At 31.9% G+C, this 57,671-nt stretch carries 42 protein-coding genes and 1 pseudogene (1 of these 43 only partly in view); 11 read left to right on the forward strand and 32 right to left on the reverse strand.

Annotated features, from left to right (window positions below):
* Positions 1 to 89 precede the first annotated feature (89 nt).
* A complete protein-coding gene (locus RH82_RS12080) occupies positions 90 to 830 on the forward strand; it encodes a glycosyltransferase family 2 protein (RefSeq protein ID WP_034061058.1) in 741 nt (246 codons plus the stop codon).
* 28 nt (positions 831 to 858) lie between these two features.
* A complete protein-coding gene (locus RH82_RS12085) occupies positions 859 to 2,277 on the forward strand; it encodes a B12-binding domain-containing radical SAM protein (protein WP_034061060.1) in 1,419 nt (472 codons plus the stop codon).
* Between the two features lie 7 nt (positions 2,278 to 2,284).
* Here RH82_RS12085 and RH82_RS12090 read toward each other — a convergent pair whose 3' ends face one another.
* Genes RH82_RS12090 through RH82_RS12120 form a run of 7 tightly spaced genes read right to left on the reverse strand, consistent with a single transcriptional unit; the run spans position 2,285 to position 9,746 of the window.
* A complete protein-coding gene (locus RH82_RS12090; protein ID WP_034061062.1) occupies positions 2,285 to 3,403 on the reverse strand; it encodes an SGNH/GDSL hydrolase family protein in 1,119 nt (372 codons plus the stop codon).
* Entirely contained in the window at positions 3,396 to 4,487 is a 1,092-nt protein-coding gene (locus RH82_RS12095; protein ID WP_034061064.1) for an SGNH/GDSL hydrolase family protein, read from the reverse strand. The genes RH82_RS12090 and RH82_RS12095 overlap by 8 nt, the downstream gene beginning before the upstream one ends.
* Positions 4,488 to 4,492: 5 nt before the next feature.
* Positions 4,493 to 5,245, reverse strand: a complete 753-nt coding sequence (locus RH82_RS12100) for a class I SAM-dependent methyltransferase (RefSeq protein ID WP_034061066.1) — start codon at positions 5,243 to 5,245, stop codon at positions 4,493 to 4,495.
* Positions 5,245 to 6,627 (reverse strand): B12-binding domain-containing radical SAM protein, encoded by a 1,383-nt coding sequence (locus tag RH82_RS12105; protein WP_034061068.1) that lies wholly within the window; start codon positions 6,625 to 6,627, stop codon positions 5,245 to 5,247. Before RH82_RS12105 ends, RH82_RS12100 begins: the two co-directional genes overlap by 1 nt.
* Positions 6,624 to 7,406, reverse strand: coding sequence for a class I SAM-dependent methyltransferase (locus RH82_RS12110; protein WP_034061070.1), 783 nt, complete (start codon positions 7,404 to 7,406; stop codon positions 6,624 to 6,626). Before RH82_RS12110 ends, RH82_RS12105 begins: the two co-directional genes overlap by 4 nt.
* Positions 7,399 to 8,853 carry a B12-binding domain-containing radical SAM protein gene (locus RH82_RS12115; RefSeq protein WP_034061072.1) on the reverse strand — a complete coding sequence of 485 codons (1,455 nt, stop codon included), beginning with the start codon at positions 8,851 to 8,853 and terminating at the stop codon, positions 7,399 to 7,401. Before RH82_RS12115 ends, RH82_RS12110 begins: the two co-directional genes overlap by 8 nt.
* Before the next feature lie 2 nt (positions 8,854 to 8,855).
* Entirely contained in the window at positions 8,856 to 9,746 is an 891-nt protein-coding gene (locus RH82_RS12120) for a hypothetical protein (protein ID WP_034061074.1), read from the reverse strand.
* A gap of 492 nt (positions 9,747 to 10,238) precedes the next feature.
* Here RH82_RS12120 and RH82_RS12125 point away from each other — a divergent pair, with 492 nt between their 5' ends.
* The gene (locus tag RH82_RS12125) at positions 10,239 to 11,306 is read left to right on the forward strand and encodes a methyltransferase (protein ID WP_034061076.1); all 1,068 of its coding nucleotides are present in this window, start codon (positions 10,239 to 10,241) and stop codon (positions 11,304 to 11,306) included.
* Between the two features lie 23 nt (positions 11,307 to 11,329).
* On the opposite strand, the gene RH82_RS12130 is transcribed toward RH82_RS12125, so the two are convergent.
* Positions 11,330 to 12,292 carry a Fic family protein gene (locus RH82_RS12130; RefSeq protein ID WP_034061078.1) on the reverse strand — a complete coding sequence of 321 codons (963 nt, stop codon included), beginning with the start codon at positions 12,290 to 12,292 and terminating at the stop codon, positions 11,330 to 11,332.
* 65 nt (positions 12,293 to 12,357) lie between these two features.
* Here RH82_RS12130 and RH82_RS18860 point away from each other — a divergent pair, with 65 nt between their 5' ends.
* A complete protein-coding gene (locus RH82_RS18860) occupies positions 12,358 to 12,459 on the forward strand; it encodes a type II toxin-antitoxin system ParD family antitoxin (RefSeq protein ID WP_241148057.1) in 102 nt (33 codons plus the stop codon).
* A gap of 59 nt (positions 12,460 to 12,518) precedes the next feature.
* On the opposite strand, the gene RH82_RS12135 is transcribed toward RH82_RS18860, so the two are convergent.
* From RH82_RS12135 to polA, 12 genes and pseudogenes are all read right to left on the reverse strand, one after another.
* Complete coding sequence (locus RH82_RS12135; RefSeq protein WP_034061080.1) at positions 12,519 to 14,789, reverse strand: aminotransferase class III-fold pyridoxal phosphate-dependent enzyme; 2,271 nt, start codon at positions 14,787 to 14,789, stop codon at positions 12,519 to 12,521.
* 36 nt (positions 14,790 to 14,825) lie between these two features.
* Positions 14,826 to 15,866 (reverse strand): Fic family protein, encoded by a 1,041-nt coding sequence (locus RH82_RS12140; RefSeq protein ID WP_034061082.1) that lies wholly within the window; start codon positions 15,864 to 15,866, stop codon positions 14,826 to 14,828.
* A 132-nt stretch (positions 15,867 to 15,998) separates the two neighbouring features.
* Positions 15,999 to 16,208 (reverse strand): hypothetical protein, encoded by a 210-nt coding sequence (locus RH82_RS12145; RefSeq protein WP_034061084.1) that lies wholly within the window; start codon positions 16,206 to 16,208, stop codon positions 15,999 to 16,001.
* A gap of 228 nt (positions 16,209 to 16,436) precedes the next feature.
* Positions 16,437 to 18,824: an AIPR family protein gene (locus RH82_RS12150; protein ID WP_034061086.1), complete on the reverse strand. Its 2,388-nt coding sequence runs from the start codon at positions 18,822 to 18,824 to the stop codon at positions 16,437 to 16,439.
* Positions 18,817 to 19,797: a PD-(D/E)XK motif protein gene (locus RH82_RS12155; RefSeq protein WP_034061088.1), complete on the reverse strand. Its 981-nt coding sequence runs from the start codon at positions 19,795 to 19,797 to the stop codon at positions 18,817 to 18,819. Before RH82_RS12155 ends, RH82_RS12150 begins: the two co-directional genes overlap by 8 nt.
* A gap of 3 nt (positions 19,798 to 19,800) precedes the next feature.
* Positions 19,801 to 22,623, reverse strand: a complete 2,823-nt coding sequence (locus RH82_RS12160; protein WP_034061090.1) for a Z1 domain-containing protein — start codon at positions 22,621 to 22,623, stop codon at positions 19,801 to 19,803.
* Positions 22,620 to 24,089, reverse strand: a complete 1,470-nt coding sequence (locus tag RH82_RS12165) for an ATP-binding protein (protein ID WP_034061201.1) — start codon at positions 24,087 to 24,089, stop codon at positions 22,620 to 22,622. Before RH82_RS12165 ends, RH82_RS12160 begins: the two co-directional genes overlap by 4 nt.
* A gap of 1 nt (position 24,090) precedes the next feature.
* Positions 24,091 to 24,288, reverse strand: a complete 198-nt coding sequence (locus tag RH82_RS18865; RefSeq protein ID WP_241148058.1) for a DNA cytosine methyltransferase — start codon at positions 24,286 to 24,288, stop codon at positions 24,091 to 24,093.
* A gap of 116 nt (positions 24,289 to 24,404) precedes the next feature.
* On the reverse strand, positions 24,405 to 25,340 hold the full coding sequence (locus RH82_RS12170; RefSeq protein WP_241148059.1) for a DNA cytosine methyltransferase: 936 nt from the start codon (positions 25,338 to 25,340) through the stop codon (positions 24,405 to 24,407).
* A gap of 126 nt (positions 25,341 to 25,466) precedes the next feature.
* A pseudogene (locus RH82_RS12175) lies at positions 25,467 to 25,682 on the reverse strand (DNA polymerase); the annotation flags it as partial.
* Positions 25,683 to 25,688: 6 nt separating this feature from the next.
* Positions 25,689 to 26,699: a PDDEXK nuclease domain-containing protein gene (locus RH82_RS12180; protein WP_034061094.1), complete on the reverse strand. Its 1,011-nt coding sequence runs from the start codon at positions 26,697 to 26,699 to the stop codon at positions 25,689 to 25,691.
* Positions 26,700 to 26,778: 79 nt separating this feature from the next.
* Entirely contained in the window at positions 26,779 to 29,634 is a 2,856-nt protein-coding gene (gene polA, locus RH82_RS12185) for a DNA polymerase I (RefSeq protein WP_034061096.1), read from the reverse strand.
* Between the two features lie 192 nt (positions 29,635 to 29,826).
* Here polA and RH82_RS12190 point away from each other — a divergent pair, with 192 nt between their 5' ends.
* On the forward strand, positions 29,827 to 30,756 hold the full coding sequence (locus RH82_RS12190) for an isoaspartyl peptidase/L-asparaginase family protein (RefSeq protein WP_034061098.1): 930 nt from the start codon (positions 29,827 to 29,829) through the stop codon (positions 30,754 to 30,756).
* Between the two features lie 125 nt (positions 30,757 to 30,881).
* Here the strand turns inward: RH82_RS12190 and RH82_RS12195 are convergent, their stop codons facing one another.
* The 3 genes from RH82_RS12195 to RH82_RS12205 form a co-directional block, all read right to left on the reverse strand.
* A complete protein-coding gene (locus RH82_RS12195) occupies positions 30,882 to 31,175 on the reverse strand; it encodes a GIY-YIG nuclease family protein (RefSeq protein ID WP_034061100.1) in 294 nt (97 codons plus the stop codon).
* 790 nt (positions 31,176 to 31,965) lie between these two features.
* Complete coding sequence (locus RH82_RS12200) at positions 31,966 to 32,259, reverse strand: GIY-YIG nuclease family protein (RefSeq protein WP_034061102.1); 294 nt, start codon at positions 32,257 to 32,259, stop codon at positions 31,966 to 31,968.
* 310 nt (positions 32,260 to 32,569) lie between these two features.
* On the reverse strand, positions 32,570 to 33,430 hold the full coding sequence (locus RH82_RS12205) for a cyanophycinase (protein ID WP_034061104.1): 861 nt from the start codon (positions 33,428 to 33,430) through the stop codon (positions 32,570 to 32,572).
* Positions 33,431 to 33,690: 260 nt separating this feature from the next.
* Here RH82_RS12205 and cphA point away from each other — a divergent pair, with 260 nt between their 5' ends.
* Positions 33,691 to 36,333, forward strand: a complete 2,643-nt coding sequence (gene cphA, locus RH82_RS12210) for a cyanophycin synthetase (RefSeq protein ID WP_034061106.1) — start codon at positions 33,691 to 33,693, stop codon at positions 36,331 to 36,333.
* A gap of 387 nt (positions 36,334 to 36,720) precedes the next feature.
* On the opposite strand, the gene RH82_RS12215 is transcribed toward cphA, so the two are convergent.
* From RH82_RS12215 to RH82_RS12225, 3 genes are all read right to left on the reverse strand, one after another.
* Positions 36,721 to 37,722 carry a N(4)-(beta-N-acetylglucosaminyl)-L-asparaginase gene (locus RH82_RS12215; protein ID WP_034061108.1) on the reverse strand — a complete coding sequence of 334 codons (1,002 nt, stop codon included), beginning with the start codon at positions 37,720 to 37,722 and terminating at the stop codon, positions 36,721 to 36,723.
* 72 nt (positions 37,723 to 37,794) lie between these two features.
* Entirely contained in the window at positions 37,795 to 39,471 is a 1,677-nt protein-coding gene (locus RH82_RS12220; RefSeq protein WP_034061110.1) for an MFS transporter, read from the reverse strand.
* Between the two features lie 69 nt (positions 39,472 to 39,540).
* A complete protein-coding gene (locus RH82_RS12225) occupies positions 39,541 to 42,474 on the reverse strand; it encodes a GH92 family glycosyl hydrolase (RefSeq protein ID WP_034061112.1) in 2,934 nt (977 codons plus the stop codon).
* Between the two features lie 42 nt (positions 42,475 to 42,516).
* Between RH82_RS12225 and RH82_RS12230 the strand changes: the two genes are divergently transcribed.
* The 4 genes from RH82_RS12230 to RH82_RS12245 all read left to right on the forward strand — a co-directional run bounded on the left by RH82_RS12230 (position 42,517) and on the right by RH82_RS12245 (position 49,328).
* Positions 42,517 to 44,799 carry a glycoside hydrolase family 20 protein gene (locus RH82_RS12230; RefSeq protein WP_034061114.1) on the forward strand — a complete coding sequence of 761 codons (2,283 nt, stop codon included), beginning with the start codon at positions 42,517 to 42,519 and terminating at the stop codon, positions 44,797 to 44,799.
* A gap of 148 nt (positions 44,800 to 44,947) precedes the next feature.
* A complete protein-coding gene (locus tag RH82_RS12235; protein WP_034061116.1) occupies positions 44,948 to 45,670 on the forward strand; it encodes a copper homeostasis protein CutC in 723 nt (240 codons plus the stop codon).
* Positions 45,671 to 46,864 (forward strand): PNGase F N-terminal domain-containing protein, encoded by a 1,194-nt coding sequence (locus RH82_RS12240; RefSeq protein WP_034061118.1) that lies wholly within the window; start codon positions 45,671 to 45,673, stop codon positions 46,862 to 46,864.
* Positions 46,812 to 49,328, forward strand: a complete 2,517-nt coding sequence (locus RH82_RS12245; protein WP_241148060.1) for a beta-mannosidase — start codon at positions 46,812 to 46,814, stop codon at positions 49,326 to 49,328. The genes RH82_RS12240 and RH82_RS12245 overlap by 53 nt, the downstream gene beginning before the upstream one ends.
* Positions 49,329 to 49,480: 152 nt before the next feature.
* Here the strand turns inward: RH82_RS12245 and RH82_RS12250 are convergent, their stop codons facing one another.
* The 6 genes from RH82_RS12250 to RH82_RS12275 form a co-directional block, all read right to left on the reverse strand.
* Positions 49,481 to 52,318 carry a T9SS type A sorting domain-containing protein gene (locus tag RH82_RS12250; protein WP_034061120.1) on the reverse strand — a complete coding sequence of 946 codons (2,838 nt, stop codon included), beginning with the start codon at positions 52,316 to 52,318 and terminating at the stop codon, positions 49,481 to 49,483.
* A gap of 86 nt (positions 52,319 to 52,404) precedes the next feature.
* Complete coding sequence (locus RH82_RS12255; RefSeq protein ID WP_034061122.1) at positions 52,405 to 53,013, reverse strand: hypothetical protein; 609 nt, start codon at positions 53,011 to 53,013, stop codon at positions 52,405 to 52,407.
* Positions 53,014 to 53,185: 172 nt separating this feature from the next.
* On the reverse strand, positions 53,186 to 53,806 hold the full coding sequence (locus RH82_RS17885; protein WP_052158328.1) for a hypothetical protein: 621 nt from the start codon (positions 53,804 to 53,806) through the stop codon (positions 53,186 to 53,188).
* Between the two features lie 179 nt (positions 53,807 to 53,985).
* On the reverse strand, positions 53,986 to 54,603 hold the full coding sequence (locus RH82_RS12265) for a hypothetical protein (RefSeq protein ID WP_034061124.1): 618 nt from the start codon (positions 54,601 to 54,603) through the stop codon (positions 53,986 to 53,988).
* A 115-nt stretch (positions 54,604 to 54,718) separates the two neighbouring features.
* Positions 54,719 to 55,294 carry a hypothetical protein gene (locus RH82_RS12270; RefSeq protein ID WP_034061126.1) on the reverse strand — a complete coding sequence of 192 codons (576 nt, stop codon included), beginning with the start codon at positions 55,292 to 55,294 and terminating at the stop codon, positions 54,719 to 54,721.
* Positions 55,295 to 55,510: 216 nt separating this feature from the next.
* Positions 55,511 to 56,638 (reverse strand): helix-turn-helix domain-containing protein, encoded by a 1,128-nt coding sequence (locus tag RH82_RS12275; protein WP_034061128.1) that lies wholly within the window; start codon positions 56,636 to 56,638, stop codon positions 55,511 to 55,513.
* Between the two features lie 191 nt (positions 56,639 to 56,829).
* Here RH82_RS12275 and RH82_RS12280 point away from each other — a divergent pair, with 191 nt between their 5' ends.
* Positions 56,830 to 57,671 carry the 5' portion of a metallophosphoesterase gene (locus RH82_RS12280; RefSeq protein ID WP_034061130.1) on the forward strand. The gene runs 460 nt beyond the window's last position, so only the first 842 of its 1,302 coding nucleotides appear in the window; the start codon lies at positions 56,830 to 56,832; the stop codon falls past the right edge of the window.

The following is a 57,671-nucleotide window of genomic DNA, read 5'->3' on the forward strand; positions in this document are numbered from 1 at the left end:
TTAGCTTATATAAATATAGTTTTAATATTGCTTAGGATAAAAAAATTACCTTTGTTTTTATATTTTAAAAAAGCTAAGAAGTAATAGATATGATTAATACTAAAAAAGTTGTAGTAGTACTTCCTGCTTATAATGCCTCAGAAACTTTACAAAAAACATACGAAGAAATACCGTTCGATATTGTGGATGAAGTTGTTTTGGTAGATGACAATAGCTTAGACGCGACACTTAAAGTTGCCAAAGTATTAGGTATTAAACATATTTTAAAACACGATGAAAATAAAGGGTATGGCGCGAATCAAAAAAGTTGCTATAAAAAGGCGTTATCGCTAAATGCAGATGTTGTAATAATGCTGCATCCAGATTATCAATACACACCTAAATTAATTCATTCTATGGCATATTTAATTGCAAATGAAGTCTATCCTGTTGTTATGGGATCACGCATTTTAGGAAAAGGCGCATTAAATGGTGGTATGCCAATGTATAAATATATAGCTAATCGTTTTTTAACTTTATTTCAAAACATTTTAATTGGTCAAAAACTATCCGAATACCATTCTGGATTTCGAGCGTTTTCTAAGGAGGTCTTAAATGTGATTTCTTTAGAGCATAATTCAGATGATTTTATTTTCGATAATCAAATGTTATGTCAGATTTTTAATAAAGGTTTTGAAATTGCAGAAATCACATGTCCTACCAAATATTCTAGTGAAAGTTCATCAATTAATTTTCAACGCAGTGTTATTTATGGGGTAGGTGTAATAGAAGTTTCAATTCAATATTTTTTGCACAAAAAGAAAATAAAGACTTTCCAAATATTTAATTAGTAAGTATATTTGTACAGAACCATTCGCTATGAAAAGACTCAAAATACTCCTTTACAACCCAGTAGCTGTTTTTTATGATATGCCATTAGCTTTGTTAGCTATTGGTTCTATTTTGGATCCAAAAAAATATGAAGTCATTATTGTTGATGGTCGTATTGAAGAAGATCCAATAAAAGTCATTAAAGAACATGTTAATGAAGCCATCTGTTTTGGAGTAACTTCATTAACTGGTAGACCAATAAGAAATGCCTTAGATGTAACGCAAGCGGTTAGAAATCTAAGACAAGACATTCCTATTATTTGGGGTGGATGGCATACTTCTTTATTTCCAGAGCAAACATTAATAGATGAGTTGTGTATAGATGTTACTGTTCAGGGACAAGGAGAAGACACGTTCAAAGAGCTTGTTGAAACATTTGAATCAGACAAAGATTTATCTAAAGTAAAAGGTATTTGCTATAGAAGTAATACTGGAGAGATAATAAAAAATCCACCACGAACCATTGTTAAAATGGATGCTTTTTCTGAAGTTAATTATGATTTAATTGATGTAGAAAAATATTTTAAAAAAAAGGGGAGACGACAACTAGATTACATATCCTCTACAGGATGTTTTTTTAGATGTAGTTTCTGTGCAGACCCATTTGTTTATAATAGAAAATGGACTGCTATTTCGCCAGAAATAATGGTAAATAAGTTAGAGGAACTTTATAATAAATATAATTTTACCGATGTTAACTTACAAGATGAAACCTATTTCACTTATAGAGATAGAGTTATTGAAATTTCAGAATTAATTATTGAGAAAAAATTAAAATTTACTTGGGCAGCAACTATGCGTGCCGATCAAGGATCTAGATTAAGTATAGAAGACTTTCAGATTTGTAAAGATTCAGGATTACGTCGTTTACTCATTGGAGTAGAGTCGGGCTCGCAAGAAATGATGGATTGGTTAAAAAAGGACATTAAACTAGAGCAAGTTTTTATGTGTGCAGAACGCTGTAGAGATATAGGTATTGCAGTTCAGTTTCCTTTCATTGTTGGCTTTCCTGAGGAATCGGATAAAAGTATAGTGGAAACGGTGAAAGTAGCGCATCAATTAAACAGCATGCATCCTAATTTCCAAACACCAATATTTTATTTTAAACCTTATCCTGGTACTAAAATTACTGATGATGTTGTAAAAAAAGGTTACAAACTCCCTGAAACCATTCAGGACTGGGCAGACTTTGATTTTGTAGGGTCAGTAGGACCATGGGTGAGTGATGAAAAATATGATTTCTTTGAAAAGTTTAAATTTTATATGAAGTTTGGTTACTCTAAACAAAAATCTATATATATGCCACTGCAACTCATAGCGAAGTTAAGATGTAAGTATAAGTTTTTTAGTTTCCCTGTTGAAAAGAAAATAGTAGATACGTTTTTTAAGAAACAAGAACTAGCATAATCGAGATCTACTGTTTTAGTTTCGTTTTTAAAAATTGAGAAATCTGATTAGAAGTTAATTCTGCTCCAGATTCGTTAAAATGAAAATCGTCGTAAAAAGATGCTGTAGTTTTAGGAAGCTTTAAATCTATGTACGATATATTGTTTTGATCGCAAACCGTTTTTAAACGGTCATTAAAAATTTCCATACCAGTATATAAGGCTTCTGTACTATAAAAAGCTTCGTTATTTGGAAACCCACTTGTTACAATTAAATCTTCATATTTTTGTTCTAAATCAGGCTTCCACATGGTAGCTTGCATTACAAAAATGAGCTTGATTTTCTGTTGCTTTGCTTGCTTTATAAGTGCGTTAATATTGGCTTCATAATGATTAAGGCCAGCTATTAAATCTGGCAATTCTTCAATAATTTTAGATTGCTTCTTTAGAGCTTTAATATCCATTACCGTTTTTGTTAAATGGTCTTTATGGTTAAAATAGAAAAGGATATTTTTCTTTGCTCTTTTTGCTAATTTATGCAATGTAAATTGTTTATAAAAAGGAAGATAATCGTCTGGAATATGTTGAAAAGCAATTTGCTTTAAATTTTCATAAGGAGAATTTACATATCTATCAGCAGAAATTAGATACCCAACAAAATCGTTAACACCTTGCATAATTATAACCGTTTTTACATCGTTTAGCTCAGGCTTTTTTAAAATATGTTCAAACTGTAACACATGATGATTACTACTGTTTCCTGGTCTTCCAAAATTCCCAACCCAATAGGAGTCACCTAATTTTTTTTCTAATAGTGCTGGCCAAGTTTTTGATTGTGTTAATGCGAAACAAGCGGTTGTACTTCCGCCAAAAGCTACAATTTTGTGTGATGCATCCTTATAATTTGAAATTGATCTTGCGCCTAATTCATCATATAATACTTCAGAGTCTTGATGAATTCCAGTAATTTCATTCGAGTTAATTTTCCATGTAAAACCAGAATTTGGTGTTCCTGTGTAATAATCATCTGGAAAAATTTGAAGCATTGAAAGCGTAATTTCGGCGAGAATTAAAACAATAAAAGTTACTATTCCAGAGATGGCTAGTTTTTTAAAGATATTTTTGGTTTTTTTCGGGTTTTTATTCATCAGTTGATACTTTATTGTTTAGTTTTAAAAAGTTATGGGCTTTTGTTGCTACCACTTCGGCACCAAATTCATTAAAGTGCATATCGTCATAAAATATAGTTTGATTTTTTGGTAATTGTAAATCAATCACAGGGATATTATACTCATTACAAACGGTCATTAATCGTTTATTGAAAACAGTCATAATTTTATTTAAAGCTTCACCTGTATATAGGGGTGTTTTGTTATAATGCGATCGTGCTGCAAGTAAGGTTTTGTGTTTATCTGGTAAGTTTTTTTGCCAAAGTGTAGGCTGTGTAATAAAAATTATTGTAATATTTCTTGCTTGAGCTTCTTTTATTATCTTTTTTAAATTATGTTCATAATGCTCTAAACCTTTGGTTAAATCCGGAAGTTTAGTATTAGGTTCTATCTGGCTCTCAAACTTTTCTAAATAATCTAGAGGTCTCCTATTCTGAGTGTAAAAGAGGCTTCTCTGTTTTGCTAGTTTTGCAAGTTTATATAAGTCTAGACTTTTTAGAAAAGGTAATTCAGAATTTGGAATATGCCCAAAAGCACTTTTTTTAACTGCTAGGTCTGGCATGTTCATATATTTATCTTGAGAGATTAAATAGCCTCGGCAATCATTTACACCAACTAACATTAATACTATTTTTGTGTCTCTTAATTCAGGTTTATCAAGAATATGTTTAAATTGAAATACATGATGGTTACTACTATTTCCACTTCTGGCAAAATTACCTACCCAATAAGAATCCCCTAATTTTTTATCAAGTAAGGCTGTCCAAGTTTTTTCTTGACTCAATGCAGAGTAAACTGTCGTACTACCGCCTATAGCGACAATTTTATGAGTAGCTTTTGAGTAATCTGAAACAGAACGCGAACCCAAAACATCGAATGCAATTTCGTAAGCTCCTGAAAATCCATCTATTTTACTTGGATTTTTACTATATTTTTTGGTAAAATTTGGTGTGTTGGTATAATAATCATTCGGGAAAATATTAAATAATGACAATGCAAATTCCACTATAATAAGAATGATTACTTTAGAAATAGTGTAGTATATTATTTTTTTACCTAACATTTTGATTATTTTTTTATGAATCGATACCAAGAAAATGGCGACTCTTTTTTGCCTAACATTTTATGTAGTATATTTCTTTTGTAGGTGTATAATGTATCAAAATTAGCAACCAAATTTTTATCGTGTGCATGATAGTGTTTTGCCATTTCTGGAACACCTAGATTTGTGTAATATTTCTTTGTACTTTCTTTAGCGTTTTTGATTTCTGAAGTTTTATAAAACGGACTATCTATGATATGAATTTCTCCATTTGGTTTTAAAAAAGAATGTAATAATGTTATAAGTTCACTAAAATTTTCAAAATATTGTACTACTCCATTAAGTGTTATGATATCAAATTGTGCTTCAAAAACAGAAGACGTTTTAAAAACATCTGCATAAACAAATTTTAAATATTTTGATTTAAAAACGCTAGCAGCTTGTTCTAACTCCTCTTTATTTATATCTAGACCTACAACGTTATTTACGTTTGGTATTTTAGCTATTTTATTTGAAAACCAACCGTTTCCGCAGCCAATATCTAAAACAGCTAAAGCTCTTTTTTTTCTAGAGATATAATCAATAATACGTTGTGTGGATTGTATTCTAAAAGGCCATTCAAAGCGATTCAAATTTGGTAATATTCCAACCTCTTTATCCGTTAGAATTCTCCCTTCATTTTTCCGTGCTTTTAGATATAAATTATTACTATCTATTATTTTTTCAGTAATATAAAAAACATTTTTTTTGTTGTTGTATGTGCTATAATCAATCTCCATTACTTTTTAAAACTCATTATTTGCATCGCTAAAAAGCCTTTGGTTTTCATTTTTAAAAAGGAGAAGTAACTTCTATTTTCTTTTTTTAATTCTTTCTTAGCATTAACCTCATTTACAATATATTTTATTGCGTAATCGTAAAATACTGATGGATAGGTTCGTTTAAAATCAATATCACGATCGGTTGAGGTTTCCCAGTCTGGTTTAATCGTTATTTTATCTTCAATGTCGTTATATAGAGCGGTTCCTTTTATTGGGTATGCCTTGGTAATCGTAAAATGTGTTGGGTCTGCGTCTTTTAAATATTTGGTTGTAATTTTTATATCGTTTAAAGTTTCTCCGGGATAACCAACCATAATAAAAGTACCAGTTTCCATACCTAAAGCATTGGTGTCTTGTATCGCTTTTTTTACCACATCTACATCAACACGCCGATCCATGGCGTCAATAATTTTTTGAGAACCAGATTCTGCACCAATCCAAATGCGGTAACAACCAGCCTCTTTTAAAAGCTGAAGAATTTCTGCATTTAAACGTTCGGCTCTGGTAATGCATTCAAAAGGAATAATGGCATTCTGTTCTAAAACTTCGGCATGAAATTCTTTAATCCATTTATGACTTACCGAAAAAACATCGTCAACAAACCAAATAGTATCTGGATTGTAATTACTTTTAAGATGATTAAGTTCTTCGGCAACTTGCTTTGCTGGTCTACGTCTATAACTTTGTCCGTAAACAGCCGTACTACACCATTTACAGGTGTATGGGCAACCACGTTGTGTACTAATAGTCATAGAGCTTTTACCATGAAATGTTTTCCAAGTATCTAAATATTTTTCAACTGGGATCGCTTCTCTATTGGGTAATGGTAAGTCTTCTAAAGACTTCATTTTTATTCTAGGTTTCGTTTTAAAAACCGTATTATCTTTTAAAAATGCAATACCAGAAATTTCATTGTAATCTGCTTTGTTGACTATCGCTTTATAAAGTTCGAAAGTTGTTTGTTCTCCTTCACCAATGACAATAAAGTGTGCGCCAGTATTGAGGTAGTTTTCTAAATTATAAGTAACATCTGGTCCACCTAAAATTATTTTCGGGAACCCATATTTACTATCACTTATTAGTATTTTTATTAATTTAACAACATTAATTTTTGTCATTAAATTGGCATAAATAGCGATTGCTTTTGCTTGTGTTTTTTCTAAAAAATCAAGTTGTTCTTTAGCAGAGTAAAAGGTGGAATCGTAAACATGATTTTCAACGTTCTGCTCGTTTAAATACCCGGAAATGTATAGTAATCCTAAAGGTGCATAAGGTTTCATTATTTTTTGTTCCTTATCATCTTCGTTTAAAAAGTAGGTATGTGTTAAAACGATACTCATTTAGGTTTCAGTTCTATTAAAAAGTGATCAGCATATTTCGCATAACGAGAAGCTGTTAAAATAGTGTCTGTTTTTTTTAAAATATTAAAGATAATCGACCGCGTTAAAAATGAATGTTCAAGATACGACGGCGGAATAGCTAATCCTACTGGTTTTATTTTATTTATTGTAAAACTGTTTTTAGTTAATGCTATAATATCTTTTGGGTTATAATACCAAGTTTTTACTTTTACACCTTCTAAATTTGCTAATACTGCTTGGTTTGTTTGCCTGCGTTTTGCCTTTTTAAAGTCGGCCTTTAAACTAAAATAGAAGCGTTCCCAAAGGCATTGTTTTGGCATTATAACTGTTATTATTTTTCCGTTTGGTTTTAATAAAGATACAGAAGTTTTAAAAAACTGCTCTAATTCTTCTGCAGACAAGCAATTCAATCCTCCGAAATTTGAAAAAATAATATCAAATTTTTTATCGAAAGTTGAAACTTTAATACTATTTATATCCTGTGTTTTAAAAGTGATTGTATTAGAATCCTGTTTGGATTTGGCAACAGCTATCATTTTTTCAGAAATATCTGTTGCGATAACGTTATGTCCCGATTTTTTAAATGCAATAGCGTCATATCCTGTGCCACAATTGAGCTCTAAAATATCTAATCTTTTTTTGGATTTAAAAATCCCATCTAAGTTTTTATATATAATAGCGCGTTGTGCTAAGCCAATTTTAGACGTTGTAAAATAGGAGTCGTAGTCTGCTGCTGCGTTATCAAAATCACTAATCATTAGTGTGTTGTAATTTTTTAAGCATCAATTTATCTATAAGCGCTGAAGGAATATAATACAATAGTAAGCCAATAGCTCTCCAATTTGTTTTTATTGAAGCGTTAAAAATAGATTTCGTGTTTGCAAAACCTTGGCTTTTTCGGTACTCTTTATGAACATAGCGTTGTAATTTTCTGTAAAATTTAGTGCTATACGTTCCGTTAAACATCATGGCTAAATCATCAGAATCTGTCCAATTTGCCTTCAGTATTAAATCATCTTTTACTTTGTCGTAAAATTTTGTTCCTGGTAATGGATAAGAGACAGATATGCCGAGGTCATCTGGTATCAATTCTTTTATCATTGCGATAGTTTTATCAATATCGGCTTTAGTTTCGTTTAAATAGCCAAACTGAATAAAAAAGGCGACTTTAATAGCCTTCTTTTTTAAAAGCCTAGTCGCTTCATAAATTTGTTCTACTTTGGTTTCTTTATCCATCGCATCTAAAATGGCTTGAGAACCACTTTCGGCACCAACCCAAACCTCTTCTAAGCCACTTTCTGCTAAAGCATCAATGGTATCTTCTTTTAGCAGTAAATCTACACGACTTTGTATGTAGTATGAAATGTTCAGCTTTTCTGCCTTTAAATGTTTATTAAACGCTTGAACCCAATTTGGTTTTAATCCAAAAATATCATCACACATCCAAAAACGGTTGACATCAAAAGTGTCAGATAAATATTTAATATGTTTTGTAATGTATTCTGGAGAATGCGAATTATAGCGATTACCGTAAATAGGTTTAGCACACCAATTGCATTTAAACGGGCAACCACGAGTTGTGGCAATATTTATTGTAAACGTTTTTCCGCTTTGCTTCCAGACATTTTTGTAATCGTTTATAGCTATTAAATCCCAAGCAGGAAACGGTAAGACGTCCAAATCTCTTAAAACAGTACGTTTGGGGTTTTCTGTAATCTCTGTTTTATTTTTATAAACGAGACCCTTTATTTCACTAACACTTTCGTTATTATTTAAAGTATTTATTAATTCGTTTAAAGAAATTTCACCTTCGCCTTTAATAATATAATCTGCACCGTTGTCTAAGTAACTTTCGTAATGGTCTGTAGAATCAGAACTGTTAGTAATAACAATACAACCCATTTCTTTTGCCAAATGCATCATCTTAAAAGCCGCTTCACGCATGGTCGTTAGGCACATTTTGGTTAGATAATTAAAACCATCATCGTAGATTATAAAATATTTTGGCTTTTTGGCTTTTAGAAAAGGAGTAATAGTTTCTGGGTTGTCTACCAAATTGGTATCAAAAAGAGCCACACTATGTCCGTTTTCTCTTAAATATGCAGCAGCATAAAGTGTGCCTAATGGCGGAAATGGCGTTTTGTTATCCCATTGTTTTTTATCGAATTTATAAAAGTAGGAATGTGAAAATACAATATCAACCATATTTATTTATGTATTGAATTATACTTTTTATCGAAGGTTTCCTTTTTTAAATTGAAGGCATCAATAACTTTCTTTTGAAAATTTTGAGGGTGATGTTTACTAACCGATTTAGTAGATTTTAAAGCTATTTCAAACTCTTTTTTCTCTAAGGAGCTAAATTTTGAAGTCCAACGTTTAACCGTAAGTTTTCTAAAAGTGTTATCAGTCCAAGTTCCAATTTTTGTATTAAAAATACGCTCTGCAATTTTAGAAATATAAAATGGTTTCACCTCTTTTATGGTTGAGGTATCAACTTTTAAGTTTGGTAAATATTCTGTTGCCCATAGGTTTGTAGCAAGGAACTCATTAAAAACAGATTTGCCACTCGCAGGAATTAAAGTTAAAAGCTCTGTGGCTGTAAATAGATTTTGTTCTGAAATTTCTAAAGTATCACTACTAATGAAATAATTTACACAGAAGTATTTTTTAGAGTTTCCTAAAAACAGTTTTTTATATAAAATAAGCAGTGTTCTTGACACCCATAATCTATTTGGTTTTGTAATAAGAAAGAAATCGAAATCACCATCATCATCGTAGTAACCTTTAGATAAAGCTCCAGAAATACTGACGCTTTCTATATAAGGGAATCTAGAGATAAAACGTCCGCGTTTTAATGCCTTTGGCAGCATCTCTTCTGCTTTTTTATTTCCATATTTGCGTTTAGCAACAGCACCATTTTTAGCATTATATAAGTGAAAACCTTCAGTTTTTTCTATTGCTTTTAGGTTTATTAATGTCTCTAAATCTGTGTCTAAGCCAGAGGAATCCTCAAGTTTAGAATATAAATATATTTCTTCTTTTGTTAATGGGTAATTAAAGATAGAAAAGTAGAGTATGGGGTTTAGCGCTTCCAAATGGTTAATAACAGTTATTATCTTTCAAAGTTACAAAACAGAATAGTATTAATGTTATAAGCCCTACAAAACTTTTTGGCCTTAAAATGTAGCTTAGTTAATGGTATTTGTTGCTTATAGAGCTTTGTCATTAACAAAAATAAGCACGAGCCAATTTTTAAGTTTAAGAATATTCTGTCTTAAGCTTTGGTTATTAGCTTTGTGTATTGAGTTTTTTGTGTAATTTTCTAATTAAAACAATTCAATTTACCATTTATAATGGGTTTTAAACAATTACCTTTGGGCTCGTATTATTTACATGTTGATATTAATTTTTTTCATGTTACATAAGCGAAGTATAGGGCCTTTTATTTAAGCCTTTAGTTTGATTAATTTAATCACTATTGTCCAACTTAATGCCTGATTACTAGTAAGTAAATACTACTAATTATTTTAATAATACGTCTTGCTAATAGTATTACTTTGCAATTCGATTTTAACGCAATACAAACCATGATTTCTGATATAATTATAAACAAACCAGAACCTTTTTTACCAGAACAGCCGTTACCACAATTTAATCGCTCGATAAATATTAATCGTACGATTAAAGGTTTAGAAGCTGGAAAACCTGTAATGATAACAGAATTTTATAGTAATGGTTTAGATTTACTTAAAGCGTTGCATAGACATCTTAAAAACAAGTTTCCTAACGATACTTTTAAAGAGCAGCGTGAGTATCGTTTAGCATATAAAGAGCTGTCCAAGCTTATTTATATAGAAATTGTAGACCATAAATTAATCGTAAAAAAAGCACCATCTATTGGTTGGTTGGCAAAGCTCTATCCAGAAAACGATAGTTTCTTATTACCTTTTACTAAAGTGCAAGGACTTAATAGTGCGTGGCAATGGCACCAAAACGGGATTACATTACCTGTATTAAGAAATAAAATTCATCCCTATTATGGTGTGTATTTTCCAACGCGTTTCGATCATTTAATTTTGTTTGATAATTGGCTAAAACGTTATTCAGGACCTAAGAAATCTGCAATAGATGTGGGTATTGGAAGTGGCGTATTGGCTTTTCAAATGGTAAAACATGGTTTCCAAAAGGTTTTTGGCACAGATACAAACCCAAATGCTATTGTTGGACTAACAGAATCTATGGGAGACACAAAAATGTCACGGAAAATAGAACTCGATTTCGCCTCTCTTTTTGGTAAGTGGGACAAGCAAACCGAACTCATTGTTTTTAATCCACCTTGGTTGCCTGCTTCTCATGATTTAGATAAAAATGACGAAGCTATTTATTATAATGAAAATCTATTTTCAGAATTTTTTACAGACGCTAAAAAGCGATTGTTGCCAGAAGGTAAACTTGTTATTATATTCTCTAATATGGCACAAATAACAGAGGCTACAGAAGTGCATCCTATAGAAAAGGAACTAGCGGAAGGCGGACGTTTTAAATTAGAGAACTGTTTAAAGAAACCAGTAAAAGCAGCTTCAGATAAAACAAAACGCGATCCTAATTGGCGCGCTACTGAAGAAGTAGAACTTTGGGAATTGGTTCATGCTTAGAATAAAACACATTAAAGTTTAACTTATTTTTCTGAAGGTAAATACATGGTTTTGTTCTTTTCTCCGGTCTTTTTAAAATGGTTCATTTCTATCCCTTTTTTTAAGTCACGACTTGCAGTTGCAGAAGAAATATCTTTAAAAACGTTCATATAATCTTTTCTCGAAAAAGCCTTTTTATCTAGAGATAAAAAATGCCGTAATCTATCTTCATTACTAAAAATTTTATTATTAAAGTCTAGTAAAGTATCTATGGACGTATTTATTATCCCTAACATGTATTCAATAAATTTGGTCGAGTTGCCCAATTTATCGCATGCGCCTAAAACATTGTAATAGCTTTCTTGATTTTTACTAATAGAAGTTTCAAAAGGTAAATAGGCAAAAACTGGATATTTATCCATGAGGATTATGGTTTGCCACAAACGTCCCATTCTACCATTACCATCTATAAACGGATGAATAAACTCCAATTCATAATGAAACACACAACATTTTATTAACGTAATCTCGTCATCATTTTTTAAATAATCGAAAAGGTTTTTCATTAAAAAGGGTACATTCTCAAAAGGAGGTGCAATATGTTCTACTGTGTTGTTTTTAGCAATACCAACACTTTCGTTTCTATAAGTTCCAGGTTTGTTAACCAAACCTTTCATTAAGATGTTATGTGCTTTTAAAAAAGACACTTCGCTGTTTGGTTTGTAATGCTCTAAGCTATCATAAACAGCAATTGCATTTAATACTTCTTCAACATCTTTTTTAGGACCAATCACTTTTTTGTTTTCTAGCAAGGCCTTTATTTTCGCTTCACTTAACGTGTTGCCTTCTATTTTTAGTGAAGAATGAATCGTTTTTATTCTATTCTGTTTTCTTAGAGTAGGAGAAGGTTTGTTTATATAGTTTGCATTAATAGCACCAATTTTCTCTGAAATAGAAGTAATTAATTTCAGAATATCATAAGTGATCTCGTAAGGTGGTTTTTGCATGATAGTATCATTTGATAGTATCAAAGGTAGTGTAATTTCGTATATTTGAGTAAATTTGTATCAAAATGGGAAAAAACACATCAATATCTTTAGGAGATTATTTTGAAGCACTAATTAAAGCGCTTGAAGTTGGCGAGGAAAGTGGGTTTGTCGAAAATTTCAATTAAAAAGAAAATTTAAATAAGTTACATGTTCAAAAAGTAAGGTAAAAACAAACCTAGACAGACTAAGCTTCATTTCTATAATACGCATCCAATACAGCTTCAACCGTATCCACAACTAATTTCGCATTCTCTTTAGTAAAACACAAAGGCGGTTTTGTTTTAATCACACTATCAAAAGGACCATCTGTACTGATAAGAATAAAACGGTCTCGCAATTCATTTTTAATGTATTTTGCTAATGCGGTATTTGGCTCTATGCTGTTTTCCTTCACTATTTCTACACCAATAAATAATCCAGAGCCACGAACATCACCAATACACTTATATTTTTCTTTTAGTTTATTAAAAAGCGCTTGATAATAATCACCAACCACTTTAGCATTTTGCTGTAATTGGCTAGTTTCAATGTCTTGTAAAACCGTTAACGCTATTTTACAAGACACAGGATTACCACCAAAAGAGCTAAAAAACTCCACACCTTTACCAAACGAATCTGCTATTGCTTTAGTAGTTACAACGGCTCCCATGGGATGTCCATTTGCAATAGGTTTTCCTAAGATTACAATATCCGGAATAACATCTTGTGCTTCAAAGCCCCAAAAATGGTCTCCTAAACGTCCAAAACCAGTTTGTACTTCGTCGCTTATACAAACACCACCTTGCTTTCTAATGGCTGGATACAATGCTTTTAAATAGCCTTTTGCTAAAGGCACTTGCCCACCACAACCCACTATAGGTTCTGTAATAAAAGCTGAAATTTTAGAGCTGCTATTCTCAATTTGTACCATCGCATCTTTGGCATAGGCTTTTCCGGCACTACCATCATTAGTTGTGTATTGTCCTCTATAAGTATCTGGAATTATGGTTTTAATAATGTTGTTTTTTTCGCCTTGCCCTTTTTTGTTATTATACTTATAATGGCTAATATCTAAAGCCATTTGCGTATTTCCATGATAGCCATGTTCCATAACCATTATGGTATTTTGCTTGGTATGTGTATTGGCAAGCCGTATTGCTAAATCGCTTGCAGCACTACCAGAATTCACAAAGAATACGGTGTCTAATGCCTCTGGAAATTTTGATAATAAGGCTTCGGCATATTCTGAATAGGCATCACATACATATCTAGTATTCGTATTTAATGTTCCAATGTGTTGCGATGCTATTTTTGTAATTTCAGGATGTGCATGACCAATATGCGGAATGTTATTATAGGCATCCAAAAACGTATTACCATAACCATCGTACATGTATTGAAACGCAGATCCTATCATGTAAATAGGGTTATCGTAACTTAACGATACTATTTCACTCGTAAACTCATGACGTTTTGCTATTAATTGGGTTATCGGTTTAGGCGTTGTAATCTTAAAACCTGCAGCCTTATAAAAATCGTTTTTTGCATGTATTGGATTTATTTTTATCCATAGATGAAGCATTTTTAATGCGTTTTTTTCGCTACTGGAAGCATAACTGTTTTCAGGATTTACTTTTTTGGAATGTGCCGCATTACATAAACTTGTACACAAACGACCAGCGATGAGGTAGTATAAAATATCTAATTCTTTTTCTTCTAGAGGAAGCACCTCATGATAGCCTTTTATTAAATAAATGGCCCATTCTAAAGGGTTATCTTTATCATAACATGCATAAGCTATGGCAATAGCCAATTCGTTAATTAAAGGTGAATGTGCTAAATCGCCAAAGTCTATAAGTCCAGAAACCGTATTGTTTTTAACTAAGGTATTCCATTCGTTAACATCGTTTTGGATTATAGATTTTCGTAATTCAGGAAGTATTGGCGAAACATGCAAATCGAATTGCTGAAAGAAATAAGACACCAAGTGTCTGTCGCTAGCCTCTTCAATAGCATAAATATATTTTTTATTAAGGTTTAGGTATTGTAAATCCCATTCCCATTGTCTTGCTTTTAAAACATAGTTATTCAATTTTAAAAGCTGAAGATCTAACTGTGCTGCAAAAGTCCCTATAGATGTAATTAAACTTGGTGTGTGTGTAATATCGCCTAAAAAATCACCCTCTAAAAAAGAGAGTACGCGACAGATGGTTTTAGTAGTGTTTAGTTCTGCTATTTTAAGAAAACCACCATCTTTAAAAGCGATGGGTTTTGGAAACATGTTCTCGTTTTCTAAGGCATTTAATACAGAAATCTCAGCTTCAATTATAGCGAGCATATCTTCTGAATACGCGTATGTCTTAAAAATGAATTTAGCGCTATCGGTTTTTAGTAGATAATTTATGTTCTCGTAACCGTTGAGTTTTTTAAGCTCTAGGATTTCAAAATTAAACCAAGATTTAATGGTGTTTAGCATGTGGTGGGTTTTTGCTAGTAATAAATTAGTGGAAAATTAGAAATAAGTATCAACCGCAAATTCAAATTGATTAATGAAAATAGACTTCATTGCAGAAATATTATTTTGTTCATAGAAAATGAGCATGGCTTTTTTATAATCAATAGAGTCCACAGTTCTAAATGAAATTGGGCAATAGTTGTTATTAATTAAAATAGCATTACTCACAATTCTCGCTGTACGTTTATTACCATCTTCAAAAGGTTGGATGTAAGATATTAGTAGTAAAGCCAAAAACGCTTTTTCGAAAACAGACTGTTTAGTTTGTATCAATTTGCACATCGCTTCAATAGCCTCAGTAATTTGAAAGGCATTGTCTAAAGGTTTATAGTTTGTACCAGAAATGCCAACACGACTATTTCTAATATGTGTTTCAACACCCAATTCTTTTATTAGTAAACTGTGAATATCTTCTAGTCTTAACTTAGTGAGTGGTTCTAGGTAATCTGGATGCTCAAAAATAAAATCTAGTGCTGTTTTATGGTTTAGAAGCATCGTTGCATCATCCCGGGTTTTTCCTTGTGCAGTTTGTTGCTCTTTTAAAAGCAATTCCGTTTCCAATAAAGTATAAGTATTACCTTCAATCTGAGAGGATTTCCAACTTAAATCAATAGCTAAACGTTCTAATTCTTTTTGGTATCCTGAATAAGATAATTGGCTGCTTTTTTTGAGATACGTATTTTGTAATGCGTGTAGTTTTTTAATTTCGTTTGTTGTAAAAAGTGGTAACGTTTTAAGATCTTGAGAAATGAGCTTGAAATTAAATTGGTTATTAATGTCTCTATCATCAATTTCAGTTTCAAAATACGAATCTGGATTGATAGTATTTAAAAGATTAACATTGCTTTCTGTTTTATATTTAGTGCCTTTTCCTTGGCCTTCAATTGTAATTAATCCTTTATTAATAAGTACAGTCAAGCTTCTTTTTGTAGTAGCATACCCAATTGTAAGTTGCAAACCATCATGTATCTCTTTAGACGATTGCATTGGGTTTTTTCTTATATACTCCAATAATTTTGATTCTCTACTGCTTAACATAACCAATTGATTGTAATTTGTAGCTCATTAGTATTGTAAATGTAGCTCAAAAAGGTGTAAAATGAGCTACAATTTTATAAAAAATGAGCTACAAGTAGTTTTTATAGCTTATTTTTTGATAAAGAAAGTATTTTAGTTAGAAATCGATTTAGGTTTATCTAAGGCCTTTAATACAGAAATCTCTGCTTCAATTATAGCGAGCATAGCTTCTGAATACGTATACTTCTTAAAAATGAATTTAGCACTATCGGTTTTTAGTAGATAATTTATGTTCTCGTAACCGTTGAGCTTTTTAAGTGCGACGATTTCAAAATTAAACCAAGAGTTGATGGTGTTTAGCATGTGGTGGGTTTTGCTGATGCTAATTTAGGGAAATAATTGATGTTGTACGATAATAGGGTTAGATGAAAAATAGTTTGATTTAGTAGGCTAATTTTTATTTATCTAAAACCTTTACAAACTCTCCAATTGTTCGAATTTCAGATTGACTATTTTCTTCAATAATTATCTCTTTGAAACTTTTGTATATGAATTTGGTTTTAGAATTATAGATTCATGAATAATTTTAAGCTAAATTTTTATTCCGAATTTTTTTAGTTTTTTAATAGATTCAAAACTTTTTATTAACGCTCCTTCTTTTACAGAATTTTTTTTCAAAATTTTAGAACTTACATACTTAATATTAGAGAGCTCTTTATATTCAAATGATTTGGTTTGTTCACCTAGTGCTATGATTTTTTTCCAATCATCAGTTGAAAGTAGCTTTAATCTATCGTAAATGGGTTTTATTTCAATTACTTCCTTTTCTTTTAAATTTGATAATTTTTTTATTGCATCTAGTTTTTCAGGATTATTAGTAATAAATAGTAATCCCTTTTTTCCAACATGAAAATCTTTTGAATTTAAATTTCTATTTTCTTTAATTCTTTTAACTAAGTCAAAAAGTTCATAATAATCTAAACCTTCTATAGGAGTATCATTTATGTAGTGTTTTAGACCATCCCAGAATTTAATACCCATTTTTTTTATTTCACTTATTGTAAATAAAATGTTTTCAGTATCATTTTCAACAACTTCTTTTTCCTTTGTTCTTGTAATAGCTTCTTCTTCAGATATTAGATAATTATTAAGAACATTAAAGTCAAGATTATAATTATCTTCTTGTAATTTTTTCCAAGACAATTCTTTTTTAGCGTATTCCGAAATAAGCGTATTTACAGCATTTCTTGTTAAATGATTATATACAAAAACCAATAATTCTTTAAATAGATTAATAACAGAGTCATCAAGTTTTTGTTCAGAGTAGATTTTCCATAGGTCTGTTCTGTTTTTTGTTAGATAGTGATAGTACGCTACTGTATAAGCAACAGAATAAGATTTTAAGTTAGTGTCACCAATAGCATCAACATTCTTTCTTCCAAAAAGTTTATCTACGGTTTTAAAAATAATTGCATTAGCAATAAGTTTTTTATAAAAATTTTCACCGGGCATTTTATTTTTTTTAACTAACTCGTTTGTGTTTTTAATAAAATCAAGAAAGTTTTTTTGAGATCCTCTTGAGACCATGAATGGTTTTAATTCCCAGAGATTTATGTACTTAGCAATTTCAGATTTTACAAACTTTAATTTTGTAGGATTCTGCTCTTTAAACCTCTTTTGAAGAGAGGGCGTTAGTTTGTTTACAGCTTCCCTATATTGTCCTTTAACTCTTTCAAAATACCATAAAACTGATTGGTTTCGGTTTTCTGGATTGGTAACATATTTTTTTCTAGATAAACTTTCAATCTGGACGAAGTAAGGGTTGTTTGATGATAAATCTAATTCTGTAACTTTATTTTGACTGTTGGCATATCTCGCAATATTAGGGACTTCAATGTTTTTCAAATCGATATCCTTTATAACTGTCAATTTCATTTGAACAGATATATTTTTCAAATCTGCATCTTTATATTTTTTTTGAGTGTGGTATAATGATGCTGTTGTTTGTCCTCCATTAACAATTTGAAAATCACTTAACCTTGTAACATATAGTTGGTTATTTACTATTGTAGTTTCAACTTCATTTGCTGTTGCGGTAATACCATTGTTATATGGTAAAAACATCTGTGGTTTTTCTCTTATTGTATCCCGAATTCCTTTATTAAATTTACCTGCTTGTCCCAGAAAAGCTCTAACATTACTTTCTAATAATTCATTAGAAAATTCTTTATAAAGATTTGCTAATACATAACCTGGTATTATTGCCAAATAACAATCATATAATTCATCAATATTAGGGACTTTTAAACACTGAATACCTTCTTGGTTGTTGTCTAAAAAATCAGAAAAATTAATCTCAATAGGCTCTCTATTACTATTTGTCTCATTTATTTTAAAAAAACGATTTATATCCCATACATGAAGATTAATGCTAAGGTTTTCAGCAATTCCTTTTAATTTTACTTTTTCTACTTTCTGATTTGAGTTACCATTCAACAATAAATAAATATTAATTCTGTCAAATAAAAGATTTTGCTTTCCAATAATTTTTAATAATTCTACTAGTTCATCATTAGAAGCATCTATATAATCTATTTGTCTTTTAAGGGCTCCATTCAAAAATCGTTTTATCTGATTTATAGTTTTAGTAAATTCGGGTGTGGGTATGTTGTAATCATAAGTGTCATGATTATAATAAGTAACAAATAGCTCTAATGTCTCAAAATAATTTTTATTACTATCATCTTTATAAGCGTCTTTTAAGCAATATCCATTAATTTTCCAGTCTATTCCGCCTTTTGAATTAGGATGCACAAAAGGAAGAACTCTAGCTCCTTCTGTTTTTTCTATTGCTTCTAATACTTCTATACAATATTCAGTGAATTTATCTTCAAAACTATAACCTTCACCATCAGAATACACTAAGGCTGCAACTTCAGATTTTACTTCTTCTATATAATTCGATAATGCTCTATTCATTTTTTAACTCATTTATTATTGTGTCATAGTCGGCTCTAAAATCTTCAATAGCAGAATTTTCTATATAGTATGAAGTATTATATATCCCGTTAGGAAGATTACTATTTGTTAGTTTTGGAAAAGATTCATTAACCTCATAAATAGACCTAGTTTTAATGCCATATTCAACATTGTAGTTTTCTGCGTCATCTTCAAAAAAGCCAGCAGATTCTAACCTCTCATTAAAGAATTTTAAAGTTGTAGAATTACTGTTGATTTTTTTGCGTATTGAATTAACAACTGAATTAAGCGAAATACCTTTTTCTTTAAGGTTTTCACAAGCAAAGCAATACAAAAACAAATTATCGATATTGAGTGTATCCAATTGTCTTTCACTTGTAATTTTTATTCTAGGTAATTTTGAAGATGTAAATTTTATTTCAAAACAAGTAGAGCCAAAAGTAAAGTCTTTATCCTCAAAATCTGGACCTGTCCAGCCGTTTAAAACATAATCTGGATTAAATTTATTATCTATAAGTTCATCAATAAATATAAGTTCACCTAGTAAGCCTTTTTGCTGTTCAATTGATAAACCTTGAGTATTTAATTTGTCGAATAGTTTTTTCCATTTTTGAATAACATTAGAGGTTTTTGTAATTGCTTCATTCTCTGTTGTAGAATCAATTATTTCTTCAATAATGTTTTCAATAAACAAACTAAATATACCTTTTAGTTCATTGTCAATCAAATAGATATTCAATTCTTTGCTTTCTTTTAAATCAAACACTTCTATTTGAACACCCTTAAATTTAAAATTTTTAAATTCAGGAATAATAGCGTGACTTGAAAGTGACATTATGTATAAATGATTGCCTGTAATATGATTAGTTGCAGCATAACAATCAAATTGTGGTACTACATCAATTTTTGTTTTTATAATTAATTCATCTTTAGAGGGTTTTTGAAGTGCCCAGATGGATTTTAAATCTAACATAATTTAATAGTTTTCTGGGTTGTCATCATCTTGCATAACCTCTTCATCAAAATCATCAAATACAGTAGCTGTATAAGATGTTTTTTGTTCATTCTCAATTTTAGGGAAATGAATACTATAACCGATAATAGGTATGTCGTTTTTTAAATTTTTCGTGCCTCTTTCGTCTAAAGCATAGATTAATAACAACCCCTTTTTTTCGATAGCTCTGCGAGCTTTAATGTCTTTATTGGTTTTATGTCCTTTCTTTTCTAAATCTACCTGCCTATCAATTAAATCATCAATTTGATTTTTTGTGATTTTATAAAGTTGATTTTTCTCTGTTTGATTTCTAACACTGCAAGTCATTTGAGTTGATTTACCCTTGATTTCAACTTCATAATTCATAGCATCAACTCTGTTTTTATTCACTTTCTGTTCAGGGTCATCATATATCCATACTTTTTTATCGGTATTTGACACTAAACATATATTCCATTCTTTAATACTGCTTATTGATTTTTGAGCATTAATATATTCTGTTATTACTTGACTATTTATTGCAGGTATGTTTATTTTAAAGTCTCTAATAAAGTGAGTTAAATATTCAGTATCGACATTGTTATATGATAAATATCTTAATTTATCTCTTTTAAGTGTTTTGATCGGATTATCTAGTCTTTTAATTAAGTTTTGTAATAAAGTGAAGTTGTTTTTAATTGAATCAAAGTCCTTATTTAACAAATAAGTTTGAAGATTTGTACCTGAAAAAGATATTTGAATATTTGTAGACCAATGAAGTTTTGATACACTAGTAACAGCTAATAGTCCATGATGATTTCTTACTTTTAGCTTAAAATCAGTAGGCTTTAAATTCTGAGAACTCATAATGTCAAAATCATTTCTCATTTCCTCTGTTGCCATTGTTATATGATTAAACCAATTGAATATTCTTTCATTTGTATACAACCTGCATAAATCTACATAACCAGGTCTATAACCAAACCATCTTCCCATTTGCATAAGAGAGTCGTACATTTTTGTTGTTCTTAAATAATAACTCACAGAAAGACCTTCAAGTGTTATTCCTCTTGATAGTTTACCTCCACCAATAGCTATTACTGATAATCCATTCTCGTATCTATCATAATCAATATTCGAAATATTATGGTAATCTAATTTAGATAATGATGTTGTACCATGAACTGCTCTTATATCAAATTTTTTAATTGCTGGTCTAATTTCCTTTTTTACATCTTCCCATTCGTGTATTATAATTCTATTGTCTTTATAATCTAAACGATCTAGTACATTATTAGTCGTTGGTACAAAATCAGATTGGAATAAATGTTTTAAGCTACTTATAAACTCACTGTCGTTTGCTTCAACTTTATTTATAAATTCTTTTATTAATTCATTTACAAGCAAGGCAACTTTGTCAATCCATTTTACATATAAAGCAACATGTATTAGCATGGAATTATGTTTTTTTTCATGACCGCGTAATCTTCTAATAGCACAAGTTAATATATAAGACTTAATTGCTGTCTGTAGGCTATTAGGTAGATATTCTGGTAAATCATCTTTATTGTGCTGATTAATTTTTTCAAAAAGTGGTGGATTATATTCTTCACTATAAATAGGTCTAAAAATATCTAATGGCTCATTACTTTCTCCTGTAATAGGGTCTTCAAGACCAAATAGTTTTGATGCACCAATGTAATTTTTTGCAGCCTTAATATTTAAGATGAAATGCTGAGGAAATAAGTCGTTACCTATATAATATTCTTTACCTTTTACATAAGTAGTAAGTTCATCATTATACTCTTGAGATATAAATAGATTTGCATAAGGTGTGGCTGTATATCCTATGAAAGTATTTTGGTTAAATAGATTAAGTAAAACTCGTATTAATTTATTAATTGTTTTAACCTCGTTAATGTCTTTTGTTGTGTTTACAGAGGCGTAATCTGATTCATCATCAATAATAAGAGCAGGTACATTCATTAATTTTTTTCGGCCTTCAACTGTCTTTATGTTTTCATTATGAGCTAGCCAATCAATCAAATTTTCAAGAATAGTCTTGTTCTTTTTTATAACGAAAACAACAGGGTTCTTACCTATAGGTATATTAGAGTTGTGTAATTGTTTAGTACTAAAATCGCCTTCATCACCTTTAAGATAATAAGATGAAGTTAATGGATATATGTCTTTTTCAACTTTGTATTTACCAACCCCTTTTATTCTGTTTTCTCTTTTGTTTCTTAAGTAAGCAGAGCTATCTCTACCAATATAGCCCGCGTCTATTCTTTCTTGGGTTTGTCTCCTTAAAGAACTAATAGTTCCAGCAATAACAATTATTAATTTATAGCCTGCATCTGTGGCTTTATTTATTAAACCAACATAATTTGATGTTTTCCCAGACTGAACATGTCCAACCACCATTCCTCTTCTATCCCAAGAACCTTCCTGTTTAGGGTTTACACATTTATCAAGAATTTTGTCTGTAAAATCATCTAAAGAAGCAGTTGGAAAAGACGGATCATTCTTTTCTAAATAAAGTTTATATCTTTTCCATAATTCAAAATCAATATTAGCTTTTTCATTATTTAACCAAGGTTCAATATCATCTGTCATAGAAGTAATTGAGCCTTGTCCTATGCTTAAATCCGACATTAAAACTTCAAATAAATCTTCTTTATTTATGTTTTGACCAGGCACAATATTCATAATCAGTAATCTATCTATAACAGATTGAATTACCTCTTCAGTGATTTCTCCTTTTTCCTTTTCGTGTTCTATTAATGTATGTGCAAACAGTCTTGCTGTTTCGTCGATTTTACTCATTTCAAATAGTCGTTTATTAATGGAAAAAGATTAAAAGGCACAGAGTTCATTATTTGTTGTCTAGCTAAAGACTCTGGGATACCATTAGAAATATTTATTTTATATAAATCAATAGCTAATTTAATTAATTCATCACTTGGTGTTTCAGAAATTTTCTCTAATTCATGATGTGATGGGTCTTCATTTTGATTGTATAAGATTAGCTCTAGTGGAATATTGTTTTCTATTAATTTTAGAGTTTTAGAGACTATTTTTTTTGCCCCTTCTAATTCAAGTGCTTGTTTAATTATTGGGTGTTTTCTATTAATCTTATATTTTTTAATTCCTTCTCTATTGGTTTCATCGTTCCAAAGCATTTCAATACTAGTACTTTTTTGATTATCTGAAATAGATTTTTGGCCTCTCCAATTATAAACTTTAGCAGATTTTTTTATAGCAGCTTTAGCAATTCTTGCTAGTTCTCTTCTTACTTCTATTGGTGGTGTTGCTGTTGACTTTTTTATATCTAAATTCCAGGCAAAATCACCTGTGTTTGGAAAATTAACAGCTATTCTTGCTAATTTTGAATAGTCTCTTTTTTTCTCTAAACCAAGCCAATCTCCAGAAACTAATAATCTGTCTCCTCTATATATATAAAATCCTTGTTGGTTAAACCAGCCTAGAGGTCCTCCAGATTTCTCATATTCTTCAGGGCTAATTCTAGACATGTGTGGTAGTATGTAATATGTTACATCAACATTACCTCCTATTTTAGCAGGTAAACCCATTTCGGGCTTTGTAGTTAAGTTGTATAGAAATGGATTCCATGGCTCTATAGGGTAAGTATTTGATGTGAGTTGAATTTTATTATTCTCTAAAAATCTATGAAAAACTAGGCTTAGATGTTCTTTTACTGTAGACATTTCTTGGTAAAAAGCATTTTTTACTGTTTCATTATCCTTTTGAGCATTGCCGACTATTCTATCAAGATTTTCCCAGAGAACAATAGTTCCAGACTCATATTTATCTATTAATTTAAGAAACTTCGAATCTGATATGTAGTCTAATAATACCCATTCCTCAACTTCATTTATAAAATCGATATCCCAGCATCTTTTTATAGTTTTATAACCTAATTTTTTTGTTATAACTGTTAGCCTTTTACACTGAGAAAACGAAGCGGTTTTTAATCCCATTCCGAATCTTCCTAAATCATTTTCATTTCTAATTTCGTCTGGATCCTTACTTCCTGGTGTCATCGCTTGAATTAACTCTTCCAGATTCATGCCATTGCCATTATCAATAATTGAGATATAAGATTCTTTACCTATCCAAGTATAGTCAATATCAATTTTTGTAGCATTTGCAGAAATACTATTATCTATTATATCAGCTATAGCTGTAGATAAATTATAACCAAAACTTCTATACGAGTTAATTGTAGATTTTGGGTTAGGTTGTGCGTTCTCTGCTTTATATTGATGCATACTATAAAATTTCTTTAATTTTATTAGCAATACCTTCTGCCATTAAAGGAGGTACAGCATTACCAATTTGTTTAAAAGCAGCAGTTCTGCTTCCTTCAAAGAAAAAATCATCTGGAAATGATTGAATCCTTGCAGCTTCTCTTAAGGAAATTGACCTATTTTGTTTTATGTCTGGATGTATGTAATAGTGACCATCCATTGCAATATGAGCAACTACTGTATTGGAAATACCATCTGGATTGACTACTCGAAATCTATTTGTGAAAGAGGTTGTGTTCTTATGTTTAATTAGTCTTTCGGGTAAATCCGCGTAATTTAATTTTTTTCTTTTTTAAGAAGTAAATTAACCGCTATCCTATATATTTCTAAATCTGTTTCATTATGAGGTCTTGCTAGATGTTGTGTTGTGAAATCTATACAATTCCTTATACCAGTTTCCTTTAAATAAGCTGTAATTGGTTTAGCATATTTAATTACACCAAGATTACCTTGACCATGTTTGAGCTTTGGTAGGTCAGAGAATATACTTTCTCCTAGCTTATATTTAGTTATATTATCTTCAAAATTAGGATATTTATGGTTTAGTCCTTTTTTCCAGCCAATCATGATTACTCTTTTTCTGTCTTGTAAAACATTAAAGTGTTTAGAATTAAGGTGTTTTTTCGGTGGGATTTCTATTTCGTAGCCTGCATCATTTATTGCTTTATAAATTTCTTTTAAGAAAGTTCCATTACTAGCAGATAGAATTCCTGGAACATTTTCAAAAACAAACATTTTAGGATTATACTTCTTAAGGAATTCAACGTAGTGTTTATAAAGATGATTTCTTGGGTCGTCTTTCATTCCTTTGGGATCTCTTGCTCTTCCTGCTATTGAATAGGCTTGACAAGGAGGTCCACCAATGATTAAATCTATATTATTATTATTATCAAGAGAAGAATCTATTTGTTGAAATATATCATCTAGAGTTTCATTTGAAATTTCTGTATTAATTACAGATTCAATAATTTTACTTGGTACAGATTCCCAATACTGTTCTCGGGTAATCTTCTTTTTAAGATAATTATGATAAATATCTATTTTATTGTTTTCTTTTAAATAATGATATGCAGTTCTTGTTTTTAAAGTATCACAAGCATCTTTGTTCATTTCAACATGAGCAATTGGACTAAAGCCAGCTCTCATAAAGCCTTCTGATAATCCTCCTGCACCTGAAAATAAGTCTATAAATTTCAACTTTTTATCTTTCATTTTTCATTTTTATTCTAAAGTCATTACATTTTATTAAGAAAGAAAGCAATTGTTTTCAAATATAAACGATAATTACTATTGTGTTTTACGGTATTCCGTAATCAGCCTTTTTATTTTATAAATTCCCTAATACGCCTCCAACCAATTCAAACCAACATCCATTTCCACATCCAACGGAACCTCCATTACAAAAGCACTTTCCATTTCAGTTTTAATCAAGGTTTTCATTTCCTCAAGTCCTGGTTTATAAACATCAAAAACCAATTCATCATGTACTTGTAGTAGCATTTTAGTTTTATAATTACCAGCTTCTAGTTTGTTGTAAATATTAATCATGGCAATTAACCTTTATTCATTTAGCTTCTTTCTTTCAATACGTTCCTTTGCTTTCAATAATGCTTGGTGTAATTTCTTTTCTAGTTGTTCTTTTGGTAAAACCTCAGTCCAATATTCGGCAACCATAATACCATCTTTATGCATTTCTAGAAGTTCTATTTGTTCTTTACTGGCTTCTGTGCATAGTATAATTCCTATTGGAGCATGCTCTCCTTCTTGCATTTCGTGTTTTTCTAGCCATTTTAAATACAATTCCATTTGTCCTTTGTATTTGGCTTTAAATTTGTCAATTTTAAGTTCAATTGCAACTAGTCTTTTTAGTTTTCTGTGATAAAATAATAAGTCTAAATAATAGTCGTCTCCATCTATTATCATTCTTTTTTGTCTTTCTACAAAAGTAAATCCGTTACCTAATTCTAATAGGAATAATTCAAGTTCTTTAAGAATAGCACTTTCTAAATCGTTTTCTAAATAACCGTCTTTTAAATCTAAAAAGTCCAGTAAATAAGGGTCTTTAAAGACTCCTTTTTCAAGGTGTTTACTTTCATTAATCTGAATATCTGCATGTTCGGTTCTTTCGTAAACTTTTTTTGAAATTTGATTTCGTAAATCTCTAACGCTAGTTAAGTTATTAAACACGTTTTTAGAATAGAAATAGCGTTCTTTCTCTGTTTTTAGAGGAATTAGAACTAAAAAATGAGACCATGACAAATGTCGTGACAGTGTAACGACAGTCTCAAAATCTGAGAATTTTTCAGAAAATTGAATCATTCGTCGAAGATTTTTATCTTTAAAACTACTCCCAAAATTAATTGTCAATGCTCGTGACAGTGAAACGACAATTTCTTGTCCATATTTTGCTCTATTATTTTCTAAAATTTCAGATTGAATGCGTTTCCCTATTTGCCAAAACATTATGGTCAAAGCACTATTAGCTTGAATAGCGACTTGAGTTTTTGTTTTTTCAACGATAGAAACTAAATCCTTAAGTATATTTTGATATTCTGTTTTTTCTATAGGCATTATTCTAATATTCTAAAACCAAAGATAACGCAAAATTTGAGGCGGTTATCCAAAGGCGGTTTTACAATTGAGTCTTTTCCTAATGCGCCTCCAACCAATTCAAACCAACATCCATTTCAACATCCAAAGGAACCTCCATCACAAAAGCACTTTCCATTTCCGTTTTAATCAAGGTTTTCATTTCCTCTAGTTCAGGTTTATACACATCAAAAACCAATTCATCATGAACTTGCAGTAACATTTTGGTTTTATAATTACCAGCTTCTAGTTTGTTATAAATATTAATCATGGCAATTTTAATAATATCTGCAGCAGAACCTTGTATTGGTGCATTTACAGCATTACGTTCTGCTGCACCACGAACAATTGCGTTAGCGCTATTAATATCTTTTAGGTAACGCCTTCGGTCTAAAACGGTTTTTACATACCCATTATCACGAGCAAAATCTACCTGTTCGCTCATGTATTTTTTAAGTTTTGGGTAGGTTTCGTAATAGGTGTCAATCAATTCTTTGGCTTCACCACGCGATAAATCGGTTTGGTTACTTAAACCAAAAGCAGACACACCATACACAATCCCAAAGTTTACGGTTTTGGCATTACTACGTTGGTCTCTGGTTACTTCGGCTAAAGGCACATTAAATACTTTAGACGCTGTAGAGGCATGAATATCTTCGCCATTTTTAAAGGCTTCAATCATGGTTTCTTCTTTACTTAAAGCAGCAATAATACGCAGTTCTATTTGGCTATAATCGGCAGCCAGTAAAGTGTACTCGTCATTTCGTGGTATAAACGCTTTACGCACTTGACGACCACGTTCTGTACGAATTGGGATATTCTGTAAATTCGGATTATTACTACTTAAACGTCCTGTAGCAGCAACGGTTTGCATGTAATCTGTGTGCACACGACCTGTAGATGCTTCCACTTGCAATGGTAAGGCATCAACATAGGTGCTTTTTAGTTTTGCTAAACCACGATATTCTAAGATGTCTCTAATTATTTCATGCTCTTTTGCTAAAGCAGATAAGATATCTTCTCCAGTTTTATATTGACCTGTTTTTGTCTTTTTAGGCTTGTCTACAAGCTTCAGTTTTTCGAATAGGATAATGCCTAATTGTTTTGGTGACGCGATATTAAATTCTTCGCCTGCAACGTCGTAAATTTTAGCAACCAAGGTGTCGATGTCTTTGTTTAAATCTTCAGCTAAGCCATTTAAAAAAGGTACATCTAGATTAATACCTTCTAATTCCATGGCAGCAAGTACACGAAGTAAAGGCACTTCAATAGTATTGAATAGTTTTTTGGTATTGGCTTCGCCTAACTCTTTTTCAAAATGGGCTGCCAGTTGTAATGTAATATCTGAATCTTCAACCGCATATTCCGTTTGTTTTTCTAACGGCACATCTCGCATGGATAATTGATTCTTTCCTTTTTTACCAATCAATTCTACAATAGAAACAGGTGTATAGTTTAAGTACGTTTCTGCCAATATATCCATATTATGGCGCATATCAGGATTAATTAAATAGTGTGCTAACATGGTGTCGAACAAGTGTCCTTTAACCTGCACGTTGTATTTTGCCAATACTTTAATATCGTATTTTAAATTCTGTCCAATTTTCTGAATCGATTCGTTTTCAAAAAATGGTCTTAGTTCTTCAATAATTGCTTGTGCTTCTTCTTTATCTTCAGGAAATGGCAAGTAGAAACCTTTGCTTACTTCCCATGAAAAAGCAATACCAACCAACTCTGCCGTTAACGGATTTAATCCTGTGGTTTCCGTATCGAAACACACAGACGTTTGGTTCATTATATTTTTAATGAATAGTTTGGTTGCCATTCCTGGTGCTATACTTTGGTAGAAGTGCGAATAGGTTGCAATGGTTTTTCTTGTCAATGGATCTTCGGTTGTCGCTTCCGCGGAAGTACTCTCGCCTCCAAACAAATTAAATTGTCCCGCACCTGCACTTTCAGCTTCCTTTGGTGTTACTTTTATTTCTGCTTTTTCTGAAGTAGTCTCTTTTGGTGTCGCTGTTGCTTCCGCGCCAGAAGCAAAGGTTTTATTAAAATTATCTATCAGTCTTCTAAACTCTAATTCTTGAAAAATTTCAGTTACTTTAGGAACATCTGGTGTAGACATTTCGTAATCTTTAGCATCAAAAGTCACCGGAACATCTAGCATTATGGTTGCTAGTTTTTTAGATAATAATCCCAGTGCGCCATTGGCTTCAATTTTTTCTTTCATTTTACCTTTGAGCTCGTGTGTATTGGCTAAAAGATTTTCCATAGACCCATAAGCTGCTAAAAACTTCTTCGCCGTTTTTTCTCCAACTCCTGGTAATCCAGGAATATTATCACTGGCGTCTCCCATCATACCTAAAAAGTCAATGACTTGTAAAGGGTCTGTAACTTCAAATTTCTTTTGTACTTCTGGAATGCCCCAAGTTTCATATCCACCGCCAAACATGGGTCTGTACATAAATATGTTTTCGCTTACTAATTGCGCAAAATCTTTATCTGGAGTCACCATAAAGGTTTGGAAACCTTCTTTTTCGGCTTGTTTGGCAAGAGTTCCAATAACATCATCGGCTTCAAAACCTGCTTTTACCACAATAGGAATATGCATGGCTTTTAAAATGTCCATGATATACGGAATCGCCGTTTTAATACCTTCTGGAGTTTCATCTCTATTGGCTTTATATTCGGCAAACATTTCGACGCGGTCTGTACTTCCGCCTTTATCAAAACAAACCGCTAAATAATCTGGTCGTTCGCGTTTAATAACATCTAATAACGAGTTCATAAAACCCATAATTGCTGAGGTATCTTCGCCTTTAGAGTTAATTCTTGGGTTTTTTATAAAGGCATAGTAGCCACGAAAAATTAATGCGAAAGCATCTATTAAAAAGACGCGTTTATTGTTATCTGACATTGGTATATATTATAATGTGAAAACTGTCACTCTGAGCGCAGTCAAAAAGTCTTAATTCGAAAAAGAGAATAAAAAACCTGTTTATAGCTGCAATTTGCAAATTACAATTTCTTAAAAAATAAAAGAACCTGATTTTTAAGAAAGTTATTAAAAAATCTCAACGTATTTTTGTAGCCTTAAAATTTACAATAAATGAACACATTTTCAATAGCCATACATGGTGGAGCAGGGACTTTAGTAAAAGGTATGATGACTCCAGAATTAGAAACAAGATATAAAGCCGCTTTACAATTAGCTTTAGACTCAGGGTATCACATTTTAGAATCTGGAGGAACTGCCACAGAAGCTGTTGAAAAAGCAGTGGTTGTTTTAGAAGATTCACCATTGTTTAACGCTGGAAAAGGCAGCGTTTTTACTGCGACCGAAAGTCATGAAATGGATGCAAGTATAATGGACGGTAAAACATTAAATGCAGGAGCTGTAAGTTTAATTACTGGCATTAAAAACCCGGTAAGCCTAGCACGTGATGTGATGGAAAAAAGCGAACATGTTTTTCTTGCTGGTGACGGTGCAATGCAGTTTGCTAAAGAACTAGATTATAATTTGGAAGGTTCATCGTATTTTTACGATGAACTAAGACATAATCAGTGGTTAGAAATTAAAGACACCGATAGTTTTCAGTTAGATCATGCTAAAAAGAAGGATTCTAAATTTGGAACTGTAGGCGCTGTTGCTTGCGATAAAGAAGGAAACATTGCTGCTGCAACGTCTACTGGTGGTATGACCAATAAAAAATGGGGCCGCGTAGGTGATAGTCCAATGATTGGAGCCGGAAATTATGCTAATAATAAAACTTGTGCTATCTCATGTACAGGAAGTGGTGAGTTTTTTATTCGTGGTGTTGTTGCTTACGATGTGGCATGCCTAATAGAACATAAAGGACTAAGTTTAGAAGCTGCCGCAAGCGAAGTAATACACAAACGTATTCTCGAAATAAAAGGGGATGGTGGTCTAATTGCTATCGATACGAAAGGAAATATTGCGATGCCTTTTAATACAGAAGGAATGTATCGTGCTAGTAAATCTTCTACTGGAACTGAAGAGGTTTCCATTTATAAGTAAGAATTTCTCGATACCATTTTCTCGTACTTCACAAACCACTCGAAGTGACAAGCGGAGTCTTTAATCATAACTAGTTGTCAGTTCGAGTGATTTCGATTTTTCATCGAAATTGTATCGAGAACCAATCAATCCTTAAACTTCTTTTTCGAAAGATTAGGCAAGTTCTCGAACGCATTATTTATTAATGCTTCTTTCTTTGCTCTTGACCATTTTTTAATCTGTTTTTCTGATTCAATAGCCTGATTTGGATTTGTGAATTCAGCATGAAAAACTAACTTGATTGGTCTTCTATTATGCGTGTAGCTATCTGGATATTTACCTGTTTGATGTTCTATAACTCTTGCTTGAAGTTTTGAGGTGAAACCTGTGTAATAACTTTTATCTGAACACTCTAATATGTAAACGTAGTATGTTTTCATATTTAAAGGTAGTTAAAAATGATGTGCTTCTCGATACAATTTTCTCGTGCCTCACAAACCACTCGAAGTGACAAGCTGAGTTGTTAATTGAACCTTGTTGTCACTTCGAGTGGTTTCGATTTTTCATCGAAATTGTATCGAGAACTTATTTATGCTTCTCGATACAATTTTCTCGTGCCTCACAAACCACTCGAAGTGACAAGCTGAGTCTTTAACGATAACTAGTTGTCAGTTCGAGTGAAATTGCTTTTTCAGCAATTTAGTATCGAGAACTTATTTATGCTTCTCGATACAATTTTCTCGTACCTCAAAAACCACTCGAAGTGACAAGCTAAGTTTTTAATGATAACTTATTGTCAGTTCGCCTGCAATTGCTTTTTCAGCAATTTAGTATCGAGAACTTATTTATGCTTCTCGATACCATTTTCTCGTGCCTCAAAAACCACTCGAAGTGACAAGCTAAGTGGTTTATGATATCTTATTGTCATTTCGAGTGGTTTCGATTTTTCATCGAAATTGTATCGAGAACTTATGTGATGCTTCTCCATACCATTTGCTCATGCTTCACAAACCACTCGAAGTGACAAGCTAAGTGGTTTATGATATCTTATTGTCATTTCGAGTGGTTTCGATTTTTCATCGAAATTGTATCGAGAACTTATGTGATGCTTCTCCATACCATTTGCTCATGCTTCACAAACCACTCGAAGTGACAAGCTGAGTTGTTAATTGAACCTTGTTGTCACTTCGAGTGGTTTCGATTTTTCATCGAAATTGTATCGAGAACCAATCAATCCTTAAACTTCTTTTTCGAAAGATTAGGCAAGTTCTCGAACGCATTATTTATTAATGCTTCTTTCTTTGCTCTTGACCATTTTTTAATCTGTTTTTCTGATTCAATAGCCTGATTTAGATTTGTGAACTCAGCATGAAAAACTAACTTGATTGGTCTTCTATTATGCGTGTAGCTATCTGGATATTTACCTGTTTGATGTTCTATAACTCTTGCTTGAAGTTTTGAGGTGAAACCTGTGTAATAACTTTTATCTGAACACTCTAATATGTAAACGTAGTATGTTTTCATATTTAAAGGTAGTTAAAAATGATGTGCTTCTCGATATAATTTTCTCGTACCTCAAAAACCACTCGAAGTGACAAGCTGAGTTGTTAATTGAACCTTGTTGTCACTTCGAGTGGTTTCGATTTTTCATCGAAATTGTATCGAGAACCGTTTAAAAAGCATCAATGTATTGTAGTTTTCCGCGTTAGCGATTGCAGCGACATCCTTTTGCTTTTTTGCAAAAGATATAGCGGAAAGCGCGACCTTTAGGTAACGCCCAAAAAAAGGGAGTAAGAAATTTAAATTATGAGATTCCTTTTTTCAAAGAAATGTGTTAAATAAAAGACGCTTCAATAGGTAAAACTTTAACCTTTTTCTTATCGATATGGAAAAGATCACCATTTGATAAAATATGCGTGCGCATGTTGGTTAAAGACATTGGTGTGCCTTCTGACAGTTCTTTATGTTTATTATGTTTTATGCGTCTGCCATCGAAAATAATAACCATTCCAGAGCCAATAACGCGGCATTTACTATTTTTAATAATCATACCAGTGTCTTCTGCTAAACCAATACCAATAAGTTTTGGGAATTGTGCTACAGCTTCAGAAATACGTCCAAAACGGCCACGTCTAATAAAGTGTGTATCGATAATTAGTCCAGGCACCAAACTCAGGCCTTTATACATAGTTACAGCACCTTTTATAAAAGACTCTGTTGCACTTCCACCAGCAATCATTTCGTTAGACATCATCATTGCTCCCGCACTTGTACCAGCGACAACAAAACCTTTTTCGGTTTTATAACGGTGTTTTATAATGTCGTGAATTTGTGTACCACCAATTTTATTAGTGATTTTAGATTGGTCACCACCAGAAAACATTAAACAATTGGCATTTTTGATTATTGCAATTGATTCTGGTTTTTCAGAATCTTCCTTACTTCTTATGTCTAAAACAGTAACATTTGTACACCCTAAAGTAGAAAAAGCTTCTAAATAATTTTCACCTACTTCTACAGGAATACTTGATGCTGTTGGGATAACAACAATATTTGCAGCTGTTCCTCCGGCTTCTCTTACTACATGAAATAGAATACCATCGTCTATAAACTCTAGAGTGTATTGCTCGTTTTCTTCTATTCCTTTATCTTCATTTCCACCAATAGGAATTAGTGTTCCTTTATTCTTCAACATAAGTCTGGGATTGCAATATTTTGTATGCCACAAAAATAAACTAAATTTTTAAGAGAAAAATTTATATATTTATAATCTTTCAACGAGTGCTTTTTTCATTTTTGTTTTAAATCGAAAATGAGATACAATGTATTTAGATGAATTTCTTTTGAAAAATTTAGCCCTGTTAGGTTTAAGAAAGAAATTAGGGGTGAATTTTTCCCTAGTATAGGAAACAAAAAAAGTAAAGACGATATCACGAACTAACGAAACCAATTATTATGAAAATACGCGAAATAAATGCCATGAGAGGACCAAACTACTGGTCTATAAGAAGACATAAACTTATTGTTATGGTTTTGGACCTAGAAGATATGGAAGAAAAACCATCTAATAAGGTTGACGGTTTTCCTGAACGTTTAAAAGCGATGTTTCCAACGATGTATTCTCATCGCTGTTCTGAAGGTTGCGAAGGCGGATTTTTTATGCGTGTAGATGATGGCACTTGGATGGGACACGTAATAGAACATATTGCATTAGAAATCCAAACGCTTGCTGGAATGGATACAGGCTTTGGTAGAACACGTGGTTATGGAGAAGAAGGTGTTTACAATGTTGTATTCTCTTATATGGAAGAAAATGTTGGGCGATTTGCTGCAAAATCTGCGGTTAGGATTTGTGAAGCTCTAATAAGTGGAGAAGATTATGATTTGTCTGAAGATATTCAAGAAATGCGTGAATTAAGAGAAAGCTCGCGTTTAGGACCAAGTACAGGATCTATAGTTGCCGAAGCTGAAGCGCGCGGTATTCCTTGGATTCGTTTAAATAAATATTCGTTATGCCAATTAGGTTATGGTGCAAACCAAAAACGTATTCAAGCAACAGTTACTAGTGAAACTAGTAGTATTGGTGTGGAAATAGCATGCGATAAAGAAGATACAAAATACCTTTTAGAGCAAGCTGAGGTTGAAGTCCCTAAAGGAGATATTATAAGACGCGAACGTAGTTTAAAAGAAGCTTGTCGCTATGTTGGTTATCCTTTGGTAATTAAACCTGTAGATGGAAATCACGGAAGAGGAATTACCGTAGACATACAAAACTACGATGATGCTCTAGTCGCTTTTAATCATGCAAAAGGCAGCTCTAGAAGTGGAGCGATTATAGTAGAAAAGTTTGTTATTGGTGAAGATTATAGATTATTAGTTATTAATAATGTATTAGTTGCCGGAGCTATTAGAACGCCTGCTCATGTTTTGGGTGATGGTAAATCGACTATTCAAGAATTAATAGATAAAGTAAATAGCGATCCGCGTCGTGGTTATGGACATGAAAATGTACTCACAAAAATTACTGCAAACGAGTTAACGCAAACTATAATTAAAGCTGCTGGCTATACTTTAGAATCGGTTATTTCTAAAGGCGAAAGACTTATTTTAAAAGATACAGCGAACTTAAGTACTGGAGGCACTGCAGCAGATATTACAGATATTATTCACCCTGCAAATATTGCTATGGCAGAGCGTATCTCGAAAATTATTGATTTAGATATTTGCGGTATTGATATCATGACCACGGATATTTCTAAACCGCTTTCAGAAACTGGAGGTGCTGTTCTAGAAGTCAATGCTGGGCCAGGATTTAGAATGCATTTAGCACCAACTTCTGGATTGCCAAGAAATGTTGCTGCTCCTGTAATCGATAAATTATTTCCAACAAAAGGAGAAACAGGACGTATTCCTATTATTGCAACTTCAGGAACTAATGGTAAAACAACAACAACACGATTAATAGCGCACATTGCAAAAATGAAAGGCTATCGCGTAGGTTACACTACTAGTGATGGTGTTTATATACAGAATAGATTATTAATGACAGGAGATTGCACAGGACCCGCAAGTGCGGAGTTTGTACTAAAAGATCCTACAGTAAACTTTGCTGTTTTAGAATGTGCTAGAGGTGGATTATTACGTGCTGGATTAGGATTTAAAAAATGTGATGTTGCAGTTGTTACAAATGTAGCAGCAGATCATTTAGGTTTAAAAGGAATACATACTATAGAGCAATTAGCGAAGGTAAAAGCAGTAGTTCCAGAAACTGTTTTACCAGAGGGTTATGCTATTTTAAATGCAGATGATGATTTGGTTTATGATATGCGACGTAATCTAGAATGTAATGTAGCTTTATTTTCTATGGACGAGAATAACCCGCATATTAAAGCATTACAGCGTTTAAATGGTATCACAGCAGTTTACGAAAACGGCTGGGTAACTATTTGTAGAGGCGAGTGGAAAATGCGCTTAATGAAAGCTGAAAATATTCCGTTGACTTATGGCGGAAAAGCTAAATTTATGATTCAAAATGTGTTAGCTGCTGTTCTTGCAGTACATGTACAAGGCATAAGTATTGAGGATATGAAAGCGGGTTTAGAAACTTTCATTCCTTCTGCGGCACTAACGCCAGGACGTTTAAATCTATTCGAATTTAAAGATTTCACTATTCTGTTAGATTATGCACATAACCCTGCAGGAATGAGAGCACTTCAAGGTTTTGTTGAAGAGTTAGATGCGACTGTAAAAGTAGGAATTATAGCTGGAATTGGAGATAGAAGAGTAGAAGATAATAACGAAATGGGAGGTATTGCAGCCGAAATGTTCGATGAAATTATTATTCGTCAAGACAAACGCTTACGTGGAAAAACAGAAGAGGAACTTATTAAAATGCTAAATGATGGTATTAAAAAGAAAGACCCAAATAAGAAAACAACTATTATTCCATCGGAAAAAGAAGCGATAACTTATGCTATTAAAAACGCAGTTAAAGGCTCACTAATTATTTTATGTAGCGATGTTATTCCAGATGCTTTAGAGTTGGTTCAGAAATTTAAAGCACAAGAATCTCGAGGTGAATTGAATTTTACTGATTAGAAATTTTAATAAATAAATAGAATAGATATGAAAGCCGAAACGAAAGTTTCGGCTTTTTGTTTTTTTAGTAAATAGTGACATTGTGTGAAGCTCAATTAGCGCTAATTTGGATGCGGTTTTAAAACTTTAAATTTGATGTGTTCCTTCTTATAGTTGAAGGAAGGTGAATATCGCTTTAGCTAAATTCGGATGGTTTGCAAAAAGTGTGAAGCGGCTTTTATATTTACGCCACTTTTCTTATATTTTTTTTATAAAAAAACAGAATGCATACTCGGCTTAAAGTAAGAGAAGTGTGGCATAAAATTATATGCTTGCGTTTTTTTTGAGTTTTTACTTAGTCTAAAAAATAAACAATAGTTTTTTTAAAGAATTTAGAATCAGCATGTACTAGGCCTTAACCATAAACTCAGACTGAATTTGTTCATTCACTCCATTTTGATACTTAGTCATGCTAAACCATTGATGAATACCAAAACAACCTGTTTCACCTTGTTTGTTAACGGCGACATAACCAACTTGGAAGTTTTTATAGTTGCTATTTGGTTTGTTTACAATACGACCAATAGCTTCTTCACAAGCCTCCTGTGGCGATTTCCCTTGTCTCATAAGTTCTACAACCAAAAAGCTGCCAACTGTTTTAACAACCTCTTCTCCAAGTCCTGTAGCTACACAACCTCCAACTTCATTGTCTATAAATAATCCAGCGCCAATAATTGGAGAATCACCAACACGTCCACCCATTTTGTAAGCAAGTCCGCTTGTGGTACAAGCACCAGAAATGTCACCATTTTTATCGATGGCTATCATGCCAATGGTATCATGATTTTCTATATTAATAATAGGCTTGTATTTTGCTTCAACTTTCCATTTTTCCCAGGCTTCTTTTGAGGCTTCGGTTAATAGATTTTCTTTTTTAAAACCAAGTTCATAAGCATATTTTTCCGCACCTTTTCCCGCTAACATGACGTGAGGCGTTTTCTCCATCACGTGTCTAGCAACAGAGATAGCGTGTGTAACATTTTGAAGATAGACTACGGAACCACAGTTTCCATTTTTATCCATAATGCAAGCATCTAAAGTCACGTTTCCGTCGCGATCTGGTAAGCCTCCTTTTCCTACAGATTGTCCTTTTTCGTTGGCTTCTTCAATTTTACAACCAGCTTCGACAGCATCTAATGCGTTACCGCCTTTTTCTAAAACCTTATAGGCTTCAGCTGTAGCATTCTCTACATGCCAAGTTGCAATCACTAATGGAAAGGATGCAACAGCTTTAGTTGTGATTATTGGTTTTTCTATTTTACTGTCTTCAGCACAACTAATTAAAGTGCTTCCTACAGCTAAACCAGCAGTAGAAAGTGTTGTATTTTTTAAGAATTTTCTTCTATTCATAGAAAAAGTATTTTTTTTTATTTCCGTGATTTGTGCTGAACTTGTTTCAGTAAGATGGAAATAATTTAATTTTTAATATTCTACACCTTGCCTATCTAATACAGATTTAGCTCTATACGCATAGAATAATAAATAAGCAAAGCATAAAACGGCCATCCAATAGGATGATTGAATACTGTAGACATCTGCTAATTTTCCTTGTAACGGCGGAATAATTGCACCACCAAGAATCATCATTATTAAAAAAGCGGAACCTTGAGAAGTATATTTTCCAAGACCAGCAATACTTAATGTGAAAATACATGGCCACATAATAGAACAAAATAATCCACCAGATAAAAATGCAAATAAAGCAACGTTTCCTGTAGTGAATAAACCGATTAACATAGCAATTACGCCAAGTAAAGCAAATATTTTTAGCGTTTTTACTGGGTTGTCTTTAGCCAAGAAGAAACCACCAATTTGAACAGCGACACAGATTGCGAAAAATAGGATTTCGTTTGTAGAAAATACTTTTCCGGCAATGCCATTAAATAATAGTATTACTCCAAAAGCAACGTAAGGCACAATAATCAATAGCGCTTTTTTTAACCCTTTACTCGGACTAAAAACGGTTATTGCTCCAACCCAACGACCAATCATTAAGCCGCCCCAATACAGTGATATAAATGGTGCGATTCCAGCATCGTTAAGCACTGGTAATCCTAACGGATTCGTATTAGCAACTTTATCCGTAACTTGTTTTAATAGCTCACCTAAATTACTTCCGATTGTTACTTCTACACCAACGTAAGTGAAGATTGCTAACATGCCTAAAACCAATTGTGGGTATTTCATTGCGCCCCAACCTTCGGCTTTTTTTGAAGCGCTTGTGTTTGCGAAAAATATTGTAGCGACTACTGCCAGTAATGCTACAAATAATAAGATTAAACGTGATTTTTCTAAATTTTCCGTAGAAACCGCATCTCCAGAATAGGTGCTAAATATGTAACCAAAGCAACTAAGAATGACTACAGTTAATAAAATAAGTAAATTTCTTGCTTTATTTGCTGGTTCAAAAGCTGTTTCAGACTTTAATGCAGGTAATTTTTTAGAGAAATGAAATAATGCTGCAGCTAATAAAAACAATACACCAACACCTAAGTAAAGCATTTGTACTGTGGTCAATGTAATTTCATTATTCTTAATCATTCTTACCAACTCTTCTGGACTTACTGATGCCGTTCCAAAAATAACTAAAGCCACAACTATTGGTCCTATAGTTGTTCCTAAAGAGTTAATTCCTCCAGCTAAATTTAAACGATGAGAACCCGTTTTAGGATCGCCAAGTGCAATAGCAAATGGATTAGCAGTAGTTTGTTGTAAAGAAAAACCTAAACCAACAATAAATAAGGCAATTAAAACATAATAGAAAACACTTGTTTCTCCTTGTACAGCTCCCGCTGTAGCCGGATACATAATAAATGCGCCAATTGCAGAGAGTAGCAAACCATAAATAATTCCTTTTTTGTAGCCCCAAGAATTAATAATGTCTTTTTTAATCGAGCTAGACACAATGAAAAGTAAGAGTGCTCCAATAAAATAAGCACCATAAAATGCAAACTCTACCAGTTGCGATTGAAATTGATCAATTTCAAAATATGTTTTACAAAAAGGAATAAATACACTGTTGGATGCAGCAATAAATCCCCAAAAAAAGAAGACAGTAACTAAGGTCGTTAAAGCAGATTTGTTGTTTTGGTCTTTCATTGGTTAGTTTTTAGTTGGTCTAAATGTAATTAAAATATGTTCTTAAATTCGTGTTTAAATTGTGTGTTGTTATTTTATAATTATTTCATCTACAAATAACCAACTTCTACCATCATCTTTATACCCTAAGTGCCATTCTGGAAGTTGACCTAGTTTTTTGGCTATTATTTTTATGAAACGAAATTTCGAGTTAAGTTTATTTACGACATGCGATTTAATTGCTGGGCTTTCTACAGCGACTACTGGGCCAAAATCATTTTTACTAATTGATTTAAAAGTCTTACCATCTTTAGAGCCAAATACGGCGATATCGGTTGGAAGAAAAATCCAACTTCTTTGGTCTTGAAGAAAATTAACACTTACAGTGTTTACCGTTTTTACGCTTCCTAAATCTATAGTGGCAATTAAATCTGTATCAAAATAACCTTGCCATGTTCCTGTTCTAAAATCTTGAGTACCCAAAATACCATCTATTAAGGCATCTTTCCCGCCTGCATTATATTGATTTGCATATTCAGAATCTAATGTCACAGAAAGATTAGGGTCTATTTTGAAGAAATTGGTTGTTATTGTTTTACTTTTTTTCTCATTAAATTCTGAATAGACTTTTAATGTTTCAGCTTCAGAAATCGTAAATGGTGTTGTATATTTTTTATAACCAGAATTGTTTTCTGAATAATAAATGATGGCATCCTTAGTATTGCTTTTTAATTCAACTTCAGTTTTACCATTAAAAGCGGTATCGCCTTTTGATATAAATGGAGGCGTAACAATAATATGATCTTCAATTTTTGTTTCAGGAACTTCGTTGTTTTTTGAAGCCCATTCCGTTGCAGCTCCTTTCATTTTAAAATGAAGTGTTCCACCATTCATTATATCTTCATGTGAGATATAAGATTGATTATGTGGTTTTCCATTTAAAGTTGCAGATGCTATATAAATGTTCGAATCGCTTAAGTTTTCAGCAGAAACAGTAAACGTTTTTCCGTTTTCTAAGTTAAAAGTCGCTTTTTCGAATAAAGGTGTGCCAATAATATATTGATTGCTTCCTGGTGTAACCGGATAAAAACCTATGGAACTAAAAATGTACCATGCACTCATTTGTCCGCAATCTTCATTTCCAGAAATACCATCTGGAGTATTAGTATATAATTCGGTTAAAATTTGATGTACTTTCTCTTGCGTCTTGTTTGGTTTATTTACAAAATTATACAAATAAGCCATGTGATGACTGGGCTCATTACCATGTGCATATTGCCCAATTAAACCTGTGATATCTACTTGATGTCGACCAGAAGTTTGGTCTTCGGCAATAAATAATTTATCTAAATTGGCTTCTAGTTTATCTTTTCCACCTAATAAATCGATAAAGCCGGAAATATCTTGTGGTACATAAAAACTGTATTGCCAAGAATTGGCTTCAGTATAATTAAAATTCACTTCGTAAGGATCGAAAGGTGCAAACCAAGTATTACGAAAACGACCTCGCATAAATTGCGTTTCTGGGTCGAAAACATTCTTGTAATTTTGTGCTCTTTCTGTATAGTCCTTATAAATATCTTTTTTATTCATGACTTTTGCCATTTGCGCAAGCGTCCAATCATCATAAGCATATTCCAAAGTTTTAGAAACCGATTCGCTCTCTTCTTCTACAGGAATGAACCCGAATTTTTTATAGCTTTTTAATCCTAATTTATCTCGCGTTGCACTATGCATCATCGCTTCTAATGCTTTGTTTTCATCGTAACCACGAATACCTTTTAAATAGGCGTCTGAAATCACTGGTACAGCATGATAGCCAATCATACAGCCTGTGTAATTGGCACTTAAATCCCAGATAGGCATAATTCCACCTTCGTCGTATTTAGCTAAAAAGGTGTTTATAAAATCGTTAGTTTTATCTTGCTCAATAATCGTGTAAAGTGGATGAGCAGCACGATAGGTATCCCAAAGAGAGAACACGGTATAATAATCGAAATCTTTAGATGTGTGGATTTCTAAATCCATACCGCGATATCTACCATCCACATCTTGATATAAATTTGGCGCTAAGGCTACATGATACATAGAAGAATAGAAATTGGTTTTATTATTGACGTTATCACTTTCAATAACTATTTTTTCTAATTGTGTCTCCCAAAAATCTTGAGCTGTTTTTTTTACTTGATCAAAAGTTTGATTTCCAATTTCGCCTTCCAGATTTTTTCTAGCACCTTCAACATCAACTGCACTAATTCCTACTTTAATGTAAACAGGTTCGTTATTTGGGTTTCTAAATTTCAAGGCTATTTTTTGAGCACCAGGCATTCCAGATTTTGGTGGCGATTGCAAAACATCGTTAAATGGATGCGATGTTTTTATAACAAAATATAAACGTTGATCTTTTGCCCAAGCGTCAGAAAAGCGGTAGCCCACAATTTCGGTTTCAGATATTTTTTCAATGTTAGCATCTAATACTTTATCGCGATGCATTAAATCTACAATGGCATATTGGTTTTCAGATGAAGGAAATTCATATTTATGAATACCGCTACGCTTAGAAACGGTTAATTCTACATCAATTTCTGTGTCTTCTAAATGCACTTTGTAAAAACCAGGTTCTGCGACCTCATTATCATGCGAGAATTTAGATTTATATCCTTTTTCGCCATCAGCACCATTATTAAAGGTTTGCGCATTTGTTGGCATTATTAAAAGGTCTCCATAATCGCTAACACCCGTTCCACTTAAATGTGTGTGCGAAAAGCCGTAGATGTATTCGTCGGAATAATGGTAACCAGAACAACCATCCCAGCCATCTAAACGTGTGTCTGGACTTAATTGCATCATTCCAAATGGCATAGTCGCTCCTGGGTAAGTATGACCATGTCCGCCAGTACCAATAAACGGATTGACATATGATATTAATGACTGGTCTTTTTCTGCCGGAACATTTTTTACTTCGTGCTTGCAACTTGTAAATAATAGGAATAAACTAAAAAGGATAGTGATTGTATGTCTCATTAAAAAATAGATTACTAAATTTAAAAAATCTAATATACTAAAATGAAATTCGCAAAACGCTTAAGTCTTTTTCTTTTACTATGTATAACGTTTAGTTGTACGAATAATCGCGTAGAAGCAGTGGTTCCACAAATTATTCCTATGCCTTTAAGTGAAACTATTCTTGAAGGTGAATTTATATTTTCTTCCGAAACGCAGATAGTAAGTAATGAGTCCTTTAAAATATCTACTCGTTTTTTAACTGAATACCTGTCTGATTTCAATTTGAAAGCTTCTGAAGCTGAGGTCAACATAAATACTATTCAGTTTATAAAAGATGAAACGATACTTAATACTGAAGGGTATACGCTCGATATTTCAACTGAAACAATAAAAATTTCAGCAAAAACAGATCAAGGTGCTTTTTATGCAGTGCAATCGCTAAGACAATTGTTGCCAGAATCTTTAGAAATTGGAAACGCCACCGAAAAGCAATTCGCAATACAATGTTTAAAAATAGAAGACGAACCACAATTTAAATATCGAGGCATGCATTTAGATGTTGGAAGACATCTCTTTTCTACCGATTTTATAAAGAAGTATATTGATGCTCTTGCTATGTTAAAAATGAATACGTTTCATTGGCATTTAACCGAAGATCAAGGCTGGAGAATAGAAATTAAAAAATATCCAAGACTTACAGAAGTTGCAGCTTTTAGAGACGAAACATTAATAGGGCATTATAATACGCAACCACAACTCTTTGATGGAAAACGATATGGCGGTTTCTATACGCAAGAACAAATTAAGGAGATAGTGAAGTACGCTAATAATCGCAATGTAACGATTATTCCAGAAATAGAAATGCCAGGACATTCTCAAGCCGCAATTGCAGCCTATCCAGAATTAGGTTGCACAGGAGAACAAGTAAAAGTAGCTCAAAAAGGAGGTGTTTTTGAAGCTATCTATTGTTCAAAAGACGAAACGTTTAATTTTATTGAAGATGTTTTAGATGAGGTTATGGAGTTGTTTCCAAGTGAGTATATTCATATTGGAGGAGATGAAGCTCCAAAAACAAGGTGGAAGAGTTGCGGAAAATGTCAAAAAAGAATTAAAGACGAAGGACTAAAAGACGAACACGAACTCCAAAGTTATTTTATTTCTCGAGTAGAAAAGTATCTTAATAGTAAGGGTAGACAAATTATTGGTTGGGACGAAATTCTAGAAGGCGGTTTAGCACCAAATGCTACAGTAATGTCTTGGCGTGGTTTTAATGGAGCAATAGAAGCAGCAAAACAACATCACAATGTTATTTTAACTCCTGGTTCTCATTGTTATTTTGACCATTACCAATCTGAAAATGAAGAAGAACCTCTTGCTATTGGTGGATTCTTGCCATTAGAAAAAGTGTATAGTCTCAATCCAATTCCAGAAGAATTAACTCAAGAAGAAGCTAAATATGTGCTTGGAGCTCAAGGCAATGTATGGACAGAATACATGCCTACATCACAGAAAGTAGAGTACATGGTGTTTCCACGAATTCTGGCATTAAGCGAAGTTGTTTGGTCTAATCCTGAAAATAAGAACTACAATAATTTTGTGTCTAGAGTTGAGAATTTTCATAAACGATTGGATGTTTTAGATATTAATTATGCCAACCATTTGTATGAAATTGAAGGCGAAGTCGTTTCAAAAGAAACCAACATATTTTATAAAATGAAAACTGTTTCTAAAGGAAAAATCATTCGTTATACCTTGGATGGTTCAGAACCAACACTAAAATCTGATATTTATAATACTGCTATTCCAATTACCAATAAGGTCACTATTAAAGCAAGCGTGTTTCATAACAATGAGAAATTAGGAAAAACGTTTTCTCAAAAAATTAACTTGCACAAAGCGGTTGGGAAACAGATTACAATAAATAAAGCACTAAATTCATCTTATCCTGGAAGTGGAGCAAACGGATTAATTAATGGTATAAAAGGATCTAATTCTCGTTATGGAGATAAAGAATGGTTAGGGTTTTCTGGTGAAGATTTAGAGATTACTATAGATTTAGGAGAGAAAACCAATGTTAAATCTATTAAAACTAGATTTCATAATGGAAATGGACAGTGGATTTATGCGCCAAAGAAAGTTGAATTTTGGTTCGATGTAAATGATAGAATACCAAGTGCAGTATTATTAAATTCTGATGAAATGTTAGTTAATATAAGATTAGAGAAAGAAGTCAATACTAGATATATAACCCTTAAAATCCCAAATTTTGGTATCATTCCAGAAGGTAAACAAGGTGCAGGACATAAAGCTTGGACGTTTATTGATGAGATAATAGTAAAGTAAATTAAGATTATCTCTTAGAGTGATTTTTGAGATACAAAAAATTGTATCGATAAGCATTCAAGGTTAAAATAGTTCTCGATACAAAATAATTATCTTCGTTGCACTCGATAATTATTTTACTCGAACTGACAATAATAATAGTAAAATCATGAAACTAGAAATCTGTGCCAACTCATATCACTCTGCAAAAAATGCGCAAGAAGCTGGAGCGCAGCGTATAGAATTATGTAGCGAATTAGCCATTGGCGGCATTACACCAAATTACGGTTTGCTTAAACAAGTTACCGAAAACCTGTCTATTGAAACGTTTGTTTTAATTCGTCCTCGAAGTGGGAATTTTACCTATTCTAAAGCGGAGTTTGAAATCATGAAAACCAATATCGTTCTTTGTAAAAACTTAGGTTTTTCAGGTGTTGTTTCTGGTGTTCTAAATAAAGACAATACAATAGATATTGAAAGAACTAAAGCATTAATAGAACTCTCAAAGCCAATGCAATTTACGTTTCATCGTGCATTCGATTGGACTCCAAATCCGGAACAAGCTCTACAGCAACTCATTACTCTTGGAGCGGATAGGATATTAACATCAGGACAAAATAATTCTGCAGAAAAAGGCTTAGAAATTTTAAAAATTTTGAGGGACAAAGCTAAAAATGAAATCATTATTCTTCCTGGAGGAGGCGTTTCAGTAGAAAATGCAACACTATTTAAAAAAGAGGGTTTTACCGAAATTCATGCTTCATTAACAACACTTGAAAAAGTGAATGCTATACCAAACATTTCAATGCATAGTCAAAAACAGTATAGCGAAACACATATTGCAGTTTCTAGTTTCGAAAAAATAAATAAACTACTCAAAAACATAAAGTAAATGAAGATTAAATTTTGTCTTTTAGCCCTAGTTTTTTTTACCGCTTGTAAAAAGGAAATAAAATCTATTGGAGATACAAAAATTGAGGTGTTTAGTAGCACAAATATCTATTTTGATATGGCTTTTAAAGACGGTTCTAAAAAGCTAAACGATTCTATTTTGCGATTAGATACTGGCAGAATTATTGTAAAAAAAGTGAAACTACCAAACTATAATAAGCAAGCTAAAGTTACAGTAAATGCTACACTTACTTCTAATGGAGACCCTTGGGACAAAAGCGGTTCTTTGTTTATTATCCCTAAAACGGCAGACTTAACGCTATTGGATTTTGAATCTGGTGATTTCGATATTTTCAGCCTTAATGAAACCTATCGAGCAGTTAAGTCTATTGATAGTTTAAAGTACGAGCCTAACGTAGAACTTATTCGTTTTATGACACCTTTTGGCGTTGGGCATTTTACAGAAGATGAACACGTAAAAGATAGAAAACCGCCATACATTCCACATTGGGAAAATGAAGTAAAATGGTCTCAAGACATTACGCAATTATTACCACTACTAGAAGATGCCGTTTATATTGGTGTTTTTATAGATGTTTGGACTAAAGAAGGCTATACTATTTCTGTAGATCTAGATTTTGATGAAAGTGAAATCTTAAATCATGAAAAGAAACCTCAAACGGTTATTTCATTGGTTAATACTTCAAGATATACTAATGGTCAAAAAATGTATGACGATTTTTCGAAGCAACCTCTTGAAGTCGATTTTAATGCAAATAAAACCTACAAAAACGCAAAACTTCATTTTATTACTACAGGTCATGGCGGTCATGCAGAAGGTGATGAATTTGTAAAGAAAGAACATCAGCTTTATCTTGATGGCGAAAACATTAAAACATGGATTCCTTGGCGAGATGATTGCGCAAGTTTTAGACGTTTTAATCCAACTTCTGGCACATGGAAAGCTAGTGAATTTATGGAAAATGATAAATCTGAAGATATGATAGCATCTTCAGATTTATCACGATCAAATTGGTGTCCTGGCAGTCAAGTGTTGCCTGAAATTATCAATTTAGGCGATTTGCAAAAAGGAAAGCACAGCCTTAAAATTGCCATTCCGGAAGCGCAAGTTGGTACAGAAAATGAAAATAATTACTGGATGGTTTCTGCTTATATTGTTTATGATAATGAATAGAATTGTACTCTTATTAATACTATGTATTTGTTTCTCTTGCAAAAAGGAAAGTACTCCAATATCTGTTGAAATTTCAGAAAACTGGACGTTTAAAAATGTAAAAGATGCGCATTGGCTTCCTGCTGAAGTTCCAGGTGAAGTCCATATGGATTTATTTAAAAACAATAAAATTGAAGATCCCTTTGTTGCTAATAATGAAGACGATTTACAATGGATATCTAACGAAGATTGGGAATACAAAACCTATTTTAAAGTAGAAGGAAAGACGCTTGAACGAAAAAATTTAGAACTCAATTTTAATGGTTTAGACACTTATTCCTCTGTTTATTTAAACGACAGCTTGATTTTAAAAAGTGATAACGCTTTCCGAAGTTACAAAGTGGACGTGAAATCAATTTTAAAGGCCAAAAATGAATTAAGAATCATTTTTGAGCACACTAATATTTCTGAAGACAAAGCGAAAGCAAAATTGACTTATCAATTGCCAGAAGGGAATCGTGTTTTTACTAGAAAGGCACAATTTACTTATGGTTGGGATTGGGCGCCAAAATTTGTGACTTCTGGAATATCGAAACCTATTGCCTTGGTAGCTTGGGATGATTATAAGATTAATAGTATTGTTGTTAATCAACAACAATTAAAAAGTGATATAGCATTTTTAGATATTTCAATTGATGCTAACACTAAAATCGATTTAGGTTTAACCTATGAGGCTTTCGTTAATGATTCATTGGTGAGAATATTCACAGAACATGAAAAACTGTTACCTTATGGTTATGTCCCATTTAAGATCAAAAACCCAAAACTATGGTGGCCACACAATTTAGGCGAACCTTATTTATACGATATTAAGGTAGTCGTTAAAAATGGTGATCAAATTCTAGATAGTATCAGCGTTAAAAAAGGTTTGAGAACAATAGAATTGGTTACGGAAAAAGACAGTATAGGTAAATCCTTCTATTTTAAAGTGAACGAAGTGCCAGTGTACGCCAAAGGCGCAAACTACATCCCGCAAAACAGTTTTCAAAACCAAGTTAAAAATAAAGATTACGAAAAACTATTAAGTGATGTAGTAGATGCTAATATGAACATGCTTCGCGTTTGGGGCGGAGGAATCTATGAAAACGATATTTTCTACGATTTATGCGACGAAAAAGGAATCCTTGTTTGGCAAGACTTTATGTTTGCTTGTGCTATGTATCCTGGAGACGATGCGTTTTTAGACAATGTAAAAATTGAAGCAGAACAACAAGTAAAACGTTTGCGAAGTCATGCTAGTATTGCATTATGGTGTGGTAATAATGAAAGTAGTGAAGGCTGGAAGCGTTGGGGCTGGCAAAGTGATAGAAGTGAAGATGAGAAAACAGAAATATGGAATAACTATTTAAAATTATTCGATACTATTTTACCTGAAATAGTTTATAAAAATACAGATACAGATTATTGGGAAAGTTCGCCAAGTTATGGTCGAGGAAATCCAAAATATAAGACAGAAGGCGATGCACACGATTGGTGGATTTGGCACGACGAATATCCTTTTGAGCATTTACAGGATAACGTGCCACGTTTTATGAGCGAATTTGGTTTTCAATCTTTCCCAAGTTATGAGGCTATAAAATATATAAATGGGAATGATAGTATTTCGATTTCATCAAAGGCGTATTCAACACATCAAAAACATGCGCGTGGATTTTCAATAATAAAAAATTATATGGTACGCGATTTTCCAGTGCCAGATAATGATGAAGATTATGTATACGTGAGTCAATTATTACAAGCACATGGCATTACCATGGGTATAGAAGCGCAACGTCGTGCACGCCCTTACAATATGGGAACCTTGTATTGGCAATTAAACGATTGTTGGCCAGTAACCTCTTGGTCGAGTATCGATTATTTTGGCAATTGGAAAGCCTTACATTATAAAGTGAAAGAGAGTTTTGAAAATGTTTTGGTGTCTAATACAATTAAAGGAAATATTATTGAAGTTTTTGTTGTTAATGATCTTTTAGAGACGGCTAAAGGAAACATAAAGGTTGAAATTAGAAATTTTAATGGAGACTCTATTTGGGCCATTAATAAAGATATTGAATCACCTAAACTGTCCAGTAAAAGAGAATATAGAATAAATTATAGAGGATTAGAATTTAATAAAAAAGAAGCCGTTGTAATTACAACATTTAATGGAAAAACAACATTAGATTATTTTGTAAGTCCTAAAGACTTAAAACTTGAGCAAGGAGAGATTGAAAGAAAAATAATAAAAACTGAAGATGGCTTTTCTATCGAATTATCTTCAAAAGTGCTTCAAAAAGACGTGTTTTTATATTCAAATGAAAAAGGTCATTTTAGCACTAATTTTTTCGATATGCTGCCAAATGAAACTAGAATAATTCAGTTTAAGACTGAAGCACTTCAACTTAACCATTTAAAAATAAAAACGTTTAACAAATTACTAAGATAACTCACTTTAACAATGAATATCTTTGCAGTAAAAAAAATTACTTTATGTTGCGTTGGATTGTTCGTGTTTTAATTCAAAAAGTTTAAACGAGTTCATAAAAAAAGACCAGTAAAATTTTTATTTACTGGTCTTTTGAGTTTTAATGAACTTAGTTATTCTTTAATAAGTTTGCCTATATGTGTTTTTCCATATTGATCTAGTCTCTTTATTAAATATATGCCTGTTTTAGAAATTAGGTTATTATTTATAATCGTTTCATTTTTAATTTCTAAACTTTTATAAATAAGATTACCATAAAAGTCGTAAATCCATAAATTATCACCTTTGTACTTTGTAAAATCTATTTTTTCATTATTATTTCTAAATTGATTACAAGGATCGTTAGGTGGTAATTTAAGAACTATAGAAATATCTTCTCCTTTATTTGGGTTTGGGCTTATTCTTAATTGTGGGCCACAATCGTCTTCATCTACTTCATTACCATGTAAATTTTTATAGAATAAAGTTCCTGTTCCGCAACTGTTTTGAGGCCTGCAAGTTAATACGCCAAAACCTTTACCAGCTCTAATAGTTACAATTCTATTACCTTGACCGCTTACAATTTCCCAATCGCAATAGCCACTATTATCTCCAGATAATGTCCACACATAATTATTTACTTTATGTACAAAAGGAGCAATGTATTGTCTGGTTTGGCATTCGTTTAAAGTACTTGGTCCAGTTAAAAACTCACTAGTGGAGTTTGGAGAACCATTTATTGGTTGTGGGTTTCCTGCAAGCTCTGCTAGAAGCCAATTAACACTTTCTTCTGTAAAAGAGGTGTGTTGCTCGTTAATTTTTGGAGCATAAAAACTATCGAAAGGAATATCGTCACTGCATAATAAATTAGAGTCTATATATTCTCCCCAATTAAATTCTGGATTAGTAAAACCTAGTGCGCTTACTGTTGGGATAAATGTATGTATTTTTTTATTGGTTCTAGATTCAAAATGATCTCCTGTTATGCCTAGTAATTGAAAGCCATAAGCTTGAGCTATTAAATTACCAAAACTTATACCATTATTAAAACTATATATATCTGGAGAGGCACCCATAACAGAGGCATGAATTTGATTTTCACTATTAAAATAACCACCAGGTAATACATCTAAACTTCCATAAATACTATTGTTTGTGTACGTTGCTGTTCGGGTAGGTTTACCTAGTCTCCACAATCTTGCAACTTGTTTTGTGCCTCCAGTAGTTGGCATATAATTAGTATTCATTTCTGCGACTTTAATGTCTACATTATTTAAAAAGCCATCTGCAAAACCATGTATTCTAAAATCTTCTTCTCCTGCAGTTCCTAAATGCTTACCAGTTATCGAGCCATTTACAATAGCTATTCTTCTTAAATTTTGTGGGTAACCGTTAGAACCTGGCAATCCATTTGTATTTAAATTATTATAATATTGTTGAAAAAATGGTGAGCCGCCATTTAAATAATCTGAAGACTGCCCAGTTTTGTGTTGACTAATAACTTGTTGTTTTGCAGCAGTAGATTTTAATTGGTCAAAGTAAAAATCTTGAGCAGCGGCACTACCACCAAAACCAGCCAATAAATCTATCATAGATTGTATGCCCATTGGGATATTAGCACCCAAATGTGGGCTATCTATACTTACCCATAATCGAGTATTATGGTCTATATTGTTTTTTTCCATATATGCTAAGGCATAACGGCTTATTTGTCCACCCATACTTGGGCCAACAATTACCAACTCTTCGCTACTATTATTTGCAAATAGTGTTGCGTTAAGGTGGCTATAAAGGGAAACATGCGCTAACGCATTACGCTCTATATAATCTGCGCCACCATCTATGGTTTTTATAACTCCATTTACATTTTTATAATGGGTAGGTTGGTTTACTAAAATAACATCGTAGCCAAGGTTTCTAAGTAATGGAATTATTGGTGTATCAAAAACTCCATCTTTATAAGTCATAAACTCCTCTAATGATGTGTGATCTCCATCTGGCAAAGGTGAGTCGTCATCTTGTATTTTTCTTCTATCTAATGGATCGAAACCATCTATAATTACAATAGGTTTTAACAAAATACGTTGTTCGCTCTCATTGTTTAAAGTATGATAATAAATACTGTATTCTAACTTTCCAGCAATTGGTGTAGTTTCGTTATAATTTGGAAAAGATAGTGTTGAGTTGTGTATGGTATCTAATATTGCTCCTTCATTCATTCTTTGCATACTAGTTTTAGGCAATTTTACATGTAGTTTTCCATAAGTAGTTTTAGTAGTACCATCTTTAAAGTTTACTTTAAACGTTAATGTTTTGTATCCAGATTCCAGATACGTAATTGGAAAACTAATTTTTGTTGTGGTATCTATTTTGGTATAATTATATACTTTTCCTGTATCAAAATTTATGGCTATAGATTTAATAGGGTTGTTAGAGTCTTCAAACCATAGGTTTGGATTTAAACTATAATTAATAGTTTCTCCAACAGCATATTGTTTTAAAGGTGCTAAAATTAAAACATCATTATTTTTAAAAATAGGTTTACCGTTAATTTTACTATACATCTGGTTTTCTACTTTTAGTGCATCTTCATTTTTATCTTTATTATTAATATTTAAGCTTTGAAATTGCACATTTATAATGCCTATTTCAACTTTATTTAAGCGATTGTGTATTTTATAATGTTTACGCACATTTTCTAAAGATTTAAATTTAGTGTGGTTAGAGGCATTAAATAATTCTTGAATTGCTTGCTCAAAATAGCCAATTGTAGCGGTGTTGTTGCTTTTGTTAAATTGTGTTAAGTTGGCAAGTTGTGTTACTCTATCGTATAAAAAGGAAGATGTTAAAGCTGTTTTATTAATATTTACCAGCATACTATCTATATTAGGTTCTGGTATTTTGTTAGTATTTTGAGCATAACTAAAAATGTTAAATACTAAAAAGGCGAGGATAGTTAATGTTTTTTTCATAATTTTAAAGTGTTAAAAGTGAAACAGTTGTTTAGTGATTGTTTTATAATTAATAGTAGGTGTTGTTAGCGCAACACCTATGTTTTTTATGGGAAAATAGTCTCTGAAAGAGTATTACCATTTATGTCAAAGCGCCCTTCCGTTATCTCAATTTCGTCTTCATTATTATTAATATTTTTTAATCGTGCATTGAATATACCTGATATAATCCCATTATCATATCTACTAATTGTTATATTACCAGAATTCTCATAAGAACAATAGTTTTTATAAATGTTTTCAGAATGGTCATATACTCTACAGAATATGTTTGTAGTTAATGGACTATCTACATTGTCTTGACAATTACTCTCGTTTACAATATAATTACTCACTTGTGTATTTTCTAAATCAAGAATATGCAAAACGATTTTTCCGGTTTTTTCACTTGCGTAATCATTAATAATTATTTCATTGTATAACCTATCTGGAGGGAAAGAAAAAATTTTCATTCCTCTATCTGATGAATTAAAAGTACCTGAACCATCTCTTGGTGTTAATAATACACCATCAATATAACACCCAAAAGTATTTTCTCCTGTTTGCGTTGCTTCTGGCAGTGTTGGTGTAAATGTGTTGTTGTCGTCATCTTTACTACAACCAAATAGTAGTAGTAAAATGAGTATTGTTGTAATTAATGTTTTTGTTGATTTCATAATTAGCTATTTTAATTTGTTTAAAATTAGTGGTTTGCTTTATTTTAGATGTCCTGAATTAAGCAAAATGCTAAAATTAGGACATGTTTTTTCATAATTTTAAAGTGTTAAAGGTGAAACAGTTGTTTAGTGATTGTTTTATAATTAATAGTAGGTGTTGTTCGCGCAACACCTATGTTTTTTGAAAGGTTGTATTTGATAATGTAGATCTATTAATGTCAAATCTTCCTTGAGTAATTTCTATTATATCTTCTGGGTCATCTCTGTTTTGAGCAGAACAACTAAAAGTGCCAGAGACTATTCTATTTTCTAAATCGAAGTATGTAATATTAATCGTGCCTCCATTTTCAATAGAGCAATACCATTTAAAAACTTGCAAATTGTCATCCCACATCCTACAACGGATATTTATATTTGGGTTAGCATCAATACCATTTTCGCAATTACTTTCATTAATAATGAAATTGCCTTCTCCATTATCTTCTAGAGCATTAAAATGTAATTGTAAAAGTCCACCATTACCACTTTTATAATCTCTAACGCGTAATTCATTATATGGTGAATTTTCTGGCCCTACAAAAAATAACATTCCATAGTCAGAGCCTAAAGTAGATCCTGTTCCATCTCTTGGAGTTAGCAACATTCCATCAATATAACACCCAAAAGTGTTCTTTCCAGTTTGAGTTGCTTCTGGTAATGTTGGTGTAAAAGCGTTGTTGTCGTCATCTTTACTACAACCAAATAGTAGAAGTAAAATACGAGTTGTTGTAATTAATGTTTTTGTTGTTTTCATAATTAGCTATTTTAATTTGTTTAAAATTATTGGTTTGCTTTATTTTAGATGTCATGAATTAAGCAAAATGCTAAAATTAGGACATGTTTTTTCATAATTTTAAATGTTAAAGTGAAACGATTGTTAAGTGATTGTTTTGTAATTAATATTTAGGTGTCGTTAGAGCGGCACCTATTTTTTTATGGATAAGAGGTTAAATTAACTGATGTTCTATTTATATCAAACCTTCCTTGTGTAATTTCTATACTATCTTCTGGGTTATCATAATTTTGAACAGTGCAATTAAATGTTCCTGAAATTATTCCGTTGTCAAAATCATACCGTGTAATGGTTAAAGTGCCACCATTTTCTATAGAACAATACCAATTATAAGTATTTGTTTGTTTATCTAAAAGTCTGCATCGAATATTTATATTGTTGTTAGCATCTACATTATCTTCACAATTACTTTCATTTATTATAAAAGATCCTTCTCCATTAGCATGCAAATCTATAATGTGTATGTCCATTTGTCCACCAGTGCCACTTTTAAAATCTCTAATATTAATTTCGTTGTAAATGTAATCTGGTGCATCGCCTAGAGCAGAAAAACTCATTCCAGTATCAGGAAATCCATTTGCTCCTTCTCCATTTCTTGGTGTGAGTAATACACCATCAATATAACAACCAAAAGTATTTTTACCAGTTTGTGTTGCTTCAGGAAGTGATGGTATAAATGCGTTGTTTTCATCATCTTTACTACAACCAAATAGTAAAAGTAAAATGAGTGTTGTTGTAATTAGAATTTTTGTTTTCATAATCATGTATTTTAAAATGTTAGTTTAAAGTTCAATAATTAATTGGTTTTATGTGTCCAGAAAATGGCATAATGCTGAAATTGGGATAGATTTTAAGTTTATGAAATACAAAAAATTAGTATTCTAATCTTGATTTACTTCCAAGTTTCCATTGTAATAAAATACCAATACTGTAAATTGTATTTATACTATTTATATTAGTATGAAATTGAAACCCTAAAGAAAATCGCTTTCCTGTTTTAAAGCGAATATTACTTTGCAATACTAAGCCAATAGTATTATTCTTATCTTTAATGTAATTATAGTCATAAGAAGTAAAAGAAAGAAAACCACCACTACTAGTTCCGGAACCAGGTATTATTTCTGGTGTCGTTATGGTTTGAGAAAAATAGCCCAAGCCACCAAAAACATCGAGATACAACCATTTTTTATCTTTAAATTCTTTACCATAAAAGATATCGAATTCTCGAAAAACCTTAGTTGTAGATGGTCCAAGTACAGAAATATTAAATTCGCTTCCAGATAAAGCAAAAGCTTTATAAATATGTTTATTCTTTTTAAGACTTAATGCAATGCTAACGGCAATACCACTGTTGCTATTGTCAAAATAAATATTAATAGGGGAAATATCAATACTATTAAACTGTAGCTTATTCTTGGTTTCTTGAGAGTAAGAATAAAAAGAGAGCAAGAATAGGAGAATAAAAAATCTAGTTTTTATGTGTCTCTATTTATTTTTTTTAATGGACACATATTGTTCGCTATTAATTATTTCCTTTGGCGATAAGATTTTTGAATATGCTCGTTTCATAATTGAATATTTAAGTGAATTTAAATATCAATATTTTTCTACCATAAGTTATCCTATAAAAAGCATAGTGCCATTATCTGGACAAATTTATGCGTATTACATGGTGTTATTAGACCTATATTGAGAAGGAGTTTTGTTTGTGAATTTCTTAAACGCACTATAAAAGGTGGACTTAGAATTGAAGCCACTTTCTAACCCAATAGCAGTTATCGTATAATTACTATAAGTTGAATTTATTAATAATGATTTGGCATAATTCACTCTATATTCATTAATAAGGTTCGTGAAATTTAAATTTTTATGAGTATTAATCACCTTAGATAAATGACTTGCGCTAATATTTAACTCTATAGAGAGATCTTCAAGGCACAAGTTTTCATTTAAAAACAACGCATTGTTTTCAATATGTTCACAAATCTCATTAAAAAATCTAGATTGGGAATCAACGATTTTATTTTTAATTTTAGGAGGCTTAGTATTTTTCTTTTCAAGAATATCTTTTCTAAGCCTTATTCTATCTGTCATTACATTATAGCGTATAAACCCTTGATAACCTATCCAATATAATACTAAAGAACTTCCAATTCTTAATAGTGAATACATGTTAAATTGTGGAATATCTATAAATATGTTAGATAGAATAGCCAATAACCAAAACAATAATACTAAACTACCTAATATAATAAATTGTTTCAACCACTTATTGTCATTAAATGAAAGTGCATATTTATAATTGAATTGCTCTTTAAAGATTATTTTATAACAACGGTAAAAAATGTAAAACGAAAATAGTGCATTTACTGCCTCTTCAATTCTAGTATATGAGGTGATTATATTTATTTCAATTTTAGTGTTGTAACATAGACTTATAAGTATTAAACGAAGAATAATTTCTATAAAAAACAAGTATATTATTAATTTGATATAGTTTTTGTATTTTTTTTCAACTAATAAAAAATGGATAAGAAAACTGTAAAAAGCAGGTACAATAAAAACATACCAAGGCACTTCTAAATTCTTAATAAAAAACCAAGAAGAGGAATAATCATTACTTATTAGCCAAGCTTGTATATTGTTAAGTGAAATACTTAGTACTAAAAGATTTAAAAATAGAATCGCTTTACTAATTTTCTTTTTAGGGTGATACATTAATGTTATGCTATTAAAAAGAAATCCATGTACAGCTCCTGTTAATAATATAATATTAAAGATATTTTCAAGCATAGTTTTATGATTGTTAGCGTTTATAAATGTAATTAATAGTTCTATAATAAAAAAGGAAAGATAATTCTGATAAGAGAATAAATTCTAATTTCGATTTTTCAGTTTAACCATTTAAAAATTAAAACGTTTAACAAATTACTAAGATAACTCGCTTTAACAATGAATATCTTTACAGCAAAAAAAATTACTCTATGTTGCGTTGGATAATAATCTCCATAATTTTACTAGTATTAGACTTTTATGCTTTTCAAACGGTAAAAACAATTACTAAAAGTTATTGGTTTTACGCTATTTATTGGCTAGCAAGTCTTTTTGTACTTGGTAATCTAATTTATCATTATTCTAGTTTTTCTAGATCAGATAGATTTACAATTAGTCATGGTTATGCTCTAGCCTATTTATTTGGACTTTTTGTGCCAAAGCTTATCTTATTGTTGTTTATGTTTGGCGAAGATATTGTGCGAGCAGTTTTGGCTATAATTAATAAATTATCGAATTCCAGCCCTGAAAATAGTCCCTACTCAACAAGTAGGCGCGGATTTGTTTCTAAAATTGCTTTGGGTATGGCGGCCATTCCCTTTGCTTCATTTATCTATGGTATTTTTCAAGGAAAATATAATTATAAAGTTATAAAGCATGTCCTTTATTTTGAAGATTTACCGGAAGCATTCGACGGGTACACCATTACTCAAATTAGCGATATTCATTCTGGAAGTTTGGAGAGTAAAGAGAAAATTTCTTACGGAATAGATTTAATTAACGAACAAGAAAGTGATGCTATTTTATTTACGGGAGATTTAGTAAATACTAAAGCTGAAGAGATGAATAGCTGGATTGATACCTTTGGAAAATTAAAGGCTAAAGATGGCAAATTTGCAGTCATGGGAAATCATGATTATGGATATTATGCCTACGGCAATGATAAAGCTTTAAACGAAGAAAATCAGCGTCAACTAGAAGTCGTTCATAAAAGACTAGGTTTCGACCTAATACTGAATGACAAGCGTAAAATAGAACGCAACGGACAAGCTAT

The organism is Lacinutrix jangbogonensis, assembly GCF_000797445.1.
In the GTDB taxonomy this organism is placed as follows: domain Bacteria; phylum Bacteroidota; class Bacteroidia; order Flavobacteriales; family Flavobacteriaceae; genus Lacinutrix; species Lacinutrix jangbogonensis.

Excerpts from the sequence above, each read along its gene's own strand:
- RH82_RS12150 (WP_034061086.1), bottom strand. The coding sequence starts at position 18,824 with ATGAATAGAGCATTATCGAATTATATAGAAGAAGTAAAATCTGAAGTT.
- RH82_RS12205 (WP_034061104.1), bottom strand. The coding sequence starts at position 33,430 with ATGTTGAAGAATAAAGGAACACTAATTCCTATTGGTGGAAATGAAGAT.
- RH82_RS12155 (WP_034061088.1), bottom strand. The coding sequence starts at position 19,797 with ATGTTAGATTTAAAATCCATCTGGGCACTTCAAAAACCCTCTAAAGAT.
- RH82_RS12275 (WP_034061128.1), bottom strand. The coding sequence starts at position 56,638 with ATGCTTGAAAATATCTTTAATATTATATTATTAACAGGAGCTGTACAT.
- RH82_RS12130 (WP_034061078.1), bottom strand. The coding sequence starts at position 12,292 with ATGCAAAAACCACCTTACGAGATCACTTATGATATTCTGAAATTAATT.
- RH82_RS12100 (WP_034061066.1), bottom strand. The coding sequence starts at position 5,245 with ATGGAGATTGATTATAGCACATACAACAACAAAAAAAATGTTTTTTAT.
- RH82_RS12245 (WP_241148060.1), top strand. The coding sequence starts at position 46,812 with ATGAAAATAATTACTGGATGGTTTCTGCTTATATTGTTTATGATAATG.
- RH82_RS12140 (WP_034061082.1), bottom strand. The coding sequence starts at position 15,866 with ATGTTAAGCAGTAGAGAATCAAAATTATTGGAGTATATAAGAAAAAAC.
- RH82_RS12165 (WP_034061201.1), bottom strand. The coding sequence starts at position 24,089 with ATGCATCAATATAAAGCAGAGAACGCACAACCTAACCCAAAATCTACA.
- RH82_RS12190 (WP_034061098.1), top strand. The coding sequence starts at position 29,827 with ATGAACACATTTTCAATAGCCATACATGGTGGAGCAGGGACTTTAGTA.
- RH82_RS12160 (WP_034061090.1), bottom strand. The coding sequence starts at position 22,623 with ATGAGTAAAATCGACGAAACAGCAAGACTGTTTGCACATACATTAATA.
- RH82_RS12105 (WP_034061068.1), bottom strand. The coding sequence starts at position 6,627 with ATGAGTATCGTTTTAACACATACCTACTTTTTAAACGAAGATGATAAG.
- RH82_RS18860 (WP_241148057.1), top strand. The coding sequence starts at position 12,358 with ATGGGAAAAAACACATCAATATCTTTAGGAGATTATTTTGAAGCACTA.
- RH82_RS12115 (WP_034061072.1), bottom strand. The coding sequence starts at position 8,853 with ATGGTTGATATTGTATTTTCACATTCCTACTTTTATAAATTCGATAAA.
- RH82_RS17885 (WP_052158328.1), bottom strand. The coding sequence starts at position 53,806 with ATGAAAACAACAAAAACATTAATTACAACAACTCGTATTTTACTTCTA.
- RH82_RS12255 (WP_034061122.1), bottom strand. The coding sequence starts at position 53,013 with ATGAAATCAACAAAAACATTAATTACAACAATACTCATTTTACTACTA.
- cphA (WP_034061106.1), top strand. The coding sequence starts at position 33,691 with ATGAAAATACGCGAAATAAATGCCATGAGAGGACCAAACTACTGGTCT.
- RH82_RS12145 (WP_034061084.1), bottom strand. The coding sequence starts at position 16,208 with ATGCTAAACACCATCAACTCTTGGTTTAATTTTGAAATCGTCGCACTT.
- RH82_RS12135 (WP_034061080.1), bottom strand. The coding sequence starts at position 14,789 with ATGCTAAACACCATTAAATCTTGGTTTAATTTTGAAATCCTAGAGCTT.
- RH82_RS12110 (WP_034061070.1), bottom strand. The coding sequence starts at position 7,406 with ATGATTAGTGATTTTGATAACGCAGCAGCAGACTACGACTCCTATTTT.
- RH82_RS12085 (WP_034061060.1), top strand. The coding sequence starts at position 859 with ATGAAAAGACTCAAAATACTCCTTTACAACCCAGTAGCTGTTTTTTAT.
- RH82_RS12230 (WP_034061114.1), top strand. The coding sequence starts at position 42,517 with ATGAAATTCGCAAAACGCTTAAGTCTTTTTCTTTTACTATGTATAACG.
- RH82_RS12095 (WP_034061064.1), bottom strand. The coding sequence starts at position 4,487 with ATGTTAGGTAAAAAAATAATATACTACACTATTTCTAAAGTAATCATT.
- RH82_RS12250 (WP_034061120.1), bottom strand. The coding sequence starts at position 52,318 with ATGAAAAAAACATTAACTATCCTCGCCTTTTTAGTATTTAACATTTTT.
- RH82_RS18865 (WP_241148058.1), bottom strand. The coding sequence starts at position 24,288 with ATGGATGGTCACTATTACATACATCCAGACATAAAACAAAATAGGTCA.
- RH82_RS12125 (WP_034061076.1), top strand. The coding sequence starts at position 10,239 with ATGATTTCTGATATAATTATAAACAAACCAGAACCTTTTTTACCAGAA.
- RH82_RS12220 (WP_034061110.1), bottom strand. The coding sequence starts at position 39,471 with ATGAAAGACCAAAACAACAAATCTGCTTTAACGACCTTAGTTACTGTC.
- RH82_RS12090 (WP_034061062.1), bottom strand. The coding sequence starts at position 3,403 with ATGAATAAAAACCCGAAAAAAACCAAAAATATCTTTAAAAAACTAGCC.
- RH82_RS12180 (WP_034061094.1), bottom strand. The coding sequence starts at position 26,699 with ATGCCTATAGAAAAAACAGAATATCAAAATATACTTAAGGATTTAGTT.
- RH82_RS12200 (WP_034061102.1), bottom strand. The coding sequence starts at position 32,259 with ATGAAAACATACTACGTTTACATATTAGAGTGTTCAGATAAAAGTTAT.
- RH82_RS12265 (WP_034061124.1), bottom strand. The coding sequence starts at position 54,603 with ATGAAAACAAAAATTCTAATTACAACAACACTCATTTTACTTTTACTA.
- RH82_RS12235 (WP_034061116.1), top strand. The coding sequence starts at position 44,948 with ATGAAACTAGAAATCTGTGCCAACTCATATCACTCTGCAAAAAATGCG.
- RH82_RS12225 (WP_034061112.1), bottom strand. The coding sequence starts at position 42,474 with ATGAGACATACAATCACTATCCTTTTTAGTTTATTCCTATTATTTACA.
- polA (WP_034061096.1), bottom strand. The coding sequence starts at position 29,634 with ATGTCAGATAACAATAAACGCGTCTTTTTAATAGATGCTTTCGCATTA.
- RH82_RS12215 (WP_034061108.1), bottom strand. The coding sequence starts at position 37,722 with ATGAATAGAAGAAAATTCTTAAAAAATACAACACTTTCTACTGCTGGT.
- RH82_RS12240 (WP_034061118.1), top strand. The coding sequence starts at position 45,671 with ATGAAGATTAAATTTTGTCTTTTAGCCCTAGTTTTTTTTACCGCTTGT.
- RH82_RS12170 (WP_241148059.1), bottom strand. The coding sequence starts at position 25,340 with ATGAAAGATAAAAAGTTGAAATTTATAGACTTATTTTCAGGTGCAGGA.
- RH82_RS12195 (WP_034061100.1), bottom strand. The coding sequence starts at position 31,175 with ATGAAAACATACTACGTTTACATATTAGAGTGTTCAGATAAAAGTTAT.
- RH82_RS12080 (WP_034061058.1), top strand. The coding sequence starts at position 90 with ATGATTAATACTAAAAAAGTTGTAGTAGTACTTCCTGCTTATAATGCC.